The organism is Sorangium aterium (assembly GCF_028368935.1).
Taxonomy (GTDB): Bacteria; Myxococcota_A; Polyangia; order Polyangiales; family Polyangiaceae; genus Sorangium; species Sorangium atrum.
Window position 1 is genome coordinate 2936561 of sequence record NZ_JAQNDK010000001.1, and the last position, 57671, is coordinate 2994231.

The window sequence follows — 57671 nt, forward strand, 5'->3', positions numbered from 1 at the left end:
CAGCGAGAGGGCCTGTCCACGTATGTCCTCGCCCAGTGGACCGGCCTGGGACGTCACGGCTCGTCTCTGTTCGGCCTGTGCACGGCGGTCAGCCTGGTCGGGTGGTTCGGTGTTCAGAACGCCATTTTTGCCAAGGGCCTCGCGGCGCTCGCCGGCACGCAGGTGCCGCTGTGGGTCTATTGCGTCCTCACCGGGGCCGCCGTCACATTGATCGTGATCTATGGGTTCAGCTCGATGGCCTGGACCTCGTACATCACGGTTCCACTCTTTCTTGCCCTCAGCGCCTGGGCGATCCGGAGCGCCCTCGCCCGGCACGAGCTGGCCGACCTCATATCGATGCCTCCGCCAGGAGAGCCCATGAGCGTCGCGACCGGCGCGACCCTGGTGGCCGGCGGGTTCATCGTGGGTGCGGTCCTCACCCCGGACATGACCCGCTACAACCGTTCGGCGGCCGACGTGGTAAAGCAGACGTTCGTCGGGGTGACCCTCGGCGAGTACACGATCGGCCTCACCGGCGTGCTCCTGGCGCACGCCGTCGAGAGCGCGGATGTCGTCCACATCGTGACGACGGAGGTCGGGGTCGTCGGCGCGGCGATCCTCGTGACGGCCACGTTGAAGATCAACGACTGGAATCTGTACTCGGCCTCCCTCAGCCTGGTGACCACGGTCCATCAGACGACGGGCCGACACGTCCCGCGGAGCGCGATGACGCTCGCGGTGGGTGCGGCGGGGACGGCGCTCTCGATCGCCGGGATCCTGGAGCACCTCGTCGGATTTCTCACGCTGCTCGGGGTCGCTTTCCCGCCTGTCGCCGGCATCATGATCGCCGAATACTACGTCGTGCGTCGACATCGGGCTGCGCTCGCGCACACCCGATCCGCCGGTACGCTTCCCCCGCAGGTGGAGTCCATGAGCCTTCGCCCGCTCCTCGCCTGGGCAGGCGGGATGGCGGCGGGATACCTCATCCACGCCGGCATTCCGGCCATCAACGCGCTCCTGTGCGGCTTTCTCGTCCATGTCGCGCTGAACCGGACGACGAGCAGGGGCTCCGATGGCCGAGCCGATCATCGACACGCGCGTCCACGGAGGCGGGAGGACGCTGGCGGAGAGGCGAGGAGGACGGGGATCGCGTCGGGCGTCAGTGCCCGCCGCCGGTGCCCTTGATGTCCAGCTGAGGACGGGAGGGGTGCGGCCAGTCGAGGTGGAAGAACTTGCCGCGCGGCTGATCCGTGCGCTCGTAGGTGTGCGCCCCGAAGTAGTCTCGCTGAGCCTGCAGGAGATTTGCAGGCAGGTGGGCCGCGCGATACCCGTCGTAATACGACAGGGCCGACATGAACGCGGGCGCCCAGACGCCGTTCTGCGCGGCGATCGACACCACCTTGCGCCAGTTCGCCTGACCCTGCTTGATCTGATCGTTGAAGTACGGATCGAGCAGCAGGTTCGTCAGGCCAGGGTTGCGCGTGTACGCCTCCGTGATCTTCTGGAGGAAGCGGGCGCGGATGATGCAGCCGCCGCGCCAGATGCTCGCGATCGTGCCGAAATCAAGCTTCCACTTGTACTCCGCCTGCGCCGCCGCCATGAGCTGGAAGCCCTGCGCGTAGGCGCAGATCTTCGAGCAATACAGCGCGTCGCGGATCGCCGTGATCGTCCCCTGCCGGTCCGCTACCGGAGTCGGGGTCGGGCCAGCGAGGTGCTTCGAGGCCTCGACGCGCTCGTCCTTCAGCGCAGAGAGGCAACGGGCGAACACCGCCTCCGCAATGGCGTTCGCAGGGATGCCCATGTCGAGCGCGTTGCTGCTCGTCCACTTGCCCGTGCCCTTCTGCCCCGCCGTGTCGAGGACGAAATCGACGAACGGCTTGTCCTTCTGGACAGGGTCCTTCTGCTGGAGGATGTCGGCGGTGATCTGGATGAGGTACGAGTCGAGATCTCCGCTGTTCCACTCGGAGAAGACCCGAGACATCTCGTCCTTCGACAACCCGAGCAGCCCGTCGAGGAGCGTGTACGCCTCGCAGATGAGCTGCATGTCGATGTACTCGATGCCGTTGTGGACCATCTTCACGTAGTGGCCCGCGCCGTTCGGCCCGATGTACGCCGTGCAGGGGACCCCGCCCTCCACCGGCTTGCCGGGGGACGCGCCCTCGATCGGCTTGCCGGTCGCCGGATCGACCTTGGCGGCGATCGCGCGCCAGATCGGCTCCAGGTGCTGCCAGGACGCGGGATCGCCGCCGGGCATCAGCGAGGGGCCGAAGCGCGCCCCCACCTCGCCGCCGGAGACGCCCGAGCCGAAGAACTTGCACTGCTTCGCGTACTCCTGCTCCCGGCGGATGGTGTCGGTCCAGAGCGAGTTGCCCAGATCGACGACGATATCGTCCGGCTCGACGCCCGCCTCGATGAGCTGCTTGACCACCATGTCCACCGGCGGACCGGCCTTGACCAGGATCACCGCCTTGCGCGGCTTCTTCAGCGCGCGGACGAAGTCCTTCAGCGTCTCGCAGTAGACCAGGCCGCCGGGCGTGCTCGGGTTCCTCGCGACGAAGTCCTTCGCGACCTGCACCGTGCGGTTGTACACGGCCACCTTGAAGCCGTGGTCGGCCATGTTGAGCGCGACGTTCTCGCCCATGACGGCCAGCCCGATCATGCCGATGTCGCAGCTGGATGTGGCATCATTCATCCCGGTTCTTCTCCTTCACACGTGGCTCTTTCGCCGCCAGCGACCGCCGTGCTGCGCGGCCAGGACGACGGGTCAGCAAGCCGCGGGCCGCGAATCGCAGGCCGTAGGCCCGCGCGCCGTCGATCTCGCTGGGTCGGCTGGGAGCCACGGGCGCGCATTCTGAGCAGGCCGGCGGCGCGGCGTCCAGTGCGCTCGCACGCATGGTACGCTCTCGCCGATGCGACCGGGCCCGGCGCTCGCAGGCCTCCTGCTCCTCGCCTCAGCAGCCTCGGCCTGCGGGCCCGCCGCGTACAACGTCCGCGCCGCCCGCGCCTTCGCGAACGAGGACGCCCGCCGCGCCATCATCGACGATCGCGCCGCCGATCTGGAGCGGGCGGCCTGGCTTGCCGACGAGGTCCTCTCGAGCACCCCGTACTCCCCGGGAGACGCGTGGATCGCGGCGCTCCGCCTCGACGACGACGAGGGCGAGCGGCTCCGCGCGCGCCTCGAGAAGACACCCCCCTACGACGGAGAGCACGAGGTCCCCCTCGCCAAGCTCTACCGCGCGAAGCTCGACGAGGCGCTCGCCCGCGCGGCCGCGCGCGGTGAGCGCGGCGCGCCGCCCGCGTTCGCGCGCCTCTTCGACGCGCTCGCGGAGCTCGCGGCGCCGGCGCGCGAGGCAGGGGCCGCCAGCGCCGCGAGCCGCCTGCCGGCCGCATGGCAGGCGCTCGCGGAGCACGCGCGGGCGCTCGCCGCCGAGGAGCGGGACGTCGAGCGGCTCTCGGCCGGGAGGCCGCTCGGCGCCCCCGACACGCCCGAGATCGCCGCCGCGAAGGCGAGGGCCGCCGCGCGGCGGCGGGCGCTCGCCGGAGCGCACCGGGACGTCGCCGGCGCCGCGATCGCGCTCCGCGCGGCGAGCGCAGGGCAGGAGCCCGCCCGGACGATCGCGCGCGACGCGCTCCATGTGCTGTCGTTCCTCCTGCGCATGCACATCGAGGCGCTCGCGGTGGCGCCGTACGTCGTGAAGCAGGCCCGGCGGGTGGCGCGGGACGAGCCCGGTTACAGGGCCGCTGTGGGGCGCGCGGAGGCGATCTCCAGGGTGCTCGAGGAGCAGCGCGCGGCGCTCTCTACCTGCGCCGAGGCGCTCTCCGCGCCGGCGCAGACGCCGCTCGAGGACACGGCGGGCTTCGAGGCGCAGGAGGGCTTGCTCGAGCAAGGCCGGGCGATCAGCCTCGACGCCGTCCACCTGAAGCTGAAGGGCGACGTCGAGCTCCTGTTCTTCCACCAGCTCGCGAGCGCGGGCTCCTCCGGCGGCGTCAACGATTACCGGGGCAGGACGCGGCGGCTCGCCTACGACGTCGATCCGGTGTTCATGGTGGGCGGCCGGGCGCTGCTCACGTACGACTTCGATCACGTGCGCGACGCCGCGCGCCTCAACGCCGGCTTCAAGACCGACCGGCTGTTCTCGTCGGGCGGCGACATCCGGTACGACGGCTCGCTCGGCAGGCTGCTCGGGCTGAACGGCCTCGCGAGCGACGTCTTCGACATCGGCGCCGACCTCGCAGGCGTCAGCACGAGCCTCAAGATCGCGCGGTTCACCGCCGGGAACGTGACCGAGCTCGCCGTCGATCCGGCGACCGACCGCGACGCCGGCGCCGTCGCCAGCGCGCCCTTCCAGCTCCTGCTCCGCCAGATCGACGTCGGCTTCGACGTGACGAAGCTCTTCCCGGAGGCCGCGGACGACCTCTACCTCGAGGAGCTGCTCGCGGGCTTCAGGTACATGGACTACAAGCTCCCCCGCATCTTCTACGCGCTCCGCGAGCGGGACCCGGGCGAGGGCGACGTCTACGTCTTCGAGCGGCAAAGCCCCGCCCAGAGCGCGACGTCGCGGTTCTACCAGGGCGGCTTCAGCGTGCGGATGGGCAACGGCGAGTGGCCGCGGCTCGCGCCGTTCGGCGATCTCGGCCTCTACGGCGGCGCCGGCCCGGTGCGCTACGCCTTCTCCGCGGATCCCGCGGTCCCTGGCGTCGGGAGCGAGGTCGACGAGGCGACGATGATCGCGTTCTCCGGCAACGTGTCGGTGGGGCTCCGGCTCCGCTTGACTTCGTACCTCAGCCGGCTCCGCCTGCTCACCGAGCTGTCCTACAACGTGGAGGCGATCGGCCAGGGTATCATATCCAGTATCCGCGCGACCAGGCGCGGAGACGAGACGATCTACACGATCGGTCGCAAGCTCGATATCGGCGGGTTCGACGTGTTCCACGGGCCCCGGCTGCTCGCGGTCCTCGTGCTCTGACCGCTGACAGCGCCTCTGACGATGTCTGACGATGTCGATGTGTCTGTCGTGAAAAACGGTCGGAACGGACGGGCGCCACATCGGCCACATCACCGCTGCAGAGCCGCCTAACCCACGGAATCACGAGATCTTCTCGCGCCGACGAGCGACGACCGTGGAGGCTCCGCGCGGGCGGCGCGAGCGGCGCCGGTCAGCGCAGGGCGCTTACCTGTTGCCTGGTGCGCGCAGATCCAACGAACGCGCCCTACATTGGGAATGCCCATGTGGGGAGTCTCACGCTCCGCAAGTTTGTAAGGTCTGCAAGTTAACGAGTGCGGTCGTCCGACCAAGTGGTGTAACCTCGTTCGACGCGGGTGAGACTATGTCGCTGAACTTCAACGAGGGGATGCTGTTCGCTGGTAGGTACCGCGTCGTGCGCAGCATCGCGACGGGTGCGATGGGGGCGGTCTACGAGGTCGTCCACATCGAGACGGATCGCCGGCGGGCGCTCAAGGTCATGCACCCGCACCTCGCCGAGAACCCCGAGTTCCACGCGCGGTTCAAGCTGGAGGCGCGCATCGCCGCGCGCATAGCGACCGAGCACATCGTCGAGGTGTTCGACGCCGGCATCGACCTGGACACCGGCATGCCGTTCCTCGTGATGGAGCTGCTCCGCGGCGAGGAGCTCAGCAAGCGCATCCGCCGCGGCGGGCGTCTGCCACCTGAGAACGCCATCGCCTACCTGCGCCAGACCGCGCACGCCCTGGACAAGACGCACGCGGCCGGCGTGGTCCACCGCGATCTGAAGCCCGCGAACCTCTTCCTCGCGGCGAGCGACGACGACGACGAGATCCGGATCAAGGTGCTTGACTTCGGCATCGCGAAGCTGGTCGCCGAGACCGCGGTCGAAGGGGCGAACACCGCCGCCCTCGGGACGCCGCTCTACATGGCGCCCGAGCAGTTCAGCGGCGAGACGATCACGCGGGCCGTGGACCTCTTCGCGCTCGGCATGATCGCGTACACGGCCCTCGTCGGCAAGGCCTACTGGCTGAACGACATGCGCGAGTACAGCAACTCGCTGGCGTTCGCGGTGATCGCGATGCACGGCCCGCAGGAGCCCCCGTCCGTGCGCGCGGAGAAGGAGGGGGTGAAGCTGCCCCCGGGCTTCGACGCGTGGTTCGCGAAGGCGACGGCGCGCGAGCCCGGGGCGCGCTTCCCGACCGCTTTGTCCACGGTGGAGGCGCTCGCCGAGGTCTTCGACATCGCCCCCATGACGGTCAGGTCGTCGCGCCTGGTCGGGCTGGAGACGCCGATCCCGCGGATGAGCCAGCTGCACCAGGGGCCCGCGTCGTCGATGCCGGTGGCCGCCCAGTCGTCCACGGGCGTGGAGACAAGGGTCGGCACCGGCACCGGAACCGGCGCGGCCGCAGCGCCGCGGAGCCGATCCGCGATCGCCGTCGCGGCCATCGCCCTGGTCGGCGGCAGCGCCATCGCGATCGCCGCGTTCAGCAAGGGCGGGTCCCCGGCCCCCGGCAACGCCGAGCACGCACAAGCGGCGCAGGCGGCGGCCGTCGCGCCGCCCTCCACGCCGCCCGAGGCCGCGCCGGGCGCCGCTCACCCCGAAGTGGCCGGCACGCCCAGGTCGACCGACCTCGCGGCGTCTGCGAGCCCGGCCGCCGCGCCGCCCGCGAACAGCAGCCTGGGGATCGCTCCCGAGGTGTTGGCGGGCGCGAAGGCATCGCCGGCGCCGCGCACCCCGGCGCCGCCGCCCGGCGCCTGGCGCAAGATCGCGCCGACCGCCTCCCCCGCCCCCGCGGCGAAGCCCCGGGAGCGGGAGTCGCTCTACGGGGCAGACTGAGCGCCGCGCCGACCCACAACGCGCTGATTTTTTGCCTGGGGCGGTCCCAAAGGAGGTATCTCATTTTACCTCCGATGCGAACCTTCTGGCCCGGCGCCGTCTTGAGCGGATTACTGAGCATTGCTATCGCCGCGCCGGCGAGCGCGCAGCCCGACGCCGTGGCCGTGGCCGAGTCGCTCTTCAACCGGGGCCTCGCGGACATGCTGGCCGGCAAGTTCCAGACGGGCTGCCCTGCTCTCACCGAGAGCTATCGGCTCGATCCTCGCCCAGGGCGGCTGTTCACGCTCGCCGAGTGCGAGGCCAAGTGGGGCCGCACCGCGACCGCGGTCTCGCGCTACAACGACTTCCTCGCGCTCTACTCCCGCATGTCGGAGTCCGAGCAGGTCAAGCAGTACGATCGCTACAAGATCGTGCTCGAGCAGCGCGACGCGCTCGTGCCGCTCGTGCCGCAGCTCACGCTGTCGCTGCCGGCCGACGCGCCCGCGGGGACGCAGGTGCAGCGCGACGGCATCACGCTGGAGGGGCCTTCGCTCGGGATCGCGCTCCCCGTCAACCCGGGCGAGCACGTCGTGACGACGAGGGCGCCGGGCGGGCCCACGCACGAGGTGCGGTTCACGATCGAGAAGTCGGAGCAGAAGACGATCGAGCTCGAGGTGAAGCTCCCCGAGACGCCGCCGCCCGCGACGTCGACGGATCAGCCGCCTCAGCAGTCCGCCTCGCCGCCGTCGCAGCACGACGAGGGCGCGTCGCGGACGCCGCCGGCGCCGTCCGGGACCAGCGGCCGGCGCGTGCTGGCCTACGTGACGGGCGGGCTCGCCCTGGGCGGGCTGATCGCCGGAGGGGTGACGGGGTGGCTGGCGCTCGACGAGAGCCGCCGCGCGGACGAGGACTGCGACGACGTCGGCTCCGGCAGGGCGGTATGCAAGACCGCCGAAGGGAAGGCCGCTGGACAACGCGCGAAGGACCTGGGGCTGGTGAGCACGATCGGCTTCGGCGCCGGGGCGGCGCTGGCCGGCACGGCGCTCGTGCTCTTCCTGACGGAGCCGTCCTCGTCCAGCTCGCAGGCCAGCGCAACCACCGGCGCGCACGCCGGCGCCGCGCCCCGCCCGCAAGCAGGCGCAGTGAGCTGGTCGCTGCTCGCGGGACCGACCGGCGGCGGCGTCGTGGTGCGCAGCCAGTGGTGAGCCGGCCCGCCCATCGCCGCCTTCGCGCGCGCACGGTGGCGCGGCCCACGCGCACGCACGGCAGCGCGGCGCGCGCACGGTAGCGCGGTCCGCGCGCGCACACGGTAACGCGGCGCGCGCTCACGCCGCCTCGAAGCCGCGCTGTGATGCGACGTCCGGGGGAAAGCCATGACGGCCTCATCGCTCACCGTCGGAACCTTGCGCCTCGCCGTGGGGCGCGGCCGAACGTAGTATCCCATGGAAAACTACAGGCCGACGCGCCCGGGCGGGTGAGGCGGTGAGGAAAGGGCAACTCATGATCACGAAGACCACGATGGCCATGTTCGGGATCGCAGCCTCCGGTCTGCTCGCAGGCTGCACGGAGACGCTCGATTCGCAGCAGATCAAGACCGGAGGGATCTCGGCGACCCTGGAGGCGATCGCCGAGAGCGCGTCGTCGACGACCGTGCGGGCCACCCTCAAGGCCGGCGGCGACGAGAGCAACACGTACGTCATCCTGAGCGCGGGAGATCGGATCTCGGCGACCGTGGACGGCGAGGCGGTCGCGATGTCCGCCGAGAGCTCCGGTGTCTACGAGGCCAGCGTCGACGTCGGCGCAGGAGGCACCGAGATCAAGGTGCTGCTGGACCGCGACGACGAGGACGACGACGCGACGAACAACGTGGGGACGCTCCCCGATCCGTTCGACCTCGAGGCGCTGCCCAGAGAGCCAGTCCCGCGCGGCGAGGACCTCACGATCGCGTGGTCGCCGAGCGCGTCCGGGGACGACATGGTGATCGACGTGAAGGGCGACTGCATCTTCTCCAAGACGTTCGATGTGGGCGGCGACCCGGGGACGTACACCATCGGCGCGGGCGCGCTGGAGGCCACCAGCTCGCGGGAGCCCGAGAGCTGCGACGTGGACGTCGTGATCCGCCGTTCGCGCAACGGCACGACGGACAACAACCTGGATCCGGAGAGCTCGTTCGAGCTGAGCCAGGTCCGGGGAGGCCGCTTCACCTCGGCCCCCTGACAGCGGGCTCAGCCGAGCACCTCAGCCGAACAGCGCGGCGTAGTCGTCCTCGCGGAAGCCCACGAGCACCCGGTTTCCCTTCACCAGCACAGGCCGCTTCACGAGCTTCCCATCCTCGGTGAGCCACCGCACGACGTCGTCGTCGCTCGCGGCGTCCACCCGCGCCTTGCCGAGCGCGCGGTAGCTCTGCCCGCTCGTGTTGAGCCATCGGCGCACCGAGAGCCCGCTCGCAGGGACCCACCGGGCGAGCTCGGCGGCCGTCGGCGGCTCATCGACGATGGGGCGCACGGCGACGTCGATGCCGCGCTCGCCGAGCCACTTCAGCGCTCGCTTGCAGGTGCTGCAGCCGGCATAAGAGAGGATCTGGACCTTGCTCATGCCGGGCCTTCTGCCCTCTCGGCCGCGCGACATCAAGCGCGCATGAGCCCGAAAAATAGATAGAAAGCGCGCCCATAGCAGGAGAGAAAAAAACGGGCTCCTGCGCAATGCGCCCGGAATGCGCCCGAAGACGAGCAAGGCATCGATTCACAGCGGGCGACTCATGGCGCGCGCGCCGGCGCCGACGGCGGTGGGCGAAATGCCCCATCGCGCGACGGGCCGTCTGGTATAGGGGGCGCGGAAAGGAGCCGCCCCCAGCGGCAGTGCGCCTCGTGATCCGTCTCGATTCCATCAGCAAGCAGCACGGCAAGCAGATCCTCTTCCTCGAGGCCTCCGCGGCGGTGAACCGCGGCGAGAAGGTCGGCCTTGTGGGGCCCAACGGCTCGGGCAAGACGACCATCTTCCGGATGATCACCAAGGAGGAGGCGCCCGACGGCGGCCAGGTCGCCATCGACCGCGGCGTCACCATCGGCTACTTCAGCCAGGACGTCGGCGAGATGAAGGGCAGGAGCGCCGTCGCCGAGACCATGGACGGCGCCGGCCCGGTCTCCGACGTCGCCGCGGAGCTCCGCGAGCTCGAGGCCGCGCTCGCCGACCCCGAGCGCATGGACGAAATGGAGAGCTTGATCGAGCGCTTCGGGCAGGCCCAGGCCCGCTACGAAGAGCTCGGCGGCTACGCGCTCGACGCCAAGGCGCGCGAGATCCTCGCGGGGCTCGGCTTCAGCCAGGCCACGATGGACGGCGACGTGGGCGCCCTCTCGGGCGGGTGGAAGATGCGCGTCGCGCTCGCCCGCATCCTCCTCATGAGGCCCGACGCGCTCCTGCTCGACGAGCCGACCAACCACCTCGACATCGAGTCGATCATCTGGCTCGAAGGGTACCTGAAGCAGTATGCCGGGGCGCTCGTCATGACCTCGCACGACCGAGAGTTCATGAACCGCATCGTCACCAAGATCATCGAGATCGACGGCGGCGAGCTCACCAGCTACTCCGGCGACTACGAGTTCTACGAGCAGCAGCGCGCCGTCAACGAGCAGCAAGCCGAGGCGCAGTACGAGCGCCAGCAGGCGATGCTCGCGAAGGAGATGCGCTTCATCGAGCGCTTCAAGGCCCAGGCCGCCAAGGCGGCGCAGGTCCAGTCGCGCGTGAAGAAGCTGGAGAAGATCGACAAGGTCGAGCCCCCGAAGCGCAGGAGGACGATCCGCTTCGAGTTCAAGCCCGCGCCGCGCTCGGGCGACGACGTGGCGAGGCTCAGCGGGGTGAAGAAGTCGTTCGGCGGGCGGTCCATCTACGACGGATTCGATCTCCTGATCCGCCGCCGCGAGCGCTGGTGTGTGATGGGCGTGAACGGCGCCGGCAAATCCACCCTCCTCAAGCTCGTCGCGGGGGCCTCCGCCCCGGACGCAGGCGGAGTGAGCGTGGGCGCGAGCGTGAAGCTGGGGTATTTCGCGCAGCACGCGATGGAGCTCCTCGACCCGACCCGGTCCGTCTGGGAATCCATCGTGGCGAGCTTCCCCCAGGCCTCGATCGGCTCGCTCCGCACGCTCGCCGGCGCGTTCGGCTTCTCCGGCGACGACATCGACAAGCCCTGTCGCATCCTGTCCGGCGGCGAGAAGGCGCGCCTCGTGCTCGCGATCATGCTCTATGATCCGCCGAATTTCCTCGTGCTCGACGAGCCGACGAACCACCTCGACATGGCGACCAAGGAGATGCTCGTCGGAGCGCTCTCCTCGTTCGAGGGCACCATGCTGTTCGTCTCGCACGATCGCCGCTTCCTCGCCGCGCTGTCCAACCGCGTCCTGGAGCTCCTGCCCGACGGCCCGCGCGTGTATGGCGGGGGATATCTGGAGTATGTCGCCCAGAGCGGACACGAGGCGCCAGGCATCCGGAGCTGACCCGCGCCGACGTGGCGCTCGCGGCGTGTGGCGCGTGGTGTGCGGCGCGCGCGGCGAGCAAGCTCCGCCCGTGCGCGGCGCTCTCTCGTCGATTCGTCGGTTCGATTCGGCGCGAGGTGAGCACGTGCTCAACGATTCGCGCTATCGTGAGGTCCCCGATGGATCTGCTCGGTAGACCGAACCCAAAGCGGCTCTCCGACTTCATCCAGCGCCACCACGACGCGCTCCTGGATGCCTGGAAGCGTCGAGTCCAGGCGCTCAGCCCGGCGCGGCGGCTGCCGGTGCCGAGACCGACGGACCACCTCCCGGACCTCCTCGCCTACATCGCCGAGGGCACGCGCAGCGCGGGCACGGCGGCCGCGGTCGAGCGGAAGCTCCGGGGGGTCCCCGGGCTCCACGCGTTGAGCCGACTGGCCCACGGATACGACCTCGCCGACGTCGTGATGGAGTACGCGGCGCTCCGCGCTGTCATCCTGGAGCTCTGGGAGCGGGACGGCGACGGGGCCGGGGCGCGTGAGCTCATCCAGCTGAACGGGACGATCGACGAGGCGATCGCCGACGCGGTGTCCCGTTACCAGGCGGCGCGCGTGCGCCTGCTCCAGGCGCTCGACGCCATCTCGACGGCCGCGCTCGGCAGCAGCGATCTGGACGCCTTCCTGAAGGCGCTCCTCCGCGCCACCCGGGAGGCGGCGGCCGCCGTGGACGTGGCGATCGTCCTGCTCGGGGACGGGGACGCCCTCGAGGTCCACGCGACCGCGGGCCTCGACGACGGGCCGCTGCCCGGGCCCCCGCTCGAGGCGGCGCGGGAGTTCGCCCGCGCGGTCCTCGCGCTGCGCGGCCCCACGTCGCTCGACGCCGCGGCCGGCGGCATGCCCGTGACCGCGCGGGAGCTCCGGGCGAGGGGGCTGCGCGCCGTCTACGGCGTGCCGCTGATCCACGAGGGGCACGCCATCGGCGTCGCGATCCTCGGCTCCCGCAACGCCGAGGAGTTCTCCGAGGACGACGCGCTGATGCTGCGCACGATGACAAGCCGGGCGACCGGCATCATCGTGCAGGCGCAGCTCGTCGCGAAGGAGCGCGCGTCGCGGCGCCAGGCGGACGACGCCCGCGCCCTGCTCGCGACCGTCGTCGAGCAGATGCCGGCGGGGCTCGTCATCGCCGAGCCGCCGACGGGGCGCGTCCTCCTCTCGAACCCCCAGGCCGGGGCGATCTTCGGGCTGCCGCTCCTGCAGATCCCGAATATCGATGGATACGCCGTCTGCCAGGGCTTCGACCCTCGCTCGAGCAGGCAGTACGAGGCCCGGGACTGGCCTCTCGCGCGGACGATCACGACAGGCGAGGTCGTGATCGACGAGGAGATCGACATCGTCCGCGACGACGGCGCGCGGGGGCGGATCCTCGTGCGCTCGGCGCCGGTCCGGGATCCGGTCGGACGCGTGATGGCGGCCGTCGTGACCTTCTTCGACATCACGGAGCGGACGCGCGCCGAGCAGGGGGAGCGCTTCCTGGCCGCCGCGAGCGCGGCCCTCAGCGACACCCTCGACTTCCAGGGCACGCTCGACCGGGTGGGGCACCTGACGGTCCCCGAGCTGGCAGACTGGTGCGTCATCCAGACGCTGCCGGATCTCGAGCAGTCGCGCGGGATCACGGTGACGCACGCGGGCCCGGAGGAGCTCCAGAGGGCGCGGGCGCTCTTCCGCGAGCAGGATCCCCCGCCGCCGCTGGCCGCCCTGCTGGAGCGGGCCCTCTGCAGCGAGCGCCCGGAGCTCATCGGGGATCTGTCGCACCCGCTGCTCGCCTCGCTCGACGAGAACGGCGCCTTCCGCCGGTTCGCCCAGGCGCTCGGGATCACGTCGGCCATGGTGGTCCCGATGGTCGCGCGGGGCCGCACCTTCGGCTGCATCACGCTGGCGACGGCGGGGTCCGGCCGGGTCTACGACGAGGCGGACCTCGCGGTGGCGCACGATCTGGCGCAGCGGGCGGCGCTCGCCGCGGACAACGCCCGCCTGTACGAGGCGGCGCAGCGCGCGATCGAGCTCCGGGACAACGTGCTCGCCACGGTGTCCCACGACCTCAGGAACCCCCTGAGCGCGATCCTCACGGCGGCCGCCGTGATGATGAAGCGCGCGGCGGCGCGGGGGGAGAAGGGCGACACGAAGGCGATCCAGGCGATCCAGCGCTCGGCGCACCGGATGGATCGGCTGCTCCACGACCTGCTCGATTTCGCCAGCCTGCGCGCCGGCCGGCTGGCGCTGCGCCGGCAGCCGCAGGATCCGCGGGAGATCGGCAGGGAGGCGGTCGAGACGTTCGAGTCGCAGGCCCAGGAGAAGGGGATCCAGCTGGGGGTCGTGGCGGCCGACGACGTCCCGCTCGTCACGTGTGATCGCGATCGGGTGCTCCAGGTGCTCACCAACCTCCTGAGCAACGCGCTCCAGGTGACGGGCGCCCAGGGGGCGATCACGCTGCGGTGCGAGCGCGGGGAGGAGCATGTCGTCTTCTCGGTGGCCGACACGGGGCCGGGGATCCCGGAGGACGAGCTGCCCCACCTCTTCGAGCGGTTCTGGCGCGGCCAGCGGAACGGCTACAAGGGCACCGGGCTCGGGCTGGCCATCGCGCGGGAGCTCGTGGCGGCGCACGGGGGGACGATCCACGTGGAGAGCCGCGTGGGGGTGGGGACGACCTTCAGGTTCACGATCCCCGTCATGGACGAGGGGTGAGCCGGGGGCGGCGGGCAGACAGGGCAGCGCCCGCAGGGGAGGAGTGGACGATCGAGCGCGCCGGTCCCAGGAGTCCTCGGGAAGGAGGAGACATGGGAGTCGACAAGACGCACGATCCGCCGGGCGCCCCGCGCCCCGGGCACGCGGTCAGCGAGGAGAAGCGGCCTCTTCCGCAGGCGGATGTCCCGGGCGTCCGCGGGCCGATCACGCCGTCTGGCGAGCTCGAGGACACTCCCCCCGATGAGGTCGACAGCTGGGGCAGCGAAGGCGGCGCCGGCTCGTACGCGGGGGGGCCGATCATCTCGACTACGAAGATCTCCGCGCCGAGGCCGCCCCGCGCGTCGGGGTAGCGGGGAAGCATCGCTGAGCCGCCCGGCCGGCGGGCGCGACACCAGGGCGATCGGTGAGCGCTGCAGACAGCGAGAAGAGACCGAGTCGACCACGGATATTTTCAGACGACAACCGCGCCACCTCACGGCAGCTGCGCGGACCTGGGCGCGCACCGCTGCATGTAGGCCGGCTCGGGGCAGCCGTCGTGCGTCAGGATCTCGCCGTCCAGGCACTTCACGAGCGCCGCCCGGATGTCGAGGCACCTCCCCCGCCCCGCCGCCACACATCGGTGCTCCGTGGTGGTCCCGTTGGCGCAGCCGTCGAGCTGCCCCTCGGGGCACTCGAGGAGCGGCCCAGTCGAACAGTCGTTCTCCCGCCGCTCGCCGGCCGCCGTCGACGTCCCCTGGGTCGCCGGCTGCTGGCTGGAGCAAGCCGCGCTCGAGACGAGCGCGAGCCCCGTGAAAACGAGCCCCGTGAAGAAGAGGCTCAGGCCCCGACGGGGCGAGTGGCTGCGCGTGTTCATACCGTCGTTCTCCGTGGATGAAGCCCGGCCGCGGAGCCCCGAAGGCGGGCCGCCGCCCGAGCGGCCGGCAGCCTACTCCACTCCACGGAACGACAGGGGCCCCGCGCGCGCCCGCCTCGTCCCGCAGGCGCGGCCCTGGTCAATACGCGATGCCCCTTGTCAAAACGCGCCGCCGCCGTGCGCGAGCAGCGACCAGCTGTCGCCGCCCGTCCGGTTCGTCACGCCGCCGATGGTCAGATCGTCGAAGAACGCAGGGCGGAAGTTGAACCGGGCGCCCACCTTGACGTTGCGCGTGACGAGCCGCTCCACGCCCGCGGTGAGCGGCACCGACACCGCGAACGGGTCGCCGCCGCGGCCCGCCCAGCCCACGTAGCCAACGCCCGCGACAACGAACGGCTGCACGATCGCCTCGTCAGCGCGCAGGATGTTGTAACGCAGGCCCGCGTCGAGCGCGGTCATCACCAGCGATTTCCCCGCGATCGTTCGCTGGTTCACCGAGCCGGTGTAGTTGCCCTCGACGGCCACGCGCGGCGACATGGTCCCGGTCACCCGCACGTTCCAGCTCGGCCCGATGCCCGCGGCGCCGCCCACGTAGCCCAGCATGCCAAAGCCGCCCTCGACCGCGAGGGTCGGCTCGGGGATGCGCCGGATGAGCGGTTGATCCGCCGGAGGGATGTTGCCTGTCGGCCGGACGTGCTGATCCCGGCCCGCCGCGCCCTGCGCCTCCGCCGCGCCGGCGAGCGCCATCATTCCGGCGGCGGTCATGGCAGCCGCCGCGAGTCGTCGCGTGCTCATTGCAGTTGTCTCCGGTTGGCTCGTTCCGTCTTCGACGACCGCCTCGTGCACACCCCAGGCCACACGTGGCTGTGCAGCGCAGGTCCGGCGGGCTGCGCCCTGCGCCGCACCGGCGGCCGCGACCGAAACCACGGCGCCGCTCGCACGTAGCTCGGACATGGAACCCATGGAACCGAGGCGCCGAGCGGGCAGGCGAGCCAGGGCGATGACCCCGATCTCCCTTCCCGGGCGCCGGCCTTCCTGTTCAAGTGGAGACCGCCGCGCGCCCTCGCGCGCGGGCGCGCAACAACTCGAGAGATGCAGGAGGCGAGCGTGAAGACGATCCGGACAAGGACCTTGCTCCTCCTCGCGCTCGCGGCCGCCGGCCTGGGCGCGGCCGCGTGCCAGGGGGAGCAGCCGAGCCTCGCGCCCGCCGCGACAGAGCTCAAGGCGCCGGAGCCGAAGGCGCCCGCCGCGGCGGCCTTCGCGATCGACCGCGCGGGCAGCAAGGTCGAGCTCGTGATGGATGCGCCGCAGGAGAAGATCCGCGGGCGGATCGCGGGCGCCGCCGCGGGGACGCTCCAGGTCGACCCCGCCGACATCACGAGGACGACGGGCCTCATCACGGTCGACCTCTCCACGATCGAGCTCTTCCAGACCGCCGTGGGCGACGACGGCAAGCCCGGCGAGGAGAAGAAGAGCGACCTGCAGAACCAGCACGCGCGCACCTGGCTCGAGATCTCGAAGGACACGCCCGACGACGTCCGGGCGAAGAACGAGAAGGCCCAGTTCGCGATCCGGTCGATCTCGACCTCCGGCGAGAAGGACCTGTCGAAGCTGTCCGGCGCGGAGCGGACGGTGACCGTCACGGCGTCGGGCGACCTGCTGCTGCACCAGCGGCAGTCCCCGAGGACCGTGGAGCTCATCGCCACGTTCAGGTACGAGGGCGACAAGCCCGCCAGCGTCACCGTGAAGACGGCGAAGCCGTTCCCGGTGGGGCTCGCCGAGCACGACGTCCGCCCGCGCGAGGCGTTCGGCAAGCTCGCCCAGAAGACGCTCGAGGTGCTCTCGCCCAAGGTCGCCAAGGAGGCGTTGGTGACGCTCGAGCTGACCGCGACCGCCGGCGCGGCCCCCGCGGCGCCGGCGGCAGCGGACGGCGGCGCGCGGTGAGCGCGGCGCGCCGCCCGCGAGTGAGCCGTTGCGGCGACGCAGCGGCTCTGAGATGACACGGCGGTCCGGAAGCCGCCGGGAGCCGGATCACGCCTGTGCCCGCCGGAGGGCGCAGGCCCGTCGAGACGACAACGGTGGGCGCAGGCCCGTCGAGACGAGAACCAGAGGAGCCACACGATGCTGTCGAAGAAGAGCATTTACGAGACCCTCGCCGCGTTGAGCGCCGGCGCCATGGTGATGAGCGGCTGCGCCGGCGCGCAGGCGCCGGTCAACGCGAGCGAGGTCCCCGCAGAGCAGACCGCCCCCGCCGCCCCGGCCGAGCCCGCGTCGGCGCCCGCGCCGACCGAGGCCGCCTCCGGCGACGCCGCCGCGGGCGCGAACGTCCCCGCCGCCCCGGCCGAGCCCGCGCCGCCGAGCGACGCGCAGTCCGCCGCGACCTCGCCGAAGGTCGCCCCGACGGCCACCCCGGCGGCCACGGCCGCGCCGCCCACGCCGCCCACCGCCGCCCAGGCCAAGCCCGGCGCCAAGAAGACGGGCGCCGCCGGGAAGAAGCCCGGCCACGCGGGCTGCGGCCAGGGCACCTGCGGCTGATCGCGGCCCCCCGCGCCCTCCCCGTACCTCCATGACCGGCAGCGCGCTCACCGGCGTCGGCCTCGGGCTCCGATGGGAGTTCCTCGACGAGGTGCTCGCGGCGCTCGACGCGCCCGATCGCGGCGCGCGCGACGCGGCGCTGCCCGTCCCCTTCTTCGAGCTCTCCCCCGAGAACTACATGCGGCGCGGCGGCTACTTCCCCGCCGCGATCGGGCGCGTCCGGGAGCACCGCCCGATCCTGACGCACGGGCTCACCCTGTCCGTCGGCGGGCTCGATCCGCTCGACGCCGGCTACCTGCGCGCGCTCGGGGGGTTCCTCGAGCGGCTCGATCCCCCCTTCCACAGCGACCACCTCTGCTTCTCCGGGGTCGACGGCGCGTTCCTCCACGACCTCCTGCCGCTCCCGCACACGTCCGCGGCCGCCGCCCACGCCGCGGCCCGCATCCGCGAGGCGGAGGAGCGGCTCGAGCGCCCGATGGCGATCGAGAACATCACGTACTACCTGGTCCCGGGCCGCGCCTCGCTCGACGAGGCCGACTTCCTCGTCGAGGTGCTCGAGCGCGCCGGCTGCCGGCTCCTCCTCGACGTGAACAACGTCTACGTCAACGCCCGGAACCACGGCTTCGACCCGATCGCGTTCCTGGAGAAGATCCCTCCCGAGCGCGTGGCCGCGATGCACGTCGCGGGGCACGAGTGGCGCAACGACGCGGAGGTCCTCGTCGACACGCACGGCGCGCCCGCCATCGCCCCGGTGCTCGACCTGCTCGCCCGCGCGGTCGCGCGGACCGGGCCGGTGCCGGTCGTGCTCGAGCGGGACAACGACGTGCCGCCGCTCGGCGCGCTGCTCGCCGAGCTCACCGAGGTCGAGGCGGCGTACCGGCGCGGGCTCGCCGCGCGGGAGGCGCGGGCGTGAGCGCAGCGCGCGAGGCGGGCGAGACGCGCGGGACGTGCGAGACGCGCGGGACGTGCGAGACGCGCGAGACGTCGAACGCGCCGCCGCCGGAGCTCGCGGCGCTGGAGCGAGCGCTCCAGCGGAGCGTGACCGCGCCGGACGGCGAAGCGATCACGGCCGATCCACGCGCGTGGCTCGCCCGCGCCGGGCTCGAGGGGCCGGACCTCGAGGCGATGGCCGCGCTCCCGCCGAAGCGGCTGCTGCTCTACCGGAGCCTCATCCGTCGCGGGCTGATGGGCGCGATCCGCGCCGGGATCCCCCGGACCGCGGCGCGGCTCGGCGAGCGGTTCGAGGCGGACGTGGCGCGCTTCATCGAGGGGGAGCCGCCCCGGTCGCGCTACCTCCGCGACGTCGCGTTCGAGTTCGTGGGCTTCGCGGCGCCGCGCTGGGCCGGGGATCCGGAGGTCCCCGCGTACCTCGCGGATCTCGCGCGCCACGAGCTGGCCGCCTTCGCGGCGGCGTGCGCCGAGCAGGACGAGGAGGTCGCCGCGGGCGGGGCGTCAGGGCCGCTCGGCGACGAGGCGCCGGGGACGCCGCGCCATGAGGCGCCGGGGCCCTTGGGCGAGGAGCTGTCGCTCGACCGGGGGGCGCGCTTCCAGCGGGCCGCGGCGCTCGTGCGCTACGAGCACGCGGTCCACAGGCTGCAAGGCGACGAGTCCGCGCGCGACGTGCCGGCGCGCGAGCCCACGCGCCTGCTCGTGTACCGCGACGCCGCGCACGACGTGCGCTTCCTCGAGCTCACGCCGCTCGCGGCCGAGATCCTGGGCCGCCTCCTCGCGGGCGCCGCGCTCGGAGACGCCGTGGTCGCGGGCTGCGCCGCGCTGGGACACCCGGTCGACGGGCCGGTGCTGGAGAGCACCGCGGCCCTGCTGAGCGACCTCGCCGAGCGCGGGGCGCTCCTCGGGCCTTCGCGATGATCGCCGGCGCGCAGACGGTGTATGCCGTCAGGACCGCCATGGACGAGCTCGCCCTGAACGAAGCGATGGACCGGTACGCGTGCGGCGACGCGCGCGCGTTTCCGGAGCTGCACCGCGCGCTCGCGGCGCGCCTCCTCGCGTACCTCACCCGCATGAGCGGCTCGGAGACGCTCGCGGGCGACCTGACGCAGGAGACGTTCCTGCGGATGCACCGGGCCCGATCGAGCTTCGCCCGCGGCGGCGCCGTCGCGCCGTGGGCCTACGCCATCGCGCGCAACGTCTACCTCGATCACGCGCGCGCCCAGAAGCACCGCGGCACCGAGCGCCTCCCGAGCGATCCCGGCGCGGAGCCGCCAGACGCGCGCGGCGCGGACGCGGAGGCGGTCGCGATCGCCTCCGAGACGGCGCGGGCGGTGGAGCGGACGCTGGCGAGCCTCCCGGCGTCGCAGCGCGACGCGTTCATCCTCCTGCGGTACGAAGGGCTGAGCGTGCAGGACGCCGCGGCGGTCCTGGGGACGACCACGAGCGCGGTGAAGCTCCGCGCGTTCCGCGCCTACGAGGCGCTGCGGGCGGCGCTCGAGGAGCTCAAGCGGCGGCCCGAGGCGGACCGCGGCGCGGGCAGGGGCGCGGAGGAGGGGAACGACGACCGGCCCGCGACAACGAGACCGGAGCGGAGCGGCCGCCGCGGCAAGGGGCAGGCAGGCGTGCGCGGAGGTGCCGATGGTGAATGAGAGCGACCTACTGAAAGGGATGGAGGAGATCCCCGATCCCGCGGCCCACCTCGCCGCCCGCCCGCCGCCCGCCGTGGCCAAGGCGCCGGCCGAGCCGTCGCTGACGCGCCCGACGCGTGAGCGCCGCTCCTGGAGCGCGCTCCTGGCCGGGCTCGGCTGGATCCTGCTCGTGAGCTGGTGGGAGGGCTTCCGCGACGACCTCCCCTCTCTCCGGGTCGCCGTCCCGCTCGCCGTCACGGCGGCGCTCTCCGGTCTCGGCCTGCTGCTCGCGCTAAGCCCGCGCGCCCGGGGCCTGCCGGCCGGTGTGAGGGCGATCCAAGCGCTCGTCGTCGCGGTGCCGGCCGGGTTCCTGGCCGCGGCCGTCGCGACGTCGCCCATGGCCGATCCGCCGGTGCCGCTGGCGACGCACCTCCGGTGCGTCGCCAGCGCCGTCGGCACGGCGGTCCTGCCGTTCACGCTGGCGGCGCTCGTGCTGCGCCGCTCGTTCCTGTCGGCGCCGGCGTGGCGTGGCGCCGCGATAGGAGCCCTGTGCGGCCTCGGGGTGGTGGTCGGCATCGGGACGCACTGCGACATCGACGATCTCCTCCACATCGCGTTCGCCCACGGCGTGCCCATCGCGGCCGGCGCGCTCCTCGGCGCCGCCGCCGGGGCGCTGCGCGGGCGAGCCTGAGGCGTCGCGCGGCGTCGCGCATCCTCCCCGGCCATCGCCGCGGGGCAGCGCGACCGCCGCGGACCTGCCGCCGCGCGCCGCGAAGAGGATCGCGCCGTGGCGCTTGCGCCGCGGCGCTGGCCAGGTCTAACGCAGGAGGCAGGAGAAACCAGGTCGATGCAGCGCGCGCTCCTCTTTCTGGCGGCAGGGCTGTGGCTCGGATGCGGCGGCTCCGGCGCCGGAGCCGCGAACGACGGCGCCACGACGGGCGTCAGCGCCGGCGGCGGTGGCGGCGCGAGCCAGGGCGACGGCGCGAGCGTCAGCAGCACGAGCGCCAGCAGCGCGAGCGGCGGCGGCGCGGGCGGCAGCGGTGGAGCGGGCGGCAGCGGCGCGGGGGGCGGCGGCTCGCAGGCCGAACGCTCGTTCGTGGTCTATGTCGGCAGTCACGAGGGGCTCTTCGTCTTCCGCCTGGACGACGCCGACGGCGCGCTCTCGGCCGTGCAGGGCCCGCTCGACGCCGAGATGAACCCGACTTTCCTCGCCGTCGACCCCGCGCACAAGCATCTCTTCGCGGCGAACGAGCTGAACGAGGTGGACGGGGAGCTGTCGGGCGCGGTGAGCGCGTTCCGGATCGATCCCCAGGGCGGGACGCTCGAGCTCGTCAACAGGGCCTCCTCGAAGGGCGCGGGCCCCGCCCACCTGTCCACGGATCGCTCCGGGCGCTTCGTCCTCGTCGCCAACTACGCCGGCGGGACGGCGGCGGTGCTCCCCGTGGGCCAGGACGGCGCGCTCGGCCAGGCGGCCTTCGACGTGTCCTTCGGCCGCCGGGCGAGGTCGCACCACGCCATGACCGATCCGGCAAACCGGTTTGCGTTCGTCACCAACCTCGGGCTCGACGAGATAACGCAGCTCACCTTCGACGCGGACACGGGCCAGATGGAGCCGAACGACCCGCCCGCCCTCTCGCTCCCCGCGGACACGACGCCTCGGCACCTCGAGTTTCACCCGAACGGCCGGTTCGCCTACGTGATCAACGAGTCTGCCGGCTCGATCACCACCCTGAGCTACGATCCGTCGCGCGGGACGTTCACGGCCCTGGCCACCGTCTCGACCTTGCCCGACGGCGCGAGCGCCGAGGAAAACGCCTCCGCCGAGGTCCAGGTGTCCCCGTCGGGCAAGTTCGTGTACGGGTCGAACCGCGGCCACGACAGCATCGCCATCTTCGCGGTCGATCCCGAGCGGGGCACGCTCACGCCCGCCGGCCATGCCTCGACGCAGGGCATGACGCCGCGCCATTTCCAGATCTCGCCGACAGGCAAGCTGATGCTCGTCGCGAACGAGGAGTCGGGGAACATCGTCGCGTTTCACGTGGACGAGGCGACGGGCGCCCTCGAGCCGACAGGCCGTGTCACCGAGGTCCCCGAGCCCACGTATGTCGGGATCGTGGCCTTGCCGGACAGGTGACCGCCGGGGCGCCCTCGCCCGCGCCCCGGTGACGTATCGCTCTATCGCCGAGAGGCGCCTCTGCTTCTTCTACTCACGCGCCGGGATGCGGAAGACGAATCCGCTCGTGCTCGGCGACGCGACGGGACCCGAGCCGACGTCGATGGAACCGTAGAAGGTGCCGGCGACCCAGAGCGTGCCGCCGGAGGTGAGCGCCATGCCTTCGGAGGAGCCGGCGCTCGACGGGTAACGGTGGAGCGCCGTGACCTCCGAGGACGCGCTCGCGCGCAGCGCGAACGGGGTGTAGTCGAAGGTGACGAGATCATCGTAGCGACCCGCCGCGTAGACGCCGCCCGCCATGTCGGGCGCGAGGCCGTACATCGTGCCGCTCGGCTCCGGCGTGATCACCCACTCGGCGGTCCCGCTCTCCGTGAGCTTCGCGACGAACGGCGCGCCCTCGAGGTCCGCGTCCACCGTCGTCCCGAGCACATCGCTCTCGCCGCTCACCGTGCCTGCGAGGAAGGTGCCCTCACCGACGGCGATCTCGTTGCCCATGTCGAACACCGGCCCGCCGAAGCGCCGCGCGAACCGGCCCTCCCCCGCGCTCGAGAAGCGGGCGATGAAGCCCATCATCGTCGAGCCGGCAGGCAGCGACAGCGCTGTGCCGTCGATGCTCAGCGCCCCGTCGGCGTAGCCCGTGATCGACACGTCGCCGCCCTCGTGGACGGCGATGCCGGCCACGGCGCTGCCGGCGCCGCCGGCGTTGTTGAACACCTTGGCCCAGGCGACGTCGCCGCCCGGCGTGAGCTTCAGGAGGAACGGGGACTCGCCATCCACCGCAAGGAGGCCATCGCCAAAGTCGATATCGTCGTCGACATAGCCACCCACGTACACATTGCCCGTGGCGTCGGTCGCGATCGCAAAGCAGCGATCCGCGGCCGTCGAGGCGAAGCGCTTCGCCCAGAGCACGTTGCCGTCGGCGTCGAGCTTGGCCACCATCGCGTCGGGATCTTCCGTCGCGCCGGACAGCGTCATGCCCCCGATCGTGACCTCGCCATAGAGCTCGCCCGCGATGAGCACATTGCCCGCTCGGTCGACGGTCACGGCCGTCGCCGAGGATTGCTGTGCCGTGACGATCGGCGCCGACCAGAGGAGATCGCCCTCGGGATCGAGGCGGATGAGGAACGCTCCCAGCTTGGTGATCGTCCGGTCGCCCAGCGTGATCTCGCCGAACCCCTCGCCGCTCACGTAGGCGCCGCCGTCGTCGGCTCCGGCGATCGCGATGTGAAACACCATGTTGGTCGTCTCCCCCGCCGGGTGGAGGAAGAGGGCGTCTGGCGCAGCGAGATCGACGCCGACGCCCGATCCTCCACCGGTCGCGTCGCCCCCGGCCCCCGCGCCGCCACCGCCGCCGGTACTGGCGGCCTCGCCGCCCGCGCCGCCGCCGCCGCCGCCGCTGCCCGCGGTCGCCGCGGCGGCCCCCCCGGCTCCGCCCCCTCCCGGGCCGGACGGATCGACGTCGTCACCACACGCCGCGCACAGGAGCCCCAGAGTCAACCAGGTCAAGATTCGCATCCACGCACCGTAGACGAGCGGAGCTCGCCCTCGGGCGTCATTCACGCTCCGGCGCTGGACAGAGCACGTTCGCCACGCCGGATACCGCTGAAGTTTATCAACGCGGATAGAACCAACAGGGACAGACGCGCGCCGGCGCTCTATCTCGGTCTGTTTCGAGGGTCTGAGCCTGTGTGCACGAGGATGCGCGGCGAGCGACGCGCCGCCGTGGATCACCGCCCGAAATGGCGCTTCGGCTCCTCCCCCGCCTTCCGCAGCACCACGATCTTCCCCGTCGGCGTCCCCACGGTCTTCACGAAGGCGGCCCGCTGTCGCTCGAGGACCCAGCTCGCCTCGGCGAGCTCCTCCTCGGCGCGCTGGCCCTTCACCAGCAGCACGATCCCGTTGGGCCGCACGAAGGGCACCGTCAGGGGGATCAGCATGACGAGGCGCCCCACCGCGCGCGCCGTCACCGCGTCGAACGCGCCGCGGAGATCGCCCTTGCCGAGCTGCTCGGCGCGCTCGGCGCGCACCGACACGTTGGTGAGCCCGAGGCCCGCGGCCACCGCGGCGAGGAACGAAGCCTTCTTCTGCGTCGCCTCCACCAGAGTCACCTTCAGATCGGGCCGAGCGATGGCGAGCGGAAGGCCGGGGAGGCCCCCGCCCGAGCCGATGTCGGCGAGGCGCGCCCCCGCGCTCAGCTCCTCCAGGAGGGGCACGAGCGTGAGCGAATCGAGGATGTGTTTCTCCCAGACCTCGACCGGATCCGTGATCGAGGTGAGGTTCATCAGCTCGTTCATCGCGAGCAAGCGCGCGAGGTAGTCGCCGAGCTTGGCGATCACCGCGGCGTCGAGGGTGACGCCGATCGCCGCGAGGCGCTCCGCGAAGCCCTCCGGAGGCGTGAGCGGAGCGGGAGCCGGCAGCGGGAGAGGAGCGCGTTCGTCAGGGGGCATGGAGGTCCGCACACCCTAGCAAGCTCCCGCCCGTGAAGCGCCGCAATCCTCGCGCTCGCCCTCCCCGCTCGCTCCGAGTCCGTCCTGATTTTTCTCCAGGATCACCGCGCAGAGCTCCAGGCCGATGCCCTCGCGATCCTCCTCGGTGATCGCCCCCGCCGGGTAGCCGGCCACGACGGCATCGCCCTTCTCCCGCGCCCCGGAGGCGGATCGCTACATCGCCGAGAGGCGCCTCTGCAGCTCTTCGGGAGAGACGTCCTCGATCCGGCTCGCGAAGGACCAGCGATGGCCGTACGGATCGCGGAGCCAGGCCGTCCGGTCTCCGAACGGCTTGTCCTGCGGCGGGCGATCGATGGTCGCGCCTGCCGCCGCGGCCTGCGCGACGAGCGCGTCGACGTCCTCCACGTAGACGACGACGGCCGGGCTGCTGCCTCCCAGCGTCTCGGGGCTGACGGCGCCGAGCTCGGGATACTCGTCCGACAGGAAGAACCGGGCGGGGCCGATGGACAGCTCGGCGTGCCCGATCCGCCCGTCGGGCATCGGAATGCGCGAGTCCTCGCGCGCGCCGAACGCGCGCTTGTAGAACTCGATGGCTTCCGCGGCGCTCCGCGCGCTCAGGTAGGGAAAGCACGTCTGACCTTCCGGGACGGGGTGGACCTTGCTCTTCGTCATCGTCGCGCTCCTTCGTGCTCGTGTCGGATGGTTGGCGCTCATCCTGGAGCATCGCGCCGACCGCGTATTGGACGAAATTTACCTGCGGGCCCGGCAGCGCGGGCTTGATCACGCGTAACACATCGGTTACACATCACGCCGATGGACGCCGTTGCCCAGGCGCTGGCGGATCCGATCCGGCGGGAGATCCTGCGGATGCTGCGCGATCGCACCGCCACGGCGGGCGCCATCGCCGGCGCGTTTCCGGTCAGCCGCCCGGCGGTCAGCCGACACCTGCGCGTGCTGCGCGAGGCGGGCCTGGTGCGCGACGCCCAGTGCGGTCGCGAGCGCGAGTACCGCCTCGAGCTCGGTGCGCTGGCCGAGATCGAGGCGTTCCTGCGAGATCTGCACGCGGCGAGCCCGTGGCACCGCCGGTTCGACGCGCTCGAGACCGAGGTGCGCCGCGTCGGCCGGCAGCGGCGCATGGCGACCGCCCCCCCGTCCCGCGACGAAGCGAAACGAAGGAAGGAGACCGCATGAGCCCCCGACCCACAGGCCGCGTCCGAAGCACGGCGACAGGCGCCGATCTCGTCATCACGCGCAGCTTTCGCGCCCCCATCGAGGATGTCTGGCAGAGCGTCACCGCCTCCGAGAGCACGGCGCGCTGGATCGGCCCGTGGGAGGGCGAGGCGGGGCCCGGCAAGACGGTGCGCCTTCAGATGACGTTCGAGCAGGGGGCGCCGTGGTGTGACCTCTCGATCGACACGTGCGAGCCGCCGCGTCGCCTCGCGCTCTCGGCCAAGGACGAGCACGGCGGGTGGCGGTTCGAGCTGTCGCTCGCGGCGAAGGGCGAGATCACCGAGCTCACCTTCATCCAGCGCCTCGCCGATCCAGCGCTCGCCGGCGATGTCGGGCCGGGCTGGGAGTATTACCTCGACATGCTCGTCGCCTCCAGGCTCGGCGAGCCGCTGCCCAGCTTCGCCGACTACTATCCTGCGCAGCGCGACTACTACCTCGGCGACGCGCGCACGGAGGCGTAGCGCGCCGGCGCTCGGGCTCACCTCAGCTCGTAGACGTCGACCGTGTCCACCATCACATGGGGCACGAGGACGCGCCCGCGCTTCGTGTCGTAACCGATATCCGCGGGCGTCTTCTGCTCGGGAATCGCGACCTCGAAGGTCCCGCCGAGCTTCCCGCGAAGCACCGCCGAAGCATCGTGGCTGGTCACGAGGAGCGAGTCTCCGAGGGAGATCAGGCCATCGAGGCGGCCGCCGGGCGCCGTGGTGGTCACGTCCTGCTTGGCGCCCTTCTCGTCGAGGCGGAAGACCTCGGGAGCGCCGCTCGCGCAAACCACGAGCCCTTTGTCGGTCCACGCGAGGCCGTTCGGCATGTGCAGATCGGTGGTCTTCACCAGCGCCCTGGCCTTGCCCTTCTCGATGACGTACATGGCGTCGCTCGACGTCGCCTCGAGGTTGCCCGTCGCGCCGATCTTGAAGCCGGAGTCGGACACGTAGACCTTGCCGTCCGGAGCCGCCGCGATGTCGTTCAGCAACGTCGTACCGGGGATAACGATATCCCCCTTCGGCGCCCCGGTCTTGAGGTCGAACATCCGGACGGTCGTGAGATCGGCCACGTAGAGCACGCCCTTCGCGATCGCCGTGCCTGTCGGCGCGTCGAGCTTGACCTTGTCCTTGCCGCCCTCGATCCACTTCAGGTTCGTCACCTGACCGTCGGGCGAGAGGACGGAGATGAAGCCGTTGTTGTCCCTGTCGTCCGGATTGCCGTTGATGTTCGAAACGAGGTAGCGGTCGTTGTCCGCGTCGTAGAGCACGCTCTCCGGCTTGGCGAAGCCGGTGTACCTGGCGACAGGGCTCGGCACGGCGAGCTTGTGCGGCTCGGGCGCCGCCGTCGACGCCGCAGGGGCAGCCGGAGCCGCAGGCGGGGGCTCGACGCTATTTGTCGCGACGGGCGCGGCGGAAGCGGAGGCCGCCGGTGCCAGCGCGGGCGGCGGGGTCTCCCCCCCGCAGGAAACCATCGCGGCCGCAGCGGCGATGGAGGCGAAAATGCCACGGGATCGTGCCACGAGAAGACCTCCGGGCGGCGAATCTACCACAGCGCCGAGCGCTTGCGGCGCAGAGTCGATCCATGAGACTCTCCGTGGGGAAGTTCATAAAAGGCGACGATCTGGACAGACCTGGTCCGCCGGCTTCGGTTGACCCATCGGCTGATGGTTAGGCCTTATGAGTACCACGAGCGAAAAGGCACGGTTGTACGCGGTCGCTGCGCACGGGGACCAGCGGTACGGCGACCGACCGTACTCCTTTCATCTGGATGCAGTCGCGGCGCTGGCGGAGCCGTATGGAGAAGAGGCGGTGGTGGTCGCCTACCTGCACGATGTGGCGGAGGACACCGACGTTACGCTCGCGAGCATTGAAGCGGAGTTCGGATCGCAAGTGGCCACATGCGTGAGTTTGCTCACCGACGAGCCTGGTGCGAATCGCAAGGAGCGGAAAGCAAAAACCTACGCCAAGCTGGCGCAGGCCCGGGGCGAAATCGAGATCGCGCTCGTCGTGAAAGCGGCGGACCGCCTCGCGAACGTGCGCGCGTGCATCGCTGACCGCAAGGCGAGCCTGTGGCGGCTCTATCAGGGCGAACAGCAGGCGTTCAAGAAAGCCGCCTTCCGCAGCGGACAATGCGATCCGCTATGGTCGGAGCTTGACCGGCTGCTCGCGGATGGAGCCTTCGACGGCCAGGCCTGACCCCTCCCTCGAGCGGGCAGATCGCGGCAAGCCGGGCCCTGCCGCTCCTGTCGAACGTTAGCGAGATTCGAGAGCGCATTCTGCCTCGCGTCAGCCACCGCGATGAGCTCCGTGGCATCTATCTGGAGAGCGCGCTCCCCGGGCGCGGCTGTCCCCCTTCAGAACGAGGCATCGAGCTGGAGGCGACCGACGTGGCGGGCATCGGCGCCTTCCTTGCCGAAGATGTAGAAATAATCGCCCTGGAGCTTCAGCGCATAGCCGTTCAGGTACACATTGAGCCCGCCGCCGACCTGCTTGCCCTGCGCGTCGACGAGATCGACGAGCTTCGGATCGGTGCCGCGCTCCGCGAAGATCTGGTCCCAGCGCGCGGCGACCTCGACCCGGTCGGTCAGCAGGTAGCCCGCCTGGGCGAAGTAGCCGTAACCCGATCGGGTCCACTCCCGCACGGTCGCGCCGTCGACCTCGCCCTCGAAGGAGTCCTTCTTGGCGTGGCGCACGACGGCCTCGGCCGAGAGCGAGAAGCCGGCATATTTGAAGACGAGATCGGCCGCGCCGTGCAGGTAGTCGGCCGCGCCGAGCGTGAGCGTCGTGCCAAAGGTGCTGTTCTGGCGGTTGGTCTGGTGGTTGTAGGCGCCCGTGACGCCCACCGCGAGCCGGGGCTTCGCCTCGCGCGCGAGGTCGGCGTCCTGATCGTCGTCGAACGCGCCGAACGGGCGGACGGCGAGCCGCGCCACCGCGAGCGGGCCGTGCTTCTGGCCGCCGAAGCGATTGCGCCCCTCGCCGCCGCCGACGAAGAGGTTGTACGACAGCTTGCCTCCGAAGCCGAAGAGATCGGGCGACGAGAACATCAGGCCGACGTCGCGATCGAGGTTGAACTCGCGGACGGCGATCGGGCGATCGGTCTGCTGGAGGGAGGGCTCGCGCAGGGTCCGCGCCCGGTTGAACGGGGTGAGGAACTGGCCAACACGCACGTTGAGATCGCGGATCCCTGTGTACTCGATGAAGGCGTCCAAGATGGGAGAAGGGCTGTCCTTCTCGAAATCGTTGCCTCCGAAGGCGAGCTGCACGTTGTACTTGAGATCGGGCGTGAGGACATGCCCGCTCGTCGTGAGGCGCACCGTCCTCACGTTGATCTCGTGCGTATCGTCCTCTCCCGTGTGCGTGATGGTCTCGCGGACCTGCAGGCGGGCCCGGATCGTGGACGAGAACTTGTCGTCCGCCGTCTTGACGGTGAAGCCCTTTCCAGCAGCCGCCGTCACCTTGACGCCGCTGCCCTTGTCCTTCTCCGCGCTGGCCCGCTCCTCGGCGGCCGCCTTGCGCTCGGCCTCGAGGCGCTCGAGCAGCGCGCGCTGCTGCTGCTCGAGCTCTTCAACGCGGCGACTCAGCGGCTCGACGCCGGCCGCCGCCGCGGTCTCCTGCGGCGCCGGGGCCTGGGGCGGCGCCGCGGGCTGAGCGGACGCCTGGAAGGGGAGAGCGGCGGCGGCGAACGAGAGCGCCGCTGCCGCGCGGACCGTGTGCGACTTCTTTCCGTTGATCGATTTCAAGCGCGTTGTTCCTCGAATCAAACCAGCTGCTGACGGCGCACGGCGCTCTACGCGCGGCGCGCACGGCCGGCACCGGCCGCCGGCGCGAAGGCACACCACGCCCTCGCAGGCGGCGGACCATCGCTCCCCGGCCTGCGCTCGGCGTCCCACGGACGACGCGCAGACGAGAGGCCGCGATCAGGAGCACCCGGCTGGGCAGCAGCGACGCCAGCAGGGAACCACCGAGGTCGTCATCCAATATAACGGACGAAAATCCATGTCAAGGCATGGATCGCGATCACAAAAATCCGCAAATGCGGGCTCCCTCACCATCCAACGGGCCTTGGAACATCCATCATACCGGACACCCGGAGCGGGCGGCGCCTTCGGCCGGCGAGGGCCCGGGATCGCGCGAAAGGGTTTCAACCGACCGCGAGGCAACTAAGATGGCCCCGACGCACGCACGAGGCGCTCCGATCGGCGCCCCGCCGCGGTGCGTAGGGATCTCATGAGCCAGAACCCGGACCGCAGCGATCCGCTCAACATCGCCGGCAGCCTGATCGCCGACAAGTACAGGATCGATCACGCCGTGGGCGAAGGCGGCTTCAGCGTCGTCTACAGGGCCGAGCACGTCATCTGGAAGCAGCCCGTCGCCCTCAAGTGCTTCACCCTCCTCGCGGGCGCGCCGACCGAGCAGCGAGAGCAGCTGCTCCAGGCGTTCATCCAGGAGGGCAAGCTCATGACCGAGCTCTCCAGCCGCTCGGCCGCGATCGTCCAGGCCCGCGACATCGGCACGTTCAACGCGCCGGACGGGCAGTGGCTGCCCTACATGGTCCTCGAGTGGCTCGACGGCAGGCCGCTCGATCAGGTCCTCTTCGACGAGACGAGCGACGGCGCGCCGCCGCGCGACCTGCGCGCGACGATCGCGCTGCTCGAGTCGGCCGCGATCGCGCTCGATCTCGTGCACTCGCGGAGCATCGCGCACCGCGACATCAAGCCGGCGAACCTGTTCGTCGTCGGCCAGCCGCGCGACGCCTCCACGTTCGTGAAGGTGCTCGATTTCGGCATCGCCAAGGTGATGGCCGACCACGCGGCGGCGGCGACGGCGCTCGCGCACACGGGCAAGGACATCACCGCGTTCACGCCGAGCTACGGCGCGCCCGAGCAGTTCAGCCGCACCCACGGCGCGACAGGGCCCTGGACCGACGTCTTCGCGATGGCGCTCATCATGATCGAGGTGATGCTCGGCGGAGCGCCGGCGCTGCAAGGCGACGACTACCTCCAGCTCGCGGTCGCGAGCCGCGATCCGTCGCGCCGGCCGACCCCGCGGACGCTCGGCCTCGCGGTCAGCGACGAGGTCGAGGCGGTCTTCGCGAAGGCGCTCGCCGTCGCGCCGGCGGACCGCTTCCCCACCATGGGCCGCTTCTGGTCGGCGCTGCACCGGGCGGTCTTCCCCGAGGACCCGGCCTGGGCGCTCGCCACGGGCGGCAGCTCGCTCGCGCCCCCGTCCGGCGCGCCGTCGCCCCGCGCTTCCGCGCCGCGGCTCCCGTCCTCGCCGCGGATCTCACTGCAGGCGCAGACCGCGCCGACGATGGCGGCGCCCTCCACGGCCCCGGGGCCGCTGCCCACGCCGACGTCGCAGCCGGTCTCCGTGGCCGGGTCGAGCACCGCGGGGGGCGCCGCGAGCGACGCGGCGCCGAGGTCGAAGGGCCCGCTGCTGCTCGGCGGCGTCGCGCTCGCGCTCGCGGCCGGCGGCGCGATCACCTGGAACCTGCTGCGCGGCACGCTCCCTGCGGGGGAAGCGTCACGGAGCGCGCCGGTCGCGACCGCGTCCGCCACCGCGGCGACGCCTACGGCGAGCGCCGCGACCGCGGCGGCAGCGCTCTCCGAGCGGCCGACCGAGTGCCCTGCAGGCATGGTGCTCGTCCCGGGCGGCAAGTTCTTCATGGGCTCCGACGAGCCGGAGTTCAAGCTGTGGCAGCCCGCGCACAAGGTGACGATCGACACGTTCTGCATCGACGTCCACGAGGTGACCGCGGGCGACTACATGGCGTGCTCGGACAAGGGAGAGTGCAAGCGGCCCCCGGCCGCGCCCGACTTCCCGAACACGGACGGTTCGCCCGCCGCGGCGCACCAGAAGACGCTGACGGTCCTCGCCGAGCAGTGCACCTTCGGCAAGCCCGAGCTCGCGAAGCACCCGATCAACTGCTTGCCGTGGAGCCTCGCGAACGCCTACTGCCAGGTCCACGGCAAGCGCCTGCCGACCGAGGCGGAGTGGGAGTACGCGGCGCGCGGCTCCGACGGGCGCAAATTCCCCTGGGGTGACAAGCCGGGCGATCAAACCTTCATGAACGCGTGCGGCACCGAGTGCACGGCGTGGGAGAAGGCGCACGGGCTCAAGCCGAGCGAGCGCATGTACGAGGCCGACGACGGCTTCGCCGGCACGGCGCCGGTCGGCTCGTTCCCGAACGGCAGGACGAGGTTCGGGGCCGACGACGTTGTCGGCAACGTGTGGGAGTGGACCGCGGACTGGTTCGAGACCTACAAGGACGAGGAGCAGGTGAACCCGAAGGGGGCGCCGGCCGGCGATCGCAAGGCGATCCGGGGCGGCGCTTACAACGGCGGCTTCGCGCTCTGGCTCAACCCGGCGTTCCGCTACCACCAGCTCGCGACGGCGAGCGCGCCGGGCATCGGCTTCCGCTGCGCCGCGCGCCTGTAGCCGTGCCGGTCCCGACGTCGCAGCTCGCGAACCCCTCCATCGCCGGCCCGCTCGGCACGCTGGCGTTCTCGCAGGTGCGCCCGCTGAGCTCGTCGCTCGCGCTGCGCGCGATCCGGTGGCACCAGAGCCTGGAGCGGCTCGGGGTGGTCCTGCCGTTCGCGCTGGTGCACGACGCGGGCCTGCTCTTCTCGACGCCGCGCGAGCATCTGGAGCTCGGCCCGCGCTGCGACCCGAAGGAGCTCGCGGGCCGGCTCCGGGACGCGGAGCGCATCGTGGAGGGGTACCGGGCGGTGCTCCGGGAGCTCGCCGAGAGCGAGGCGGCGCGATGCGCGGCGCAGCTCCGGATGAGCGACGATCTGGTGACGGTCGTGCTGTCGCGCCTCTTCGGCGCGGTCGCGGCGCGGACCCACGCGCCGCCGGCCTACCGCGCGATGCTCCCCGCGGACGCGGCGCTCTTCGAGGGGATCGAGCCGCAGCTCCGCGGGCTGTTCCTGTCGGCGCGGCGCGAGTTCGAGCAGCGGGCGCTGGAGGCGCTCGACGTCTCGCGGCTGTACGTGCTCACGATGTCGGACGCGCTCGACATCGAGACGCTGCGCCTGTTCGGCATGCTGGGCTCGGAGGCGTCGGCGGGGGCGCTCGCCCAGGTCGACCTGCTCGCGGCGCTCTCGTCGCCCGAGGCGAACGACATCGTGAATTTCTCGCTGGAGATCCTGCCGAGCGTGCTCGAGACGAAGACGCGGCCGGCCGCGGGCACGACGGCGGCGCACGGCTACTCGGGGCTGGGCACGCGCGGCTCGATCGACAGCATGGTGCTGACGGAGCTCGCGTGGGACGACATGGAGCTTGCGCGCCGCATCGCGGACAACGAGGTGCTGTATTTCGCGCGCGAGCAGAGCCGGGACGAGCAGCGGCGCATCCACTACCTGCTCATCGACGCGTCGGCGTCGATGCGCGGCGATCGCCAGACGTTCGCCCGGGGGATGGCGATCGCGACGGGCAAGCGGCTGTTGCTGGAGGGCGAGGACGTGGCGTTCCGCTTCTTCGACGCGCGGCTCTACGAGCTCTACCGGGCGAAGAACGGGCAGCTGCCGACGGCGCACCTGCTGTCGTTCAAGGGGGAGCGCGGCAGGAACCCGGCGCGCGTGTTCGCGGAGCTCGCGACGGACCTCGATCTGACGCGGCACCACGATCCGCGCACGCCGGTGGTGCACCTCTTCACGCACGCGGCGCTCTACATCCCGCGGGAGATGGTGCAGGCGGTGCAGAGCCACGCGCACATCTCGGCGGTGTTCATGCTGCCGTCGGGGGGGCAGCTGGACCTCGACTACCTGGATCTGCTGGATGCGCACTGGGTGGTGGACCACGCGACGGTGGCGAGCGGGGCGGCTCGGGCTAGCGCGGCTAAGGCGATCCTTGGGGAGAAAGACCGGCAGGACCGGCAGGACCGGCCCGAGGAGGGAGGTGGTGCCGCACGGCGCCTGGGGGCCCCGCCGAACTCGCACGTGGCCTGAGCCTTGCCCGCTGGGCAAGGCTCAGGCCACGTGCTCAGACATCGGCCCATCCCCCAGGCGCCGTGCGGCACCACCTCCCTCCTCGGGCCTACCGAAATTGATGGGGAGATGGGCAGATGGGGAGATGGGGAGCGGCCCATCCCCCAGGCGCCGTGCGGCACCACCTCCCTCCTCGGGCCTACCGAAATTGATGGGGAGATGGGCAGATGGGGAGCGGACTTTCCTTCAGTGATGCGCGATCAAGCCACGCATCTCGAACGGGTTCACCTCGTACTCCTCCTCGGTAATGAAGTCGTCGACGCCGAGCCACTCCGCCAGAGGCCGGCATTCATCCACCTTCCATGGGGCCATGAGCGCCGCGATCTCCTCGGGCGTGCGCGGGTAGACCTTGACCCCGGCGAGGGATCCGGCGCTGCTCAGCTGACCCGCCGCCGCGGCGCCGCGCGACATGATGAAGCTGAGCGCCAGCACGCTGCCAGGGGCGCAGAACGCGTGCAGCTTGCGCAGGAGGTCGCGCGAGCTCTCATCGTCCATCATGTAGAGGATGCCGATGCATCCGACCGCGATGCGGCGCTCTGCGCTGAAGAACCGCGCCGCCGCCGCGAGCAACGGCGACGGATCTCGCAGATCGGCCTGGATGTAGCGCATGTTCGGCTTGTCAGCCAGGATCTGCTCGCCGTAGATCACGCTCACCGGGTCGACGTCCGAAAACAGGATGCGCGCATCAGGCAGGTAGTCGTTGAGATGGCCCTGCGTCGGTAACCCCGAGGCGAGATCGAGCACGCTCGTGATACCCGCCTCGGACCATTGCTGCCCCACGAGCTGGATGAACCAGCGGTTGAGCTTCGCATACTTCGGATAGGTGGGTACGAGCTTCATGATCGCCGTGGCAGCGACGCGATCCACCTCGTAGTTGTGGTGTCCTCCGAGAACGTAGTCGTAAACCCGACCGACGTGCGGCTTGGTCGTGTCAATCTCCATGGTTTCCTCCCTAGAGTGAGCTCACGGCGCGCTCGTCAACGGCCGCGATACGAGCGAGCAGCCCCTCGCTGCGGGGGCGGACTGCCACAGACCTCGAGCCCCTCCCGCCGCAGCGCATGGAGGATGCCGCTTTGAAGGTTGGCCAGGACCACGATGCCCGCGAGGTGGGCGTCCTGATCGCTCAGCGCGCGGGCTGCCTCGGGGCGGATGCCGACCAGCACCGGGTGGGTGCCGAGGAGGTCGAGCGCGCGCGCGGTGCGCACGAGCGCGTCGACGGCCTCCGCGTCCATCGCCGGCACGCCGGTCACGTCGATGATCGCGGTGCGCGCTTGCCGGTCCACCACCTCTCGCAAGAGGCACTCGGTGATCCTCCCCGCTCGCTCGGTATCGAGCTTTCCAATGAGCGGCAGCACCAAGATATGATCATACACGGGCATGATCGGCGTCGAGAGCTCGATGATCACACGGCGCAGCTCGCGCTCGCGGTTATGGATGGCGCGCTCGAGCGCGAGCTGCATCTCGTCGCGCTGGACGCCGACCTCGCGCTTCTCCTGCTCCGCCACCGCGTCCACGAGCAGCGTCAGGTAATCGTTCACGTGCGCCACCGCCTCCAGCGCTCCGGGCGTGCTTCCAGGCAGACGCGCCAGCACCTCGCGCAAGAGGACACGGCTCAGCCCGAGGAGAGCCCGCAGCCCGAGCCCCTGCTGCCCGAGCTTCTGCCCGAGCGACACGACGGGCGCCGTGTCGCCGGCAGAGGAGAAATGGAACAGCTCGTCGAGGATCTGCTGCGCGACCTGCGGCAATCGAAATGGTGGGAGACCGCTGCGGTTGTGTAGGGCGTTGTCCTTGAGCACCTTCGCCGCGCTCTTCGCCAGCGCCTGGCGCTCCGGGCCGATCCAGCTCTGCATAGGAGGGTCCGCTTCCTCGGTCTTGGCCGTGTTATGTCGTATGGGTGCTCACGAAGTAGGAGAGTCGACCGCCTTCGGATCGGGTTTGTTGTTCGGAGAGCCAGACTGGAGTGGACCTCGGCCCCATGCCGCAATCCACTCACCATGAAGGCGAATGTATGGCTTCGCGAGGAACGCGCCCCCGAGATGCGGTCTCACTCCCCCCATGCTGTGTATCTATCGTATTAATGTCCTGACTGTCTATGTTCCATGACAAAAGCGGCCTGCAGCGGCGAGACCACCGCACAAGGTGTGGCCCGCGCCCCTTCAGAGCCAGTTCTGCCCAGAGCGGCGCCCGACGGGAGCGCGACCGCGCCTCGTACGCCTCGGGATCGTTACGGCGTTCAGCCGTAATACGCCGGCTCGTTGCCGGGCTTCCACTTGATGTTGCAGCCGATGCTCGGGCGCTGCTCCGAGGGGACAGGCGCCGAGGAGAGCACCGCATCGATGGCGGCGCGGAGATCGCGGCCGGTCACGGGGACCTCGTTGCCAGGGCGGCTGTCGTCGAGCTGACCGCGGTAGACCAGCCGGCGATCCGGGCCGAAGAGGTAGAAATCCGGCGTGCAGGCGGCGCGGTACGCCCTGGCGACCTGCTGGGCCTCGTCGAGGAGGTAAGGGAACGTGTAGCCGACCTCGCGCGCCTCTCTGGCCATCGCCTCGGCGTTGTCGGCTGGATACGCGACGATATCGTTCGAGTTGATCGCCACGATGGCCACGTCGTCAGCACCATAATCGCGCCTCAGCCGGGCGAGCTCGTGGCGGATGTGTTTGACGAACGGACAATGATTGCAGATGAACATCACGAGGAGCGCCCGCTGCCGGGTGAAATCCGACAGCGCGACCTGCTTTCCGGTGAAGTCGGGCAGCCTGAAGTCGGGCGCCGGGGTGCCCAGCTCAAGCATCGTGGACGGGGTGCGTGCCATGACAGGATTCTCCTCTCGCTGTGACGGCGCGCACCCTACCACGCCGCGGCCCTCGCCGCTGAACACCTCCCCCGCCCCCGCGGCGGCCGTCCTCTGGCTCGCGCGGCTCGCGCTCCCCTGCCCTCTCCACCGCCGGGGCGCGCTCGAGGTCTGAGCGCCTGTCCGGACAGGGCCATGGGGCGCCCGCGGGGCGCGGCGGTCACCTCGGGAAGTGGCGCTCGATCATCGAGAAGAACGCCGCCCCGCCCGGCTCGCCGCCGATGCTCCAGTACGTCACCCCGCCGAGCCCACCCTGCTCGGCGACGACGACCTTCTCCTCGAGCGACGCGAGATCCTCGAAGAAGAGGCGCTCGCCGCTCGCGAGGAGCCGGTTCGGGGCCCTCCCCGCTGCGAGCCGTCCGCCCTCGTCGTCCGGGCACCGGCTCATGTGGTCGGTGCTCGTCTCGTAACCGTCGCCCGCGAGCTCCAGGCACTTGCTGAGCGGCTCGCACCCCACCACGGCGCCCCCGCTCCCCGGCGCCTCCGGCCCGAGGAGACCGTAGTTCGGCAGCCCGAAGATGAACTTCTCGCGGCGCGCGCCGCCGTCGAGCGACCCGATGTACGAGACGGTCTCCTCGAGCCACCCGAGCGGCGCGACCGGGCCCACGTGCGGTCCGCCGTGCCAGTGGTAGTCGTAGCTCATCACGTGCACGTGATCCGCCGAGGCGCTCAGCGCCTCGTAATCGAATACGCCCTTCGCGGACCCGACCGCCGGCACCGCGAGCGAGAGCTCCTTTCCTTGCGCGTGGAGGGCGCGCGCGAGCTCGTCGATGAACGCCGAGAACGCGGCCCGCTCGGCCCGGACGGTCTCGCCCGGCCCGAGGACGGACGAGAGGTGCTCGTAATCGATGTCGATCCCGTCGTAGCCGTTCTCCATCACGAGCGCGACGACGCCCGCCACGTGCCGCGCCCGGAGCGCGGGATCGTGGAGCATGGCGTGCACGGCGGCGACATCGGGCCGGTCGATGGCGGCGATGAGGGGGATGAGCCGGGTTTGCGCGCCGCCGGCCGTCGTGCCGTCGAGGACGCGCCGGTCGTGGAAGCCGGCGAACGGCGCCTCCCGGCCGCGCGGGTGGTTCTCGAAGCTGGTCGGCGAGGCGACGCGCCACCACTTCGGGTGCACGGCGTCGAACGCCCCGGCGTGGGCCGCGAAGGTGTCGTATCCGAGCTCGGTCGACTCGGGATCTCCGAGGAACTCGTGCAGCCACCCGCAGAAGCGGTGATCGCCCGGCGCGCGCGCCGCCTGGCCCGCGCGCTGCGCGCGGGGCGCGGCCGACGCCGAGAGCTCGGCGCTCCCCACCTCGTCGAGCGACGGCGCGCGCTCGGCCGCGCCACCGCAAGAGACGGAGAACGCGGCGGAGCAGGCGAGCATCAGAGTCTGGTGAAACAGCTTCATATCGGCCGCGCTCTAGCAGCCCGCCGCCGCATCGACAGCCCGGTTCTCACGCTTCCGCGGGCCGCCTCACGCCGAGCCCGCGATGCGCCGTTTGACGCCTACTCCATCCCTGCCCCTCACCCTTCGGGTGGTGGGGTATTCCGGCCGAAGGCGGGGTCTTTTGAACTGCCAAGACGCCAGAAGACGCCAAGATTTTTGTGTTTTTCTTGGCGTTCTTGGCGTTCTTGGCGTCTTGGCGGTTCCATCCTTCCGGAAGGATGGGGGAATTCCCCCACCCGCCCTCGCGCCTCCCTCCGCCGGCGGCAGGGCCGGCGACGCTCACGCACGCGCCCGCCGCTCCCTCGGCCAGGGCCGGTGTACTACGCTCGCTCCCGGCATGACCCAAGGCGTCCGCCCCCTGCACGAGCTCCGCGACGAGGCCCGCTCCGCGCTGGCCAGGAGCGATCTCACGCGCGCGCGCGACGCGCTCTTCAGCGCCCTCCAGCACACCATCGCCCGCGAGGAGGAGTACGTCGCCATGACGGACGAGCTCCGCGACGTGCTGGTCCGGCTGGGCGACGCGCGGAGCGCGCTCACCGTCTCCTGGTACGGCGGCAACGAGCAGAGCCAGCGCCCGCTCATCGCCAAGGTCCCGCCCATCGACCGCGCGCGCACCGTGCTCGCCTGGGCCGAGCGCGAGCAGGACCCGGAGCGGCAGAAGCGGCTCTACGGCCGCGCCGCCGACGAGTACGAGGCCGCCGGCCTCGTCGCGCAGGCCGCCATCGCCCGCGAGCGCGGCCAGGACTTCGCCCGCGCCCGCGCCCTCTGGTCGCGCCTCGCCCAGCTGCTCTCCTCGTCGGGCAGCGACCTCTACGCCGCCGGCCTCGCCCGCTTCAACCTCGCCCGCACCTCGCTCCGCACGGGCGACGCCGCGGCGGCGCGCGAGGCCGTCTTCGCCTCCGTCCACCTGCTCGAGGAGGCCGCCGACAGGTACGAGACCATCGGCCAGCGCGAGCGCGCCTTCGACTGCTACCAGGTCCTCATCGCCGTCGGGCGCGAGAGCCGCGCCTTCGAGCACGTGCTCGAGGGCTACGTGAACGTCATCCGCATCCTGCGCGAGGACCACCTGCGCTACTACGCGCTCCAGTCCTACGAGGAGGCCGTCGCCGCGGCCGAGAAGCAGGGCGAGATCTCCGCCGCCGCGACGCTCGCCCGCGAGATGGCCGCGTACGCCCGGAAAGAGGGGCTCACCGCCGTCGCCAACTTCGCCGTGCTCGCGCAGGCCCGCCTCTGGCAAGAGGTGTCCGCCGTCTCGCAGAAGCGCGCCGCCCCCCCCGAGATCGCCGAGAACGCGCTGCTCGCCGCCGTGATCGCGCTCGGCGAGGCGGGGCAGTACAGCAAGGTGGGCGGCGTCTACCGCGCCCTCACGCAGCTGCCGCTCGAGGAGACCCGGAAGAAGCACTATGCCCGCGCCGGCCGCCGCTACGTGAACGCGCAGGACCTGCCGATCGACGCCTCGCCGCTGCCCGCGCACCTCCGCCACGAGCTCGGCTTCCCGGACGTCTGGCACATCGACCTCGTCGAGTGGGAGCAGGCCGGCAGCGCCGCCCAGGCGTGCGGCGACATCGTGCTCGACCCGGCGCAGTGGTCCGAGGTCACCCGCCGCCGCGCCATGCTCGCCCGGCTGACCGCGCTCGCCGTCGAGGGCGCGACGCCCGAGGCCGCCCCCGCGCAGCAGCTCATCAGCCTCGCGGAGCAGCTCGCGACGGTCGAGCTCTACACGATCCTCTCGCCGCTCGAGCGCCTGTTCCGCCGCGCCGAGCCGAAGATCCGGGTGGCCGTCGTCCGCGCGCTCTCCCACTTCCTCTACAAGCGCACGTTCATCACGATCCGCGACGCGCTCGTGGATCCCGATCCCACCGTGGTCCACGAGGCCGCCCGCGCGCTGGAAGAGCTGCGCTTCGCCCACGCCTTCGATCCGCTCGCCCGCATCTACCGCGAGTCGCAGGCCGCCGCCGTGCGCGCCAGCGCCGTGCGGGCGATCGCGAAGATCGACACCCTCGAGGCCGGCGAGATGCTCCTCGGCATCCTCCAGCACGAGGGCGCCGAGGAGCGCGCCGTGGCCGTCGAGGCGCTCAAGCGCGTGCGCGGCATGAAGTTCGTGGAGCTCGCCCGCGGCTCGCTCGCCGAGCTGACAGGCTCCGCGCAGGCGGTGGTGCGAGAGATCCTCCAGAGTCGTGGCCTCAGCCCCTGAGCGCGCCTGCACGACCACGCGCCAGCACGACCGCGCGCCCGCCGGCCGCGCCGGGGCTCCACAACGAACCACGACGGAGCCGCGCGGGGGTGATCCGCTGTCCGGGCAGCGAGCGCAGACTGCGCCTGGCTCCTCCCCTCTCTCACGCACCGGAGACCGCGCCTCGGACGAGCCTCAGGCGAGTCAGACGAGCAACCCCGCGATTGTGCGCTGCGGCAAGGGGATTCCCCTAACGAGTTTGGTTCTCGCAGCGCTTCTGGAGGGTGCACGTCGACATCCAGTCGGGATACCCTGCACGCGCCAATCCAACTCATCCCGAGAGCGTCTCGGAGCGCGATGGCGTAAGCATGGAAGCGGACGGAGCGCTTGGGGGAGCGCTGGGAAACCGCCGTCCGGGCTCCCGATGGTGCGCTGCTCGACACAGGTCGACTTCTCAGCGCGCCACCGGCGGCTCTTGTCTCGTGTGGGCAGCAGCTGGGCGCCGTACCGCGGCGCCCAGCTGCCCGCCGCCAGCGCGCGCCGATGCCGATCCAACGGCGGCCGGAGCTTGGCCGCGCCCTGGCGCAGGGCGGCCGCGCAGGGCGGCCGGAGCTCGACCCGCGCCCGGGCGCTCAGCTGCGGAGGATCGACTCGAGCGCGGGCACGATGCGGGCGTAGCGGAACTTGTATCCGAGCTCTTCCGCCCGCCTGGGATAGACGCGCTGCCCGGTGGTGATGATCTCCGCCGCGTCGCCCATCCCCAGCTTCACCACGGCCTCGGGCACGCGGAGCCACGACGGCCGGTGGAGCACCGCGCCGATCGCCTGCGCGACCTCGTCGCCGGTCTGCGCGTACGGCGCGGTCATGTTGAAGGGGCCGCGCACCGCCTCGTTGTCCAGGGCGAGCAGGGTCATCCCCACGACGTCGTCGCGGTGGATCCACGAGATGACCTGCTTGCCGTCGCCGACGGGCCCGCCCAGGAAGAACCGGAAGGGGGCGATCATCTTGTCGAGCGCGCCGCCGCCCTCGCCGATCACGACGCCGATGCGCAGCTGCACCGAGCGGACGCCGTGCTGCTCCTCGACGGCGCGGGCCGCCTCTTCCCAGCGGACGACGACGTCGGCGAGGAAGCCCTCGCCGGGCGCCGCGTCCTCGTCGAGCACCTTCTCGCCCGGCTGCGGGCCGTAGTAGCCCACGGCGGACGCGCAGAGGAACGTGCTGGGCTTGCGCTTGGCCTTGCCGATCGCCTCGCCCATGAGGCGGGTCGTGTCGATGCGGCTCCTCACGATCTCGCGCCGCGCCTCCTCGGTCCACCGCTTGACGATGGTCTCGCCCGCGAGGTGGACGACCGCGTCCACGCCGTCGACCTCCTCGAACCACGCCCCCGGGGCGTCCGAGCTCCACGACACGACGCGCGCCCCGGGCAGCGCCGCCTGCGTCCGCCCCACGTCGCGCGTCAGCACCGTCACCCGATCACCCCGCGCAAGCAGATCCTTCACGAGACCGCGCCCGATAAACCCGCTGCCGCCAGTGACAAGAACCGTCTTCACGCGATCTATCTATCACGGCTCGGACGGAGGCGGGGCTTCCCTGTCGAGCGCCATCCTGGGCGCGCTCGGACGGCCGGCAGCTGTCCAGTCGTGACGCCGAGCGCTGGAGACGGTAAGACGCCGGACGTGATGGATGACCTAGAGACCTTCAAGAAGCTTCCTCTCGGCGGCCTCGATCGCCGCTCGCTCGTGGGCTCGCTGGCCGAGCACGGCGCGCGCGTGGCGACCGAGCAGCTCGCGGCGCACCGCGCCCGTATCAGCCCGGCGGGCGCGCGCATCGCCCCGGACACAGCGGTGCTGATCCTGGGCGGCTCGAACGGCATGACCCGGGCGCTCGCCCTGCAGCTGCTCTTCGGGGAGCGGGCCGCGGTCTTCGCCGTGCACTTCGACAGCGAGAAGATGCAGATCGGCCCGCACCACGTGAAGGCGATCTCGGACGCGGCGGAGGCCGAGGGGCTCACCGCGCGCTTCTGGAACAACGACGCCACGAGGCCGCAGGTGATCGACGAGGTCGTCGCCGCGCTGAAGGAGCGGTATCGGGCGGTGCACCTCGTGAACGGCATCGCGGCGGGCGCGATGAAGCGGTACGCGGAGCACGGGCCGACCAAGGTGAAGGACCTCGACGTCGCGTTCGATCCGGTGCTCCAGGTCCCTGATTTCTCGCGCGCGGAGAACATCCGCAAGCTCGGGCTCGTCGAGGTGGACGTCGCGAACGAGGCGGACATCGAGCGGACCAACAAGTTCATGGGCACGTCGTCGCTCTTGTGGGCCGAGCCGCTCGCCGCGGCGGGGCTCATCGCGAAGGGCGAGAGCGTCGTGTCCTTCTGCGACTACGACTACCCGAGCGACGATCCGGTCTACGCGATGGGCCCGCTCGCCGGCGCGAAGATCCTGCAGCGCAAGACGATGGCGGAGATCCAGGAGCGGTTCGGGGCGAAGACGGCGCGCATCTGCTATCCGGCCCTGGCCACGACGGCGCTCGGGGCGATCCCCGGCGGGCTGCTGATGTACGGGCTCAGCACGCAGATCTTGAAGGAGCGCGGGCAGTTCAAGGACGTCATCGATCTCGCGCGCGAGACGATGGAGATCTGGCGCCCGAGCTGGGATGGGAGCGATCTGCGGGTGGACGCGGCCTACCAGGCGTGTCTGCCGGAGTTCAACAAGCGCAAGGAGCAGATCGGTCCGAAGGACGTCCCCGGCGCGTTCCGGCAGCTGTTCGGGTGAGCCCTTGCGCGCGGGGCCTCGGCTCCGCGCGCAGCGCTTCACGGCCGGCCGCGCTGCTCGCGCGGCCGGTACCCCGCTCTACCCTTCAGCCTCCGGCCTGCGCGACCTCGGGCTCGAGCCGGGCGACCTGGCATTTGTCGGACAGGCGGATGATCCCCACCCAGGCAAGCACGCGGATGACCTGATACGCCGGGTCGATCTCGAACCACCGCACCGCGAAGTTCGGGCTCATCGAGTACTTGTGGTGGTTGTTCTGGAAGAGCTCGCCGAGCGTCACGAAATCGAGGACCAGCGTGTTGCGGGAGTCGTCGTCGCTGTTGAAGTTGCGGTAGCCGTAGCGGTGGCCGCACCAGTTCACGATCGCTCCGTGCAGCGGGCCCATGGTCCAGTGGAGCGGGAGGAAAAGGAACTGCCACCAGTGCGAGGCGAAGGCCACGTAGAAGAGCACGTAGCCGGTGCCCCACGCGAGCCGGCCGATCCACGCGTTGCCGATGCGGTCGAGCGTGGGCCACTCGGGGTAGCCGCCGAGGAAGCGCGGCTCCACGTCGGCTGTGCGGTCGTAGATCGCGTCGTAGCGGTGCGCGGTGTCCAGCATCATCCGGACGACATTCGAGTAGTACCGCGGCGAGTGCGGATCCTTCGGCGTGTCGCTGTACGCGTGGTGCATGCGATGCAAGATCGCGTAAACCCAGGGCACGAGGTACGACGAGCCCTGCGTGAGGTACGTGAGGAAGTGGAAAATCCGCTCCCATGGCTTCGACATCGTGAACATCCGATGCGAGGCGTACCGGTGCAGGAAGAAGGTCTGGAAAAAGACCGAGAGCGTAGAGTGGGCGATGAGGACGATCGCGATCTCCATGTTCGCGTCCTAACCCGGTGACGCGCGGCAGGGGGTCAGCTCACGGTCACGATTCCGTAACGGGCCCCGGGTCCGCGCGGCCTCGGGTCACCTCTATGTCCGCGGGATTCCGCGGGAATCCCCGTGATTGTCCGTGATAAACCGAGTCCGTTCATGGTAACAGCGGTGTCGTGAAGGCCGTGATCATCGGTGCGGGCCGGGGCAGCCGGCTGCGTCACCTGACCGAAGAGCTGCCGAAGACGCTGGTCCCGATCCTTGGCCGCCCGATGCTCGACGGCATCCTCGAGGCGCTCGCCGCGGGCGGCTTCCGGCGGTCGGATATCGTGTTCGTCTGCGGCTACAAGGCCGACGTCATCCGGGCCGCCTACCCGGATCTGACGTACGTCGAGAACCGCGACTGGGAGCAGAACAACATCCTTCTCTCGCTCCTCTGCGCGCGCGAGCACCTCCAGGGCGGCTTCGTCTCGACGTACGCCGACATCGTCTACCGGCCCGAGATCGTGGCGGGGCTGGTCCGCTCTCCGCACGACATCGCGCTCGCCTGCGACACGGACTGGCGGCGCCGCTACGTGGGCCGCTCGCAGCACCCCGAGACCGACGCCGAGAAGCTCCGCGCCGGCGGCGCCGAGGGGGATCGCGTCCTCCAGATCTCGCGCCGCATCCCTTCGGAGTCCGCGACCGGCGAGTTCATCGGGGTGATGAAGCTCTCGGCGCGGGGCGCCGGGCAGTTCCTGGCCGCCTTCGACGCCGCGCGCGACGCCTTCTCGAATCGGCCGGAGTTCCGCGAGGGCCGCACGTTCCAGCGGGCCTACCTCATCGATCTGCTCCAGCACATGATCGAGTCCGGCGCCGACCTCCGCAAGCTCGACACCCACGGCGGCTACATGGAGATCGACACCCTGGAAGACGCGTCGATGGCCGACGCGTGGTGGCGCGGCGCGCCCTGAGGTTCTGACCTGTTCTAGAGGGCGTCGGCGAAGGTCGCGCCCTGGGCGAGGAGGCCGGGGAGGCCGCCGGTGTGCAGGAACAGCACCCGCTTGCCCGAGAGCTCGCCTCGCTCGGCCAGGTCCCAGAGCCCGGAGAACGCCTTGCCCGTGTACACGGGGTCGAGGACGAGGCCCGACAGCCGCGCCACCTGGAGGATCCGCGCTCGCTGCTCCGGCGTGGACACCCCGTAGGCAGGGCCCTTCGCCGAGTCGTCGATGACGAGGTGGGCGGGCGAGCCGAGGCGCGGCTCGAGCGCGCGCGCGTCGTCCATGATCCCGACCACGATCCGCGCGAACGTCGCCCTGTCGTCGCAGACCGCCATCGAGCGCACCTCGCCGGCGACCTCGTAGCGGGCCGCGCCGAGCGCCGTGCCCGCCGCCGTCCCGCCCGAGCCGCACGCGTGCACGATGACGTCGAACGGCTTGCCCCCCGCGAGGCCGAGGTCGAGCTGCTTCCGGATCTCCTCCATCGCGCGCACGTAGCCGAGCGCGCCGAGGCCGTTCGAGCCGCCCTCGGGGATCACGTACGGCCGGCCGCCCGCCGCGCGGATCTCGGCGGCCGCCTCGGCCATCAGGGCGCTGCGGTCCCTGTACGCCTCGGGCGAGATCAGCCGGATCTCTGCGCCGGCGAGCCGGTCGAGCAGCACGTTGCCCTCGAGCGGCGCGTGGGCCGACGGGTCGCTCGTGCGCAGGAACAGCACCGAGCGCAGGCCGAGCGAGGCGCTCACCAGCGCGGTCGCGCGCGCGTGGTTCGACTGGAGGCCGCCGCAGGTGATGACGCGGTCGGCGCCCTCCTCCCGCGCGGCGGCGAGCAGGTACTCGAGCTTGCGGATCTTGTTGCCGGCCTCCGCGCCCGCGGTCATGTCGTCGCGCTTCACGTAGAGGTCGACGCCGAGCGCCTCGGCGAGCCGCTGCGGGCGCTGGATCGGTGTCGGAAGGTGGCTCAGCGCGAGTCGTTTGCGCATCGTTTCTCTCCGCTGTCTGCCAGGGGCGCCCGCTGCTGCGCGCGGGCGGCCCTCGCAACCGCCCTCTAGCATCCTGGGCGGCCCTCGTCTGCTGTGTCGCGCGCGAGCTCGACCGAGGGCCCGGCGAGCCCTGGCGGGCTCAGTGGATCACGCCCAGCTTGAGCGTGAGCAGGTACTGATCGGGGAGCTCGGCGCCCGCGGCGTCGTCGAAGGCGCCGCCCGGGAACAGGACCCCGGCCTCGGTGCCGAACTGGAGGGTGACGAGCCTGCCCATCGCGATGCGCGCGTCGACGCCGAGGTCCAGCTCGACGCCCAGATCGCGGCGGCGGCTGTCGCCGCCGTCGTAGTTGGCCAGGCTGCCGCCCGCCCGCGGGGCGCCGTAGGGATCGACCAGATCCGAGGTCGCCTCGGCGATGACCGCGCCCGCCTTGAGGTCGAGCCAGCGCGCCGGCCGCACGATGATGCGCGGGTTCACGTAGGCGGCGCCGGGCACGCCTCCCTTGGACGGCATCGACCTGATGCCTGGCTCGGGGGACGCGGCGAAGAGCTCCCGCTCGGCGATCGTGGCCGCGCGCGCGGTCTTCCAGGCGAGCACCTCGTCGAACAGGAGGAGCCCGACGTTGTGGCTCGGGTCGAAGGTGAAGCGCCGCGACACGCCGTCCGTCGGGTCGTCGTCGCCCGAGGCGTAGCCGGCCTCGATCTCCGTGACGACGCGCCCCCACCGCGCGGCTGGCCGCGCCCCGCGGCCCGCGACGTGCACCGCGCCGAGCGTCGCCGCGCCGCCGACCGAGCGCACCGTCACGGGCGAGCGCCCGAACGCGTGGCCGGAGGGCGGCGGGGGCCCGCTCGGGGCGAACGACGCCGCCCCGAGGATCACCGCGGCCTCGAGCTCGCCGTAGACGTGGGCGCGGCCCCCCGGCACCGGCGCGTTGAATCTGCCTGCCACGTCGAGGATGCCGGACGTGAGCACCTCGCTGAACCGGGCCGGGCTCGTCTTCGCGCGGCGCTCGCGCGCCTGCCGCCGCATGGCGCCGTAGATCCCGATCTCGCCGCGCCGCTCTCGCCAGAGCGCGGACACGACCGCCTGGAAGGCGCGATCGCCCTCGCCTTCGTCCTGCCCTTCGACGTCGTTGCCGAGCAGGTCGGCCGCGTTGTCCTCGAACACGAGGTCGCCCGCCACGGTCACGTGGAGCGGCCCGCCCTTCCCCATCGGCGTGGCCGCGAAGAGGACGCGTTCCATGAGCGATCCGCGCTCGTAATCGCCGAAGACGCTCGCGTGCTCGCCGTCGTTGACGACGAGCCCCATCCCCCAGTGCGCGCTCTGCTGGCCCACCCGGACGACGCCGAGCGCCCACGGCACCTCCAGGTAGAGGGCGCGCGGGTGCACCTCGTACCACGCCAGGGCGGCGCGCGCGTCGCGCACTTGCTCGACGTCACGCGTGGTGTCCCCGGCGATGAGGCCCCGGGCGACGTCGATCTGCGCCACGATCGAGGCCTTGTCCTTGAAGTGGAAGCGGGGCGAGAGGCGCAGCCAGTGGGCGATGTACTGGCTCTGCCCGAGCGTCGTCGCGCCCGGAGCCGACAGGGGCGGCGCCCGGAGCGGCAGATCGCTCATGGCGCGGTAGCGGAGCTGGTACTCGCCCTGAAAAGAGAACGTCGATCGGGTGGGATCCGGCGGGGGCGGCGGCTTGCGGCCGGTGTCGAGCACGAGCCGCTCCTCGAAGTCATCGACGGCCGGCGCGGCCGGCGCGGCGGGCTGAGCCGCACTCGGAGAGCTTCGCCCAGCGCTCGCTTCCTCGACGGGCTGAGCCGCGCTCGGCGAGGCGAGCGCGACAGCAAACGCAAGGGGGGCGAGGGTGACGAAGGCGAAGCGCATCGGAAGCAAGCAGCCGCTCACCAGCGCCCGGCCGGGAACGCGCGCCCGAAGGATAGGCGGATCGATCCCCGCGGGGCACTGGATTCTTCTGCCAACGGCGCGCAGCTGGCTTTTCGCGGGGCATCCGCCGCTCTAGCGTGCGCCTTCGTGACCCTTTCCACGCCGAGCGCCGCCGCTGGTTCTCCTTCTTCGCCGCCTCCGTCGGATCCGTCGGATCCGTCGCGTCCGTTGCTCCTCGGCCGCCCGCTCTCGCTCGCGGATCTCGAGCAGGTCGCGCGGCGCGGTCGTCCGGCGGCGATCTGCGCCGAGGCGCGCGAGCGGGCGGCGGCCTCGCGCCGCGCGATCGACGCGATCGCGGCGGCGGGCGACGCTGCGCCGGCGGTGTACGGGATCAACACCGGCTTCGGCGCGCTCGCGGAGACGCGCATCGCGGATCACGACATCCGGGCGCTCCAGCGCAACCTCGTGCGGAGCCACGCCTGCGGGGTCGGGCCGGAGCTCGGCGAGGCCGAGGTGCGCGCCATGATCGTCCTGCGCGCGCAGGTGATCGCGCTGGGGCACTCGGGGGTGCGCACGGAGGTGCTCGATCTGCTCGCCGCCCTGCTCGAGCGCCGCGTGAGCCCGCGCATCCCTGCGCAGGGGTCGGTCGGCGCGTCGGGCGATCTGGCCCCGCTAGCGCACCTCGCGCTTGTGCTCATCGGCGAGGGGGAGGCGCGCTTCGAGGGGCAGCTCATGCCGAGCGCGGTGGCGCTCGCGAAGGCCGGCCTCGCGCCGATCGAGCTCGCGGCGAAGGAGGGGCTCGCGCTGATCAACGGGACCCAGTACATGACCGCGCTCGGCGCGCTGGCGCTGCGGGACGCGGCCGCGCTCTGCACGGTCGCGGACATCGCCGGCGCGGTGAGCCTCGAGGCGCTGATGGGCTCGAAGCGCCCGTTCGACGAGCGGCTGATGCGCGTCCGCCCGCACCCGGGCCAGGCCTGCACGGCCGGCAACCTGCGCGCGCTGCTCGGGGGCAGCGAGATCATGCAGAGCCACGCGGACTGCCCGAGGGTGCAGGACGCCTACTCGCTCCGCTGCATGCCCCAGGTCCACGGCGCGACGCGCGACGCCGTCGCCTGGGCCGCGGAGGTGCTGACCCGCGAGGTCAACAGCGTCACGGACAACCCCACGGTGTTCCTCGGGGATGGACCGGATGGCGGCGCCGAGCTGATCTCGGGCGGCAACTTCCACGGGCAGCCGGTCGCGCTCGCCCTGGATCTTGCCGCGATGGCGGCGGCGGAGCTCGCGAACATCAGCGAGCGGCGGGTCGAGCAGCTGGTCAACCCCGCGCTCTCGACCGGGCTCACGCCGTTCCTGGCGCCGCACAGCGGGCTGCACTCGGGGTTCATGATCGCCCAGGTGGCGAGCGCCTCGCTGGTGAGCGAGAACAAGGTGCTCTGCCACCCTGCGAGCGTCGACTCGATCCCCTCGAGCGCCGGCCGCGAGGACCACGTGAGCATGGGCAGCATCAGCGCGCGAAAGCTCGCGCAGGTGATCGAGAACGTCCGGAGCTCGCTGGCGATCGAGCTCATCACGGCGGCCCAGGGCGTGGACCAGCGGCTCCCGCTGCGCCCCAGCGCGGGCGTCGCGGCCGCCCACGCCGCCATCCGCCGCGTGGTGCCCGGGCTCACCGAGGACCGCCCCCTCTACCGCGACATCGCGGCGGCCGCGGAGCTCATCCAGAGCGGGGCGCTCATCGCCGCGGTGGAGGAGGCAGTGGGCCCGCTCAACTGATTATTTCTGTTACTGAAGTTACATCTGATACGATTTAGAGGAAATCTTACGCGAGATAAGGGAATGCGATCGGTCCATTGCGGGGCGAGTTGCTGTACATTGGCTCAGTGCCCATTCCGGTCAGCGCCCCGCCGTTTCCCTTCGATGCCGTGCGGGATCTGCTCGGGGTGGTGCGGACGATCTACGCGGCGGCGAAGGAGGGGGGGTCGTCGCGGGAGGAGCTCGCTCGCATCGCGCAGGTGGGCAAGGAGCTGAGCCGGGCGCTGGATCTGGCCGGCTCGCCCCAGCAGGGGGCGTCGGGGCTGTCGGCGGCGTGGAAGGTGGCAGACAGGGCGATGCTCCAGGTGAACGACCTGGTGGATCCGCTCACGCCGGCGGCGCCGCTCCTGATGGCGGCCCGGAGCCGGGTGACCGGGAGCCGGCTGACGCTGCGGAGCAAGCCGCAGGGGCGGTAGGCGGCTGGGGAGTGGGGAGGCCGCTGGGGGCGGCAGGCCGCGGGGGGCGGAAGGCCACCTGGGCGGGCGCGGGAGAGCGCTCGGACGGGAGGCCGCCGGGGCGGCTTTCCTGGATGAATCAGCCCCCGAAGCGCGATTCTCCGAGCGATGCGGAGAACTGCCGTCTTGCCAGGAGCGGGAGAGGGAGAGGGAGAGGGAGTAGGGACAGTGTCGGCCAGCGTCCTTCGGTGGCCTACTGTAGGGCTGGAATCGTCAGCTGCGACCGAAGAACCTGCGGCCACGCGACCGCTCGGCGTCGCGCCGGATGCCCTGCATCACCACGCGGATGAGCTCACGGTTGTAGGCGCGCCTGTCGTGGCGCTTGTGCTCGGGCAGCTTGACGCCCAGAGCGTGTGCGAGACGTTCTACGTTCTCTACCTTCGCCTCGCGCAGACAGTCGATGTCCAGATCCATGGAGTGGCGCTCCCATTACTCGAATCCACTCGGCTTGTCGAGCCCAGAGGACACGAGCGTGGCTGCGCGCCGTTTCCCATCGGGTTCCCGCCGGACCATGGCAGGCTCCCATCAGACCGTGACGGGCATGCGGCGTCCCGGGCACGTCGGCGCCACGAAGCGCGAGGCGCGCCCTGCGCGACCTGGTCCCGTTCGAGGCGGCGAGCAGCTCAGGTGAGCCGCTGGGTGCGGGGTCGAGGTCGACCCCGCCGCTTCCCGCGCGGTTCCCCCACACCACGAAGCGCGCTGCGCAACCTCGGGCAACCTCGGAGGGTGTGAGGTTCCGGGGAGCCGGGGTGCTCTGGGCAGGGTGAGGATCAATCGAGCTGGCGGCTCCTGGGCGATGGGGGTGCCGCGGCTCCAGAGCGCGTCACCGCCCGCCTGCTCGGTGCGCCGCACTTACGAGGTAGCCCCGCCCGGACTCGAACCGGGACGCCCGCGAGGGCCGCGGATTTTAAATCCACCGCGTCTGCCATTTCGCCACGGGGCCATGTTGTTGATATTACTTTGATTTTTACTTTTGGGAGCCCACGCTCGCCTTCGTCTGTGCCGTTTCCTGTGCCGTTTCCGGCGAGCTCGGGGATCGCCTGGGCGAGGGAAGCTAGCTCGCCAAGGCCCAGCTCTGCAAACGTCCTGGCGGCTCGGCGGTATCTCTGGATCATCACGCTCGATCGATGGCCAGTTCTGTCGGCCACCCAGGTCTCGCTGCGGCCGTTCGCCAGGGCAACAGTGATGAAGGTTGAGCGCGTGTCGTGGGCGCGGACTTGCTGGCGCTCGTCAGAGTCCTCGAAGAGCTCTGGACGGTCGATACCGGCGAGTTGGAGGTGGGAGCGAAGTCGCTCGGCGGCGTGCTCGACGCTGAAGCGTTCGCCATCCTCGTTGACGAAAAGCGGGGCGGATGGTGATGGGTTGCCGCGGAGCGCGAGCCAGGCGCGCAGCGCCTGTGGCACGCCGGGCGAGAGTGCCCAGGCGCGGGGGTCGTTCGTCTTGTTCTTCTCGAGGCGCAACGCACCGCGATCGAGGTCGACGTCCTGCACCTGGAGGCGCGCCGCCTCGCTGATGCGCGGGCCTTCGCGGTTCAGGAAGCCCCAGAGGACGCGCCAGCACAGCGGGATCGCGGTGCTGGCCAGCAGGCGCGCGTCCTCGTCGGGGTAGAGACAGGCTTTCGCCTTCGCGGGGCCGAGCTTCGGGAGGAAGCCGCGGGGGAGCGGGTTGGTCGCGAGGAGACGGCACGGGAAGACGGCCATCGCCATGAGCCGGTGCAAGAGCTGCGCGATGTGACGGCGCGACGCGGGGGACATCGGCGGGAGCGCACACATGACACGCTCGGCGTCGTCAAGCGTGAAGGCCGCGACGGGGACGTGGCCGGCAATCGGGTAGATGTGGCGGTCGAAGCGGTAGACGTCCTGCTCCACGCTGCGCTTTGGCTTGACGTGGTCGGGGTACATGCGAGCGAGCTCGCCCGAGGTCCAGAGCTGGCCGAACTGCTGGATGCTGACCTGCTTCGGTACCGAGCTGCCGCCGGGGACGACCTTCGCTTGTGCGCCGCCCTTACAGATGACGTCGACCGCCGCGATGACGTCGCGGAGCGCCCTGCCCTCGTGTACCGCCGCACGCTCCAGCAGCGCAACGATCGCGTCGCGTGTGACGTTGGGCGAGGCGCGCAGCCGCACGGCCAGGTCGGCGACGAGCTCCTTGCGCTGCTCGGCCTGCTTCTCGGTCAGCTTAGGGTCGAGCGGGAAGCTCTCCCGGTCGTTGTCGCCGACGAGGACGCGGACGTAGAGCCGCCCAGCGTCGTTGCGGAAGAGCGATCCGGTGGGCTTGCGGGGCATGGTGCCCACTGTTCTACCGCGATTCGCGGCCGCGCTCACGCCTGGGGCGGCCCGCCGGCGTAAGGCGAGCGGGAGGCCGACCACATGGCGTCGACGATCGTCGGAAGCCGCGTGAATGTGGACCGGTCAACCCCCGGGTCCCGGGCTGCCGGTGGCGCGAGCCAGCGGGATCTCGCCTGTCGCGGGGGCGCAAGTCAGCGCCGCAGCCGCCGAGGAGTAGTTTCAGATGCCGGTCGCATCGACTGCGCCCACTGGCAACCCGTCCGTAGAACGAAGAAGATGGCGTCCATGGCCAAGCAATCGACCACGCGCGGGTTGTGCCAGCTGAGTGGGTGCGCTTTGCGCGGCGGCTGGATGGTTACCATCTCTACCCAGATGGTATCGGGGATACTTTAAGGCAAGAACTTCGCCACGAATATATCGTAACCACCGGTACTTGCAAGTGATCCCAGGCCGAAGTCGATGGTACTGCGAAAGCCGCCGATCAGCAGTACGTTGCCGTGGCTATCGGTTGCGACGCTCATGGCGTACTGCTCACTTGAATCACCGAGCGTCGCACTCCACGTGTGGGCACCGTCGGAAGAGAACTTTGCGATGTACACGTCGTTAGACCCCTGGGTAGGCAAGGAGCCGTGTCCGAAGTCGATGGGGGCATCGGTGAATGCACTGATGATTATGTTCCCCGAAGAGTCCACCGCGAGACCTCGTGCCGCCTGAAAACCGGACGCGCCAAACTTTTTCGCCCATACAAAGTTTCCGAACTCATCAAACTGCGCGAGAAGGGTATCCCAAGGAGCATCGCTGACAAGCGGGCCGCCGCCGAGGTCCACCCTGCCGTCGAACTCGCCAACAACGCTGATACGGCCCTTAGCGTCTACGACGACTCGCGTGGCATTCTGGTCCTTAACATCACCAAACCGTTTACTCCAGACATGATTTCCAGCAGCATCAAATTTGGCAATAAACATATCTGCCGCACCAGCACTGGTGAGAAGCCCGCCGCCGAAGTCCACGCTTCCTTGAAAGTAGCCCGAAACAAACACATTGCCTACCTGATCGGCTGCGACGCCCATCACACCGACCGCAAAGGCCTTGCTCCATAGGCTCGTGCCGTTGGAATCAAACTTCGCGATGAAGCTCGATGAGTCTGCGCTGTTGAAAGACCCATTTCCAAGATCGATCGTCCCCGTGAACCTGCCGACGGCGACGATGTTGTTACTGCCATCGACGGCGAGACGTGTGGTCGATTGGGCGGACGCATCTCCGAACCGCTTGCTCCAGACGTGACCACCTTCGGCATTCAGCTTGACTACGAACGCATCCGCACTCCCGGCGCTAGTTAAGAGATCTCCCCCAAAGTCTACCTGCCCGAGGAAGTCTCCTGCGATCACAACATTGCCAAGAGAGTCATTGATAACGTCGTACGCTCCTTGAAATTCCGCGTCACCAAAACGCTTGCTCCATAGGTGGGAGCCGAGAGGATCGAGCTTTGCCACGAAGACATCCGTACCCCCCGCGAACGAAATCGGACCTCCGCCGAAGTCAAGGACTCCTTGAAACCAACCACCAAGCACGATGTTGTTGCTCTGATCAATAGCCACTACGCTTGATGTCTGATCAGATCCATCGCCGAAGCGCTTGGCCCACAATGCCGTCGGGGCGCAGGATGGGATCGTGCCATCGCAGTCGTGGTCTCCTGGAGAGGCACAGGTCTCAGCGAAGGGCACGATCTCGCCAAGGCATGGCCCATAAGCCGTTCCGGACCTGTTACACGTGTGAGTGCCGGGCACGCACATGCCAACACCGCTCGTACCGGGTGGACCGGAGTAGCACTGCCCAGACGAATCCGGAATGCAAACGCAACCTGCGCCCTCCTCGTTCGTCTGGCCGTCACAATCGTCATCTACCGCGGTGTTGCAGGTCTCCGTGGAAGGAATCACTTCCCCCGTACAAGGGCCATACGCCGTTCCCTGAACGTTGCAGATCTGAACGCCTCCTTGGCAGACGCCAAGGCCCTGCGTTCCAGGCGGCCCGGAATAACAAGCGAGTAGAGAGTTGGGAATACAAAAACCCCCGCTTCCACCCACGCCCGGACCACCACCACTATTCCCGCCGCTAGCTCCTCCGGCGCTGTCCTGTCCGCCGCCCCCCTGCATTCCGGCGCCTCCGGGCCCCTCGTCGTCGCCGCCCGCTGCGCCTCCCGCGGAACCACCGACAATGCAGCCGCATGGCAGGTAGCCGGTACCATCTGCCATGCAGGCCTGCGCGCCTTCTGATCCACCGGGGCAAGCGCACGCGATCTGCTGCCCAGGAATACAGAGGTGGCCCGTACCGCTCGTCCCAGAGGCGGTCGTCGAGCCCGTCGAAGCAGTGGTCCCGCTTGTGTCATCTGCGCCGCACGCCGCGTAGCCAGCACCAAGAATCGTCAGAGAAGCGGCCAAAACAGATCTGCGCACGAAATGCCTCCTTGTACCAGGTTACCAGCTCACCGACGAGCGTGTCACCCAGCAGCAGCGCGTGCGCGCCCTCTTCGATTTTCGAGGCAGAACCGGTGGTAGCCGCGAACTCGATCGAACGCGACGACACATGACGCCACGCATCATCACCCCCGGTCCTACCCCGCCATCGTGCCGTGCGCGAGATGGGTGAGGCGAGCACTTCGGGCGCTCTGGGGCACGTCGGCCCTGGCTCGATCCGAATTAGCCGTTGTCGATGGAGGGCCCGTCCGGCGTTGGTAAAGCCGAGCGAGCCATCTCTACTTCGACGGCAGCATGCCACGCCTCGCGCCTTCGGAAGGAGCGGTCCCTCGGGCGGCCCGCGGCTGCCGGACCGGTTCGAGACCGACAGCGGCCAGCACCGCGGCAACCCCCGTCCGCTCGTCCTCCGCCGCGGCTTGGCGCGGTCCCGGGTCCCGAGCCAGTGCCTGGAGGTAGGCGACGAACGCCTCCCGCCGGACCAGGCGCATCTTGCCGAGCTTCGTAACCGGCAAGGGAAAGCCCGGCGCGCGGATCGTGTCGAGGAAGACGCGCGCCGGGATCCCGGTGACCGACTCGACGTTCTTCTGCGAGAGCAACTCCGGCTGCGGCGCTGTGAGCGTGAGCCCGTCCAGCGGGATCGCGAGCGTCGCCGTTGCCATAGCGGGCTGGGCAAGCCCTCTCGGTGGGCACGCTCCTCTGGCGGGCACATCCGGGAATGTCCGCTCGACCACGCGCGCGCCGTTACCAGGCTGACGAAGAGCAAGGGGTGCCGATACACGCGCGAGAGCCGCTCGTGTCATGCTGTACCTCCATCTGAGTTGGGTTCGCGAGCAACCGTGACTGACGCTGCCGGAAGGAGCACGAAACGGTAATTCTGCGTCGCCGGTAACTCGCCGCGACTTACCCGGAGACCCGCCTGGGAAAAACACCCTGTGGAATCGCGGGGTTGGGTCTTCTGGAAAGCGCCGCTGAGGGGCCGAAACCGGGGGTTGCGAAGGGCTCGATTTGGTAATTTCGCGCGCGCCGTCGGCGCCGCGCCCGGAGGCGACACAGACGGGGCGCCAAGGTAGGCACGTCGCGCAGAACGCGACCAGCGCCCGCGCGCGTCGAGCCGCGCCGCCAGCAGCAGGAGTTCACCGTGACGCGTTCGTGGCGCTCGCCGCTCGCATAGGACGCGTGGCACCCCCAGTACGGAAGCTCCTTAGCCGGTCGCCCCGCCGCACGCGCTCGGAGGTCGTCGTCTCGCCCTCATCGCCGGTCGGGGTAGCCGCGCTAATGATCGACGTCCCGATCGCGTCCGGTCGCGCATCTTCCGTACCTGTCCGGTGACCTGCATGCTGCCTTGGAGCCTCTGCGCTGCGTAGAAACCCTCGCCGGGGCGGTCGTGCGCGTGCCACCGACGTTCGATGAGGATACGCTGGCGCGCGTCGTTCGCGCACTCGGAGGTGTGCGATGATCCCGGGCCGCGTCTCGATCTACGTCGCCACCGAGCCGCTCGACTTGCGCCGCCCGCCTCGGGATCTCTCCGCTGCCTGCCTCCGCGGCGCGCTTTTTACTGCGTGGTGGAGACGTATGGAGTCCTCCGCAACGAGGAGTTGATAGACGCGCTTGCGACGATTCGCGTGCTCCTTGAGCCGCCGATGACTCCATGGGGCATCGCTGCTCATTCAGCAGGGGATCATGCGGCATTGCCACAAGGCGGTTCCCGTCTCCGGATTCAGCGCGCACGTGCAGCGCACGGGGTTGCAGCCGGGCTCCTTGGGGCACTCGATGCCGACGTGCTCCGGACACGCCGTGCCGTCCAGCATGAGCAGCTCCTCGCTGTCCGTAGGGCACACGAGGGGCTGACACGCGGCCGGCGTCGTGCAGGACCACGCGCCGCCCTGGCAATGACAGACCGGCCCGCAGTCCGAGTACCCGCCGCAGGTCATCCCCTCCGTGTCGCAGCACGCGCCGTCCGGCGGCGGCACCGTAGGCCCACGGAGCTCGAGCGGCTGGAAGGTCACGGCGTCGAGGCAACCCACGGCGCTGCCACTGCACGTACAGGTGGCCCCGGGCGCCACACAGTGAGCCGTCGTCGCGCACATATCGCCGGAATCGCTCCATGGCGTACACGCGCCGCCCGCGCTGCCGGAACCACCCGCCGCGCCCGCGCCGCCCGACCCGCCGGCGCCGCTGGAGCTAGCCGTCATGCCCGCGCCGCTGGAACCGCCCGCCGCGCCCGCGCCGTCGGAGCCGCCCGCCGCGTCAGCGCCGCTGGAGGCGCCGCTTGTCATTTCATCGCTGAGATTCGAGGATCCGCAGGCCGCTGAAACACTCAACGCAAGGAGGAGGAGCCAGGAGCGCATCCCCCTAGCATAGCAAGCGCGGGCTCGTCGGGTGGGGGACCAAGGTGACCAACCGGTCTATCTACGACATCCATGTTCCGCTCGACCGCGAGGCGCTGGCCGAGGCGCACCGCCAGGCGGGCTTCAACGTGCTGTGGAGCGACTACATGCTCCCGGTCGACGCGAGCCTCTTTGGCGTCGGCTGCATCGAGCCGCCTTGGCTCCGGTTGCCGGTGCTTGGCGCGGCCTCCGCGGTCACCGGGCTCGTCTGGGCGCTCGACGCGCGCGGGCTGGCTCCGCGCCCTAATCTCGCCACGTCTCCGTACCTCTTCTGTGTCGCGAGAGGCCCTGAGCCGCCATGCTGGCCAGTTCGACGCTGAAGAGCCCGTCGGGCCGTTGACACGACGGAAGGAGTCGTGGGAGCCTCGGGGCTCGCCGCGCGTTGCGGCGAGCAGTCCAGATGGCCCCTCCTCTAGGAGGCTTCATGAACAGGCGTTCGTTCGTTGTGCGCCGCGAACCGGCCAGTAGCCTACATTGCGCGCGATCTGGCTCCGTGTCCTCGCTGTTTGCGTCGGGTAACCACCGTGCGTCGATTGCCCTGCTCTGCGGCACGGCAGCGCTGCTCGCGGCCTGCGCCG

The 57671-nt window shown here is 70.8% G+C and carries 51 protein-coding genes, 1 tRNA gene and 2 pseudogenes (2 of these 54 running past the window's edge); 28 read left to right on the top strand and 26 right to left on the bottom strand.

Annotated elements, in window-relative coordinates; genetic code table 11:
• Positions 1-1164: the 3' portion of a purine-cytosine permease family protein gene (locus POL72_RS10715; RefSeq protein ID WP_272094991.1), read on the top strand. 222 nt of this gene lie to the left of the window's left edge; 1164 of the gene's 1386 nt are visible here — the last part of the coding sequence; its start codon lies off the left edge, out of view; its stop codon occupies positions 1162-1164.
• Here POL72_RS10715 and gnd read toward each other — a convergent pair.
• The gene (gnd, locus tag POL72_RS10720; RefSeq protein ID WP_272094992.1) at positions 1139-2671 is read right to left on the bottom strand and encodes an NADP-dependent phosphogluconate dehydrogenase; all 1533 of its coding nucleotides are present in this window, start codon (positions 2669-2671) and stop codon (positions 1139-1141) included. The two genes, POL72_RS10715 and gnd, sit on opposite strands and share 26 nt — an antisense overlap.
• A gap of 217 nt (positions 2672-2888) precedes the next feature.
• On the opposite strand from gnd, the gene POL72_RS10725 reads away from it, so the two are divergent.
• From POL72_RS10725 to POL72_RS10740, 4 genes are all read left to right on the top strand, one after another.
• The gene (locus POL72_RS10725) at positions 2889-4946 is read left to right on the top strand and encodes a hypothetical protein (protein ID WP_272094994.1); all 2058 of its coding nucleotides are present in this window, start codon (positions 2889-2891) and stop codon (positions 4944-4946) included.
• A 361-nt stretch (positions 4947-5307) separates the two neighbouring features.
• A complete protein-coding gene (locus POL72_RS10730) occupies positions 5308-6783 on the top strand; it encodes a serine/threonine protein kinase (protein WP_272094996.1) in 1476 nt (491 codons plus the stop codon).
• Between the two features lie 101 nt (positions 6784-6884).
• Positions 6885-7967, top strand: a complete 1083-nt coding sequence (locus POL72_RS10735) for a tetratricopeptide repeat protein (RefSeq protein WP_272094998.1) — start codon at positions 6885-6887, stop codon at positions 7965-7967.
• Positions 7968-8262: 295 nt separating this feature from the next.
• Positions 8263-8979: a hypothetical protein gene (locus POL72_RS10740; RefSeq protein WP_272094999.1), complete on the top strand. Its 717-nt coding sequence runs from the start codon at positions 8263-8265 to the stop codon at positions 8977-8979.
• A 21-nt stretch (positions 8980-9000) separates the two neighbouring features.
• Here POL72_RS10740 and POL72_RS10745 read toward each other — a convergent pair whose 3' ends face one another.
• Positions 9001-9357: a Spx/MgsR family RNA polymerase-binding regulatory protein gene (locus POL72_RS10745; RefSeq protein ID WP_272095000.1), complete on the bottom strand. Its 357-nt coding sequence runs from the start codon at positions 9355-9357 to the stop codon at positions 9001-9003.
• A 272-nt stretch (positions 9358-9629) separates the two neighbouring features.
• Here POL72_RS10745 and POL72_RS10750 point away from each other — a divergent pair, with 272 nt between their 5' ends.
• The 3 genes from POL72_RS10750 (at position 9630) to POL72_RS10760 (ending at position 14319) form a co-directional block, all read left to right on the top strand.
• Positions 9630-11252, top strand: coding sequence for an ABC-F family ATP-binding cassette domain-containing protein (locus POL72_RS10750; RefSeq protein WP_272095001.1), 1623 nt, complete (start codon positions 9630-9632; stop codon positions 11250-11252).
• Between the two features lie 146 nt (positions 11253-11398).
• A complete protein-coding gene (locus tag POL72_RS10755; protein ID WP_272095002.1) occupies positions 11399-13969 on the top strand; it encodes an ATP-binding protein in 2571 nt (856 codons plus the stop codon).
• 92 nt (positions 13970-14061) lie between these two features.
• Positions 14062-14319 (top strand): hypothetical protein, encoded by a 258-nt coding sequence (locus tag POL72_RS10760; protein ID WP_272095003.1) that lies wholly within the window; start codon positions 14062-14064, stop codon positions 14317-14319.
• Between the two features lie 122 nt (positions 14320-14441).
• On the opposite strand, the gene POL72_RS10765 is transcribed toward POL72_RS10760, so the two are convergent.
• Both POL72_RS10765 and POL72_RS10770 read right to left on the bottom strand, forming a co-directional pair.
• Positions 14442-14822: a hypothetical protein gene (locus POL72_RS10765; protein ID WP_272095004.1), complete on the bottom strand. Its 381-nt coding sequence runs from the start codon at positions 14820-14822 to the stop codon at positions 14442-14444.
• Positions 14823-14981: 159 nt separating this feature from the next.
• Positions 14982-15617, bottom strand: a complete 636-nt coding sequence (locus POL72_RS10770) for a hypothetical protein (protein ID WP_272095006.1) — start codon at positions 15615-15617, stop codon at positions 14982-14984.
• 312 nt (positions 15618-15929) lie between these two features.
• Here POL72_RS10770 and POL72_RS10775 point away from each other — a divergent pair, with 312 nt between their 5' ends.
• From POL72_RS10775 to POL72_RS10805, 7 genes are all read left to right on the top strand, one after another.
• Entirely contained in the window at positions 15930-16766 is an 837-nt protein-coding gene (locus POL72_RS10775; RefSeq protein ID WP_272095007.1) for a hypothetical protein, read from the top strand.
• 177 nt (positions 16767-16943) lie between these two features.
• Positions 16944-17357, top strand: a complete 414-nt coding sequence (locus POL72_RS10780; protein ID WP_272095008.1) for a hypothetical protein — start codon at positions 16944-16946, stop codon at positions 17355-17357.
• 31 nt (positions 17358-17388) lie between these two features.
• Positions 17389-18270 (top strand): MbnB/TglH/ChrH family RiPP precursor modification enzyme, encoded by an 882-nt coding sequence (locus tag POL72_RS10785; protein WP_272095009.1) that lies wholly within the window; start codon positions 17389-17391, stop codon positions 18268-18270.
• Entirely contained in the window at positions 18267-19226 is a 960-nt protein-coding gene (locus POL72_RS10790; RefSeq protein ID WP_272095010.1) for an HvfC/BufC N-terminal domain-containing protein, read from the top strand. Before POL72_RS10785 ends, POL72_RS10790 begins: the two co-directional genes overlap by 4 nt.
• 38 nt (positions 19227-19264) lie before the next feature.
• Positions 19265-19957 carry an RNA polymerase sigma factor gene (locus tag POL72_RS10795; RefSeq protein ID WP_272095011.1) on the top strand — a complete coding sequence of 231 codons (693 nt, stop codon included), beginning with the start codon at positions 19265-19267 and terminating at the stop codon, positions 19955-19957.
• Positions 19947-20627, top strand: a complete 681-nt coding sequence (locus tag POL72_RS10800; RefSeq protein ID WP_272095012.1) for an NrsF family protein — start codon at positions 19947-19949, stop codon at positions 20625-20627. The genes POL72_RS10795 and POL72_RS10800 overlap by 11 nt, the downstream gene beginning before the upstream one ends.
• Before the next feature lie 156 nt (positions 20628-20783).
• Complete coding sequence (locus tag POL72_RS10805) at positions 20784-22070, top strand: lactonase family protein (RefSeq protein ID WP_272095013.1); 1287 nt, start codon at positions 20784-20786, stop codon at positions 22068-22070.
• A 69-nt stretch (positions 22071-22139) separates the two neighbouring features.
• On the opposite strand, the gene POL72_RS10810 is transcribed toward POL72_RS10805, so the two are convergent.
• The 4 genes from POL72_RS10810 to POL72_RS10825 all read right to left on the bottom strand — a co-directional run bounded on the left by POL72_RS10810 (position 22140) and on the right by POL72_RS10825 (position 25228).
• Positions 22140-23615 carry a hypothetical protein gene (locus POL72_RS10810; protein WP_272095014.1) on the bottom strand — a complete coding sequence of 492 codons (1476 nt, stop codon included), beginning with the start codon at positions 23613-23615 and terminating at the stop codon, positions 22140-22142.
• Positions 23616-23836: 221 nt separating this feature from the next.
• On the bottom strand, positions 23837-24556 hold the full coding sequence (gene rsmG / locus POL72_RS10815; RefSeq protein WP_272095015.1) for a 16S rRNA (guanine(527)-N(7))-methyltransferase RsmG: 720 nt from the start codon (positions 24554-24556) through the stop codon (positions 23837-23839).
• Between the two features lie 15 nt (positions 24557-24571).
• Positions 24572-24730, bottom strand: coding sequence for a hypothetical protein (locus tag POL72_RS10820; protein WP_272095016.1), 159 nt, complete (start codon positions 24728-24730; stop codon positions 24572-24574).
• Positions 24731-24769: 39 nt separating this feature from the next.
• The gene (locus POL72_RS10825; protein WP_272095017.1) at positions 24770-25228 is read right to left on the bottom strand and encodes a VOC family protein; all 459 of its coding nucleotides are present in this window, start codon (positions 25226-25228) and stop codon (positions 24770-24772) included.
• 141 nt (positions 25229-25369) lie between these two features.
• On the opposite strand from POL72_RS10825, the gene POL72_RS10830 reads away from it, so the two are divergent.
• The gene (locus POL72_RS10830; protein ID WP_272095018.1) at positions 25370-25747 is read left to right on the top strand and encodes an ArsR/SmtB family transcription factor; all 378 of its coding nucleotides are present in this window, start codon (positions 25370-25372) and stop codon (positions 25745-25747) included.
• Complete coding sequence (locus POL72_RS10835; RefSeq protein WP_272095019.1) at positions 25744-26247, top strand: SRPBCC family protein; 504 nt, start codon at positions 25744-25746, stop codon at positions 26245-26247. Before POL72_RS10830 ends, POL72_RS10835 begins: the two co-directional genes overlap by 4 nt.
• A gap of 17 nt (positions 26248-26264) precedes the next feature.
• Here POL72_RS10835 and POL72_RS10840 read toward each other — a convergent pair whose 3' ends face one another.
• Positions 26265-27290: an SMP-30/gluconolactonase/LRE family protein gene (locus tag POL72_RS10840; RefSeq protein ID WP_272095020.1), complete on the bottom strand. Its 1026-nt coding sequence runs from the start codon at positions 27288-27290 to the stop codon at positions 26265-26267.
• 157 nt (positions 27291-27447) lie between these two features.
• Between POL72_RS10840 and POL72_RS10845 the strand changes: the two genes are divergently transcribed.
• Positions 27448-27966: an HD domain-containing protein gene (locus POL72_RS10845; protein ID WP_272095021.1), complete on the top strand. Its 519-nt coding sequence runs from the start codon at positions 27448-27450 to the stop codon at positions 27964-27966.
• Between the two features lie 158 nt (positions 27967-28124).
• Here POL72_RS10845 and POL72_RS10850 read toward each other — a convergent pair whose 3' ends face one another.
• Positions 28125-29510: a porin gene (locus POL72_RS10850; RefSeq protein WP_272095022.1), complete on the bottom strand. Its 1386-nt coding sequence runs from the start codon at positions 29508-29510 to the stop codon at positions 28125-28127.
• A 487-nt stretch (positions 29511-29997) separates the two neighbouring features.
• Here POL72_RS10850 and POL72_RS10855 point away from each other — a divergent pair, with 487 nt between their 5' ends.
• Both POL72_RS10855 and POL72_RS10860 read left to right on the top strand, forming a co-directional pair.
• Entirely contained in the window at positions 29998-32208 is a 2211-nt protein-coding gene (locus tag POL72_RS10855; protein WP_272095023.1) for an SUMF1/EgtB/PvdO family nonheme iron enzyme, read from the top strand.
• 2 nt (positions 32209-32210) lie between these two features.
• A complete protein-coding gene (locus tag POL72_RS10860) occupies positions 32211-33719 on the top strand; it encodes a hypothetical protein (protein WP_272095024.1) in 1509 nt (502 codons plus the stop codon).
• Between the two features lie 225 nt (positions 33720-33944).
• Here POL72_RS10860 and POL72_RS10865 read toward each other — a convergent pair whose 3' ends face one another.
• From POL72_RS10865 to POL72_RS10880, 4 genes are all read right to left on the bottom strand, one after another.
• A complete protein-coding gene (locus tag POL72_RS10865) occupies positions 33945-34700 on the bottom strand; it encodes an SAM-dependent methyltransferase (protein WP_272095025.1) in 756 nt (251 codons plus the stop codon).
• Between the two features lie 35 nt (positions 34701-34735).
• Positions 34736-35608 (bottom strand): STAS domain-containing protein, encoded by an 873-nt coding sequence (locus tag POL72_RS10870; RefSeq protein WP_272095026.1) that lies wholly within the window; start codon positions 35606-35608, stop codon positions 34736-34738.
• Positions 35609-35991: 383 nt separating this feature from the next.
• Positions 35992-36570, bottom strand: a complete 579-nt coding sequence (locus tag POL72_RS10875) for a thioredoxin family protein (protein ID WP_272095027.1) — start codon at positions 36568-36570, stop codon at positions 35992-35994.
• A gap of 199 nt (positions 36571-36769) precedes the next feature.
• Complete coding sequence (locus POL72_RS10880) at positions 36770-38005, bottom strand: glycosyl hydrolase family 18 protein (protein WP_272095028.1); 1236 nt, start codon at positions 38003-38005, stop codon at positions 36770-36772.
• A gap of 376 nt (positions 38006-38381) precedes the next feature.
• On the opposite strand from POL72_RS10880, the gene POL72_RS10885 reads away from it, so the two are divergent.
• Complete coding sequence (locus POL72_RS10885) at positions 38382-40238, top strand: HEAT repeat domain-containing protein (RefSeq protein WP_272095029.1); 1857 nt, start codon at positions 38382-38384, stop codon at positions 40236-40238.
• 611 nt (positions 40239-40849) lie between these two features.
• On the opposite strand, the gene POL72_RS10890 is transcribed toward POL72_RS10885, so the two are convergent.
• On the bottom strand, positions 40850-41767 hold the full coding sequence (locus tag POL72_RS10890) for a TIGR01777 family oxidoreductase (RefSeq protein ID WP_272095030.1): 918 nt from the start codon (positions 41765-41767) through the stop codon (positions 40850-40852).
• 129 nt (positions 41768-41896) lie between these two features.
• On the opposite strand from POL72_RS10890, the gene POL72_RS10895 reads away from it, so the two are divergent.
• Complete coding sequence (locus POL72_RS10895; RefSeq protein WP_272095031.1) at positions 41897-42991, top strand: hypothetical protein; 1095 nt, start codon at positions 41897-41899, stop codon at positions 42989-42991.
• Between the two features lie 85 nt (positions 42992-43076).
• On the opposite strand, the gene POL72_RS10900 is transcribed toward POL72_RS10895, so the two are convergent.
• Complete coding sequence (locus POL72_RS10900) at positions 43077-43850, bottom strand: acyl-CoA desaturase (protein WP_272095032.1); 774 nt, start codon at positions 43848-43850, stop codon at positions 43077-43079.
• Between the two features lie 170 nt (positions 43851-44020).
• Between POL72_RS10900 and POL72_RS10905 the strand changes: the two genes are divergently transcribed.
• Complete coding sequence (locus POL72_RS10905; RefSeq protein ID WP_272095033.1) at positions 44021-44797, top strand: phosphocholine cytidylyltransferase family protein; 777 nt, start codon at positions 44021-44023, stop codon at positions 44795-44797.
• A 14-nt stretch (positions 44798-44811) separates the two neighbouring features.
• On the opposite strand, the gene POL72_RS10910 is transcribed toward POL72_RS10905, so the two are convergent.
• A complete protein-coding gene (locus POL72_RS10910; RefSeq protein WP_272095034.1) occupies positions 44812-45801 on the bottom strand; it encodes a D-cysteine desulfhydrase family protein in 990 nt (329 codons plus the stop codon).
• Positions 45802-45940: 139 nt separating this feature from the next.
• A complete protein-coding gene (locus POL72_RS10915; protein ID WP_272095035.1) occupies positions 45941-47677 on the bottom strand; it encodes a hypothetical protein in 1737 nt (578 codons plus the stop codon).
• A gap of 228 nt (positions 47678-47905) precedes the next feature.
• Here POL72_RS10915 and hutH point away from each other — a divergent pair, with 228 nt between their 5' ends.
• Positions 47906-49450: a histidine ammonia-lyase gene (gene hutH, locus POL72_RS10920; protein WP_272095037.1), complete on the top strand. Its 1545-nt coding sequence runs from the start codon at positions 47906-47908 to the stop codon at positions 49448-49450.
• Positions 49451-49557: 107 nt separating this feature from the next.
• Positions 49558-49905: a hypothetical protein gene (locus POL72_RS10925; RefSeq protein WP_272095039.1), complete on the top strand. Its 348-nt coding sequence runs from the start codon at positions 49558-49560 to the stop codon at positions 49903-49905.
• 252 nt (positions 49906-50157) lie between these two features.
• On the opposite strand, the gene POL72_RS10930 is transcribed toward POL72_RS10925, so the two are convergent.
• From POL72_RS10930 to POL72_RS51635, 3 genes and pseudogenes are all read right to left on the bottom strand, one after another.
• Positions 50158-50358 carry a hypothetical protein gene (locus POL72_RS10930; protein ID WP_272095040.1) on the bottom strand — a complete coding sequence of 67 codons (201 nt, stop codon included), beginning with the start codon at positions 50356-50358 and terminating at the stop codon, positions 50158-50160.
• Between the two features lie 446 nt (positions 50359-50804).
• A tRNA-Leu gene (locus tag POL72_RS10935) sits at positions 50805-50887 on the bottom strand.
• Between the two features lie 205 nt (positions 50888-51092).
• A pseudogene (locus tag POL72_RS51635) lies at positions 51093-51716 on the bottom strand (tyrosine-type recombinase/integrase); the annotation flags it as partial.
• Here POL72_RS51635 and POL72_RS10945 point away from each other — a divergent pair.
• Positions 51657-52292, top strand: coding sequence for a hypothetical protein (locus POL72_RS10945; RefSeq protein ID WP_272095042.1), 636 nt, complete (start codon positions 51657-51659; stop codon positions 52290-52292). The pseudogene POL72_RS51635 and the gene POL72_RS10945 sit on opposite strands and share 60 nt — an antisense overlap.
• A gap of 185 nt (positions 52293-52477) precedes the next feature.
• Here POL72_RS10945 and POL72_RS10950 read toward each other — a convergent pair.
• The 5 genes and pseudogenes from POL72_RS10950 to POL72_RS10970 all read right to left on the bottom strand — a co-directional run.
• Positions 52478-52579: pseudogene (locus POL72_RS10950) on the bottom strand (IS5/IS1182 family transposase); the annotation flags it as partial.
• A gap of 42 nt (positions 52580-52621) precedes the next feature.
• Entirely contained in the window at positions 52622-53725 is a 1104-nt protein-coding gene (locus POL72_RS10955; RefSeq protein WP_272095043.1) for an NHL repeat-containing protein, read from the bottom strand.
• 889 nt (positions 53726-54614) lie between these two features.
• A complete protein-coding gene (locus POL72_RS10960; RefSeq protein ID WP_272095044.1) occupies positions 54615-54815 on the bottom strand; it encodes a hypothetical protein in 201 nt (66 codons plus the stop codon).
• A 169-nt stretch (positions 54816-54984) separates the two neighbouring features.
• On the bottom strand, positions 54985-55365 hold the full coding sequence (locus POL72_RS10965) for a hypothetical protein (RefSeq protein ID WP_272095045.1): 381 nt from the start codon (positions 55363-55365) through the stop codon (positions 54985-54987).
• 1008 nt (positions 55366-56373) lie between these two features.
• Positions 56374-56730: a hypothetical protein gene (locus POL72_RS10970; RefSeq protein ID WP_272095046.1), complete on the bottom strand. Its 357-nt coding sequence runs from the start codon at positions 56728-56730 to the stop codon at positions 56374-56376.
• A gap of 368 nt (positions 56731-57098) precedes the next feature.
• Between POL72_RS10970 and POL72_RS10975 the strand changes: the two genes are divergently transcribed.
• On the top strand, positions 57099-57413 hold the full coding sequence (locus tag POL72_RS10975) for a hypothetical protein (protein ID WP_272095048.1): 315 nt from the start codon (positions 57099-57101) through the stop codon (positions 57411-57413).
• A 173-nt stretch (positions 57414-57586) separates the two neighbouring features.
• Positions 57587-57671 carry the start of a hypothetical protein gene (locus POL72_RS10980; protein ID WP_272095049.1) on the top strand. The gene runs 2354 nt beyond the window's last position, so the window shows 85 of its 2439 coding nt (coding positions 1-85); its start codon is at positions 57587-57589; its stop codon lies beyond the right edge, outside the window.

Bases quoted from the DNA above. Each gene is read 5' to 3' on its own strand.
- POL72_RS10930 (WP_272095040.1), bottom strand. From the start codon at position 50,358: ATGGATCTGGACATCGACTGTCTGCGCGAGGCGAAGGTAGAGAACGTA.
- POL72_RS10895 (WP_272095031.1), top strand. From the start codon at position 41,897: ATGGATGACCTAGAGACCTTCAAGAAGCTTCCTCTCGGCGGCCTCGAT.
- gnd (WP_272094992.1), bottom strand. From the start codon at position 2,671: ATGAATGATGCCACATCCAGCTGCGACATCGGCATGATCGGGCTGGCC.
- POL72_RS10780 (WP_272095008.1), top strand. From the start codon at position 16,944: ATGCTGTCGAAGAAGAGCATTTACGAGACCCTCGCCGCGTTGAGCGCC.
- POL72_RS10760 (WP_272095003.1), top strand. From the start codon at position 14,062: ATGGGAGTCGACAAGACGCACGATCCGCCGGGCGCCCCGCGCCCCGGG.
- POL72_RS10765 (WP_272095004.1), bottom strand. From the start codon at position 14,822: ATGAACACGCGCAGCCACTCGCCCCGTCGGGGCCTGAGCCTCTTCTTC.
- POL72_RS10830 (WP_272095018.1), top strand. From the start codon at position 25,370: ATGGACGCCGTTGCCCAGGCGCTGGCGGATCCGATCCGGCGGGAGATC.
- POL72_RS10875 (WP_272095027.1), bottom strand. From the start codon at position 36,570: ATGGCACGCACCCCGTCCACGATGCTTGAGCTGGGCACCCCGGCGCCC.
- POL72_RS10835 (WP_272095019.1), top strand. From the start codon at position 25,744: ATGAGCCCCCGACCCACAGGCCGCGTCCGAAGCACGGCGACAGGCGCC.
- POL72_RS10855 (WP_272095023.1), top strand. From the start codon at position 29,998: ATGAGCCAGAACCCGGACCGCAGCGATCCGCTCAACATCGCCGGCAGC.
- POL72_RS10725 (WP_272094994.1), top strand. From the start codon at position 2,889: ATGCGACCGGGCCCGGCGCTCGCAGGCCTCCTGCTCCTCGCCTCAGCA.
- POL72_RS10845 (WP_272095021.1), top strand. From the start codon at position 27,448: ATGAGTACCACGAGCGAAAAGGCACGGTTGTACGCGGTCGCTGCGCAC.
- POL72_RS10800 (WP_272095012.1), top strand. From the start codon at position 19,947: ATGGTGAATGAGAGCGACCTACTGAAAGGGATGGAGGAGATCCCCGAT.
- POL72_RS10900 (WP_272095032.1), bottom strand. From the start codon at position 43,850: ATGGAGATCGCGATCGTCCTCATCGCCCACTCTACGCTCTCGGTCTTT.
- POL72_RS10805 (WP_272095013.1), top strand. From the start codon at position 20,784: ATGCAGCGCGCGCTCCTCTTTCTGGCGGCAGGGCTGTGGCTCGGATGC.
- POL72_RS10795 (WP_272095011.1), top strand. From the start codon at position 19,265: ATGGACGAGCTCGCCCTGAACGAAGCGATGGACCGGTACGCGTGCGGC.
- POL72_RS10740 (WP_272094999.1), top strand. From the start codon at position 8,263: ATGATCACGAAGACCACGATGGCCATGTTCGGGATCGCAGCCTCCGGT.
- POL72_RS10785 (WP_272095009.1), top strand. From the start codon at position 17,389: ATGACCGGCAGCGCGCTCACCGGCGTCGGCCTCGGGCTCCGATGGGAG.
- POL72_RS10745 (WP_272095000.1), bottom strand. From the start codon at position 9,357: ATGAGCAAGGTCCAGATCCTCTCTTATGCCGGCTGCAGCACCTGCAAG.
- POL72_RS10885 (WP_272095029.1), top strand. From the start codon at position 38,382: ATGACCCAAGGCGTCCGCCCCCTGCACGAGCTCCGCGACGAGGCCCGC.
- POL72_RS10880 (WP_272095028.1), bottom strand. From the start codon at position 38,005: ATGAAGCTGTTTCACCAGACTCTGATGCTCGCCTGCTCCGCCGCGTTC.
- POL72_RS10915 (WP_272095035.1), bottom strand. From the start codon at position 47,677: ATGCGCTTCGCCTTCGTCACCCTCGCCCCCCTTGCGTTTGCTGTCGCG.
- POL72_RS10865 (WP_272095025.1), bottom strand. From the start codon at position 34,700: ATGGAGATTGACACGACCAAGCCGCACGTCGGTCGGGTTTACGACTAC.
- POL72_RS10965 (WP_272095045.1), bottom strand. From the start codon at position 55,365: ATGGCAACGGCGACGCTCGCGATCCCGCTGGACGGGCTCACGCTCACA.
- rsmG (WP_272095015.1), bottom strand. From the start codon at position 24,556: ATGCCCCCTGACGAACGCGCTCCTCTCCCGCTGCCGGCTCCCGCTCCG.
- POL72_RS10910 (WP_272095034.1), bottom strand. From the start codon at position 45,801: ATGCGCAAACGACTCGCGCTGAGCCACCTTCCGACACCGATCCAGCGC.
- POL72_RS10730 (WP_272094996.1), top strand. From the start codon at position 5,308: ATGTCGCTGAACTTCAACGAGGGGATGCTGTTCGCTGGTAGGTACCGC.
- POL72_RS10825 (WP_272095017.1), bottom strand. From the start codon at position 25,228: ATGACGAAGAGCAAGGTCCACCCCGTCCCGGAAGGTCAGACGTGCTTT.
- POL72_RS10770 (WP_272095006.1), bottom strand. From the start codon at position 15,617: ATGAGCACGCGACGACTCGCGGCGGCTGCCATGACCGCCGCCGGAATG.
- POL72_RS10870 (WP_272095026.1), bottom strand. From the start codon at position 35,608: ATGCAGAGCTGGATCGGCCCGGAGCGCCAGGCGCTGGCGAAGAGCGCG.